Genomic DNA, 45,400 nt, shown 5'->3' on the forward strand with positions numbered 1-45,400 from the left:
ATCCACAGCGGCGTATTGCCCAGCTCATCACGCATTGCCAGACGCATCGGCGAATGTGAATGGCTGATCTGTGCCTCGCCGCAGTACCTGGCTGAACACGGCACACCAACCACACCCGCAGATTTGCTGAATCATCGTTGCTTCAATTTCAGCTTCGTCAGCCCGTGGAACAAATGGTCATTTTTGCAGGATGGAGACGGCGTCTCGGTACCGGTGACCGCCAGCGCGTCGTTTACTCAAGGCGATCTGTTGCGCGACATGGCGCTGTCAGGCGCTGGCGTGGTGAAGCTTGCGGACTTTCATATCGGGCTTGATGTAAAAGCGGGAACGCTAGTGCCGTTGCTTGAGGATTTCAAAACGGGTGTGGTCGAGCCGATCTACCTGCTTTATTCGGATCGCAAGCATTTGAGTCCACGGATACGAGTATTCATCGAGTTTTTTCAGAACAAGTGGCGTGAGCATCCGTGGAAGGTCTCCTGACGTTCAGCTCTGGGGGCAGCGTATTGATCAACGCGATGCTCAAACTGCGCATTAAAAAGCCCTGAATCATCAGGGCTGAGTTTTGGTTGAGGGGGCGTAGAGTGACAAGCTCGCGGTCGGTCTACTTCGCGCTCGAAGAGCAGGCCAACCGGTATTGCTCATAGTTCAAGCCTTCGACCTTTTCCGGCAGCTTGTACGGCACGGGGCAGCTTTTGCCCTGCCACTTGATGGTGATGACACCGTGATCTTTGGTCACCAGCGCCAGGGCCTTGCCCGTCGGATCTGACAATGCCAGTTGTTTGCCGTCGCTATCCAACAGCACCGCGCCGAATGGAATCGGCTGGCCGTTGGCATCGTACAGTTCAAACTGGACGCGTCTGCCTTTGCTGCCTTCGAAGCGTGCAAGAACTATCGAACCTCGTCTTGGCACCAGTTGCTGGGTGGCATTGTCCAGCTCGATCTCACCGCCCAGGTTACGCGTGTCCAGCGTTACCCAGTTCACGCGGTACGGTTGCGCGTTAGGCAGAACCGCATAGCCGTTCAGGCCGGTTTTCACACCCGAATAGCTGCTGACTTCGACGCCCGACATGCCGGGCACTTCCACCAGACCGAACGTTTCACCGACGGTCTGGCCCATATTGATGCCGCCTGCATGGGCTACCAGCGATCCGGCGGCACTCAGGTTCTGTGATTCATAACCGTTGCCTCGGTTGTAACCCAGGCTCAGGTCGCCCATCGATGTGCGGGTACTCAGGCTCAGCGAGCCAGATCGATCGCCTTGGACACTGCGCCCGGTCTGCACGGAATAGTAGGTGTCGCTGTCCTCGGTCAGATAACCGTTGATCCCGGCTTGGGTACCGGTGTTCTGATGGTTACTGGAAATGTAGGCGCGCGGTGCGCGGGGTGTCGATCCGAGCGGGAACGAAATTGAAACGCTTAATTGCGTGTCGTTGCTGGTTTCACCGCGTGCGCCGAATTCCTGGGTTTTGCTCAGGCTGATGTTGTAGTTCAGGTCGCGCCAATTGTTGTTGTAGCCGGCGGAAAAGCTCCGCGAGCCACCGCGATCCCAATAGCGCTGGTCACTGGCGTTCAGGTACAGCGAGCCGAACTGGCGTGCTTCGCCCAAAGTCTGGTTGACCGTGAGGTCGGTGCGGGTTTTGGAATTACCCAGGCGCCGGGTGGCCCCGGAGCTGGTGTCCTGGACATGGTCGGTCAGCGTGCGATAACCCTCGGTCGAATAACGATAAGCGGCGAGGGTGAAGCTGGTATCGGTGCCGGTGAAGGTCTTTGCATAGAGCGCGCGTATGCTGCTGCCTTGGGTGGTTTTGCCGAATGCCTTGCTGGACGATTGCGTCACGTCCAGGGACATTGCGCCAATCGAGGTGTTCTTCGCCGCACCGATGGACAGCGCCTTGAAGCCGTTGCTCGCCTGAATGCCGGCAATGCCCGTCAGGTTGCTGGTCAAGCCGTAGGCGAAAGTGCCCCCAAGGAAAGCCGGTTTGTCATAGCCCTCGCTGTTGTTGTTGAACTTGCCGCTCGACAGGCTGTACTTCAGTTGCCCCTCACGCACCATCGTCGGCAGGGCGGAGAACGCCTGCCGGGTTACCTTGCGCCGACCATCCGCTTCGACAATGGTGATCTCCAGGTCACCGTTGGAGCCCGATGGGTAGATATCACTGATCTCGAACGGACCCGGCGGCACGTTGGTGGTGTAGAGAATGTAGTTATCCTGGCGGACCTCGATCGTGGCGTTGGTTTCAGCAACGCCACGTATGATCGGCGCATAGCCCCGCTCGCTGTCTGCGCGCATGCCCTCATCAGAGGCCACCTTGACGCCTTGATAGCGCACGCTGTCGAACAGATCCGAATCGGAAAAGATTTCCCCCGCACTCAGTTGCCCCTTGATCGCCGTGAGGTCGCGCTGGATGAAGGTGCGGTTGCTGACGAACCGATTGGGCCGGCCGGTGGAGCTGCTCAGGTTGGACTCGTTGCGCAGCCGCCAGGCGCCCAGGTTCAGGCCGTTGCGAAGCCCGAGGTTGTTGGAAATTTGCGTCGAGTAATCGGTTTTGCTGCGGGTGCTGCTCAGCTGGTAGTTGATGAAACCGGCGGCCACACCTTGGTCCCAAAGCTCTGGATCTACATAGCCGCGCATGCCACGCGCCATGGCGACCTGCGGCACACTGATATTGAGGCGCAGGCGGTTGGCATCGAAATTGAGACTCGCTTGCTCGATCATTGCAGGCAGGTCGTAGTGATCGGCAGGGTGTTGCTCGTCAACCAGACCCTGCTCACGCAGTTTGCGCATGTCCACACCCAGCTGCTGCAACAGTTCCAGAGTGATGCGTGGCTCGACTTTGCCGTTGACCGGGTTGGCCGCGAAATCGATATCGCGACGCCCGACCAGCGTGCCGTTGCTGAACACGTCGACGCGGTATTGGCCTGGCAAGACGCTGTTGGCATTCAGCAACGGTTGCAGATCGACCGCCGATGAACCTTCAAGGAACAGCGTATTGAAAGATTCACTCGCCACTGCGGCCGGGGCTTCGGCGCCCACGGCGAATCCGCAAATGGCCATGTTGATAGCAAAGCACAATGGATGCAGGCAGCCCAACGCCGCTTTGTTTTTCTGGCGCGCAACATGATGCTTAACACAACTTTCAGATGTGTGGTGTTGGGAGGAAAACATGCAATTTGCCTTATCAGTCCGTGTTGCTTCAACCGGAGTCCGGAACTTGTGAATAGCTTGTAAGTTGGCAGGGTGGGGCGGGGGATTTACTGGGCGGAGGCATCTTTCACGCGCTCGGCATGGCTTTCGGCAACGCTTAGTGGTGCATCGAATCGTTGTTGTGCGCCGTAATCGTTAATTGCTGAAAAACTCAAATGCGAAGTACCAGCTGGCAGATCTTTCAGATTGAATGAGCGAACTTCCCCTGGAACGATCATTGTCGAATCAATTACCAATTCCGCTTTTTTCCCTGCAACGACTTTCAGATCCGCCAGCGACACGTGGTAGTTGCTTTGGTTTTTTACTTTCAGCACCGACTTGCCAGCCTGAGTGACCAATTGCCATGCAAGTTGCTCCGGTGCCTTTGCGGCATCACCGGTGAGTCCGTCCGGGCGGAAGAAGACCTTGATACGCTGACGTACCGCCAATTGCAGCGTGTTGACATCGGCAGCGCTGGCCTGGGGGATTTCCTGCACGTTCAGCCATACCACCGACTCCTTGTCCGCAGGCATGCCGCGGCCTTCATAAAGAATCCTCAGTAATTGCTGTTGATTGGGCTCAAGTTTGGCCAGTGGTGGAGTAACAGCGAAAGGCGGTGCGCTGCCAGCCGTGTCGCCGGCATCGAGCCACGATTGTGCGAGGATGGTTTGCCCGCCGTTGCGCACCGTGACGTTCGCCTCTTTGTGCGCGCCATCGAAGATGATCCGGGTGGAGCTCAGAGAGATGCTGGCGAATGCCGAGTGCGTCATCAACACCCCGGCAAGCCCCAGGCAAAGCGGAAAATAGCGACTTAACATAGTTTTCACCGATTAATGGCCGGGGAAGGACGAGGCACAGCGGCCCCGTCCGGGTATTGCGCGTTGCTTATTCGTATTCGAGAACGAACGGCAGAGTGGCGTTACCGGTACCTGCAGTAGCAGCGGTCTTGTCGCCGGTGGTGACGTAAGCGGCTGCGAACGACAGGGTGCCGTCGCCGCCAGTGGTGCCGTCGCCAGTCAGGCTGGTCTGCACTTTGGCGGTGGCTTCGGAGCTCAGGTCGATCAATTGGCCATTGCTGTCCAGCAGCGCGATACCTACGCCTTTGGCCGCATCGGTACCTTGCAGCTTGAGAACTTTTTTGCCATCAACCAGGCCCGAACCGCCGTTTACGGTTGGTTTGAACAGCATCGAAACCTTGGTGCCAGCGTTGCAGTTCACTTTCAGGTTGAAATCGTTGGCGGCCACACGACCGGCGCCCGGAGCAGAGTCGGTGCCCATGTCTTTGATCGACACGCTGCCCATGTCCACGGCAATCATCTTGTCGTTACCCGAAGCGCCGTCTACCGAGCAGGCGTCGTTGTTGATAACGCCGGTGAAGCTGATTTGACCGCTGCCGCCCTTGACAGCTTTAGCGGCTTCTTCTTCAGCCACTGCACCAGTGGAGGCAGCCAGTACGGAAAGAGTGAGTACTGCGAAAGCGAACTTTTTCATGTTTATATCCGAAGTTATTGTGAAGTGCTGCATTGAAATGCCAGGCCATATTAGGTGTGCGGTGGTGGCGGGTCTTTGGGATTTGTCTTAAAGCGATAAATGTGCGAGCCAGTCAGTAATATGGCAGTGGCGTATTCATATTTGCGGTAATGGTGCAGCGAACCAAATGAGACAATTCTCAAAGTCGTGCGGTCTTTGTCTGGCTAGTATTCGCGGATGCAGAAATTCTCAGTCAACGCAAAGTTTGTGAGCGGGCGTCCTGCTTGAAAGATTATTCAGACTTTCGCTATTAACGACTGATAGAAAGAGGTTCCAGGTTTGTGAACACGCTTCGTATATTGGTCTTGGAAGATCACGCCTTTCAGCGCACGGCGGCAGTCAGTGCGCTTAATAGTCTGGGGTACAAAAATATCTTTCAGGCGGCTGACGGCAAGGATGCGCTGGCTGTGATATCCCAGGCTGGAGGCGTGGACGTTGCATTGTGTGACTTGAGCATGGCCGGGATGGATGGTTTGACGTTCTTGCGCCTGGCGAGAGAGGCCGGTTTGATTCGTGCAGTGATCATCTGCAGTTCACTGCCTGAAGACTTGTTGCGCACGGTTGATCGAATCGTCACGTTGCAGGGGCTTGAGTTGCTTGGCAGTGTCGGAAAACCGTTGATGGTCGATGTGCTGGCGCCGTTGTTGGCTCGCTACCGGCCGCACAATCAGATCGATGCCAAAGTGGCAGAAAGTCAGCTTGATCAGCCCACAGAGGGTGAGGTACTCGAAGCCATTCGTCGGCAGGAGTTTCGCGCCTACTTCCAGCCCAAATTTCATCTGCGCAGTGGTGAAGTGGATGGCGCCGAGGTGCTGGTGCGATGGCAGAGCCCCAGTCGTGGATTGCTTTCGCCGGGCATGTTCTTGCCGACGATCGAGCGCTGCGGGCTGCTCGATGAGATGTTTTTCAGCCTGCTCACGCAAGGCTTGAGTCTGCAGCGCTTCGTCCAGTCTCACGGCAAGCCGTTCAAGCTGGCGTTCAATCTCGACGTGACGCAGATGGCCAATCCGAATCTTGTCGACCGGATCAAGGCGCTGTTGCGCATCCATGGCGCCTCGCCAGCTGGGCTCATTTTCGAGCTCACGGAAACCGGCCTGCTGCAGATGCCCGAGATCAGCATGGAAAACATGGTGCGTCTGCGCATGCTCGGCTTCAGTCTGGCAATCGATGATTTCGGTGTCGGCTATTCTTCACTTGAGCGGCTGTGCCAGATGCCGTTCAACGAAATCAAACTCGACGCCGGCTTCGTGCAGAATTTCCATCAGGCGCGCTACAGCGCGGTCATCCACGGGGCGTTGGCCTTGGCGCGGGAATTGGACATGCGCGTGGTGGCAGAGGGTATTGAAACCGCAGATCAGGTTCAGCATCTGGCGCGGCTTGGTTGTCAGTGGGGGCAGGGCTTCTTCTATGCTCGCCCGATGAATTGGGCGCATTTGGTCGACTGGCGTTTCGAAGGCCAGAAGTCGTCCTGGCGCCGCGCAATAGGCACATCCGATCGTTGATGCAAGCGGCATTCTGACTTTTGGGACAAAGCCCTATTTCGTCACGCCTTCAAAACACTCATCATGTGCCGAGAAATCAATCAGATGCACCTGAATGCTTCGGTGATGCCCGGGATTTGCTGCGGTTGCCAAGTGCTGATGGTCCTCCAACACTCTTCATCATGGAGCTGTTCATGCATTGGTCAGTCGTGAATCCGTTACGCGTTGCCATCCTTGATGATCACTCGCTCATACGTCTGGCGATGAAGTCGCGGCTGACGCGCGAAGCCGAGTTCAGTGTCGTAGGTGTGTATGGCAGCAGCGCGCAGTTGCTCACCGGATTGCGCGAAATCGACATCGACCTGCTGATACTCGATTACAAACTGCACGATGGGGAGCTGGACGGGCTCAATCTGATCCGCCTGCTGCGCAAGCAATATCCGGGCATGCGCATCCTTGTCTCATCTTCCGAAGAGCGCCCGGCGGTAGTGAATATGGCGATCGGGGCGGGCGTCAGCGGATTCTTCGGCAAGTCGCAGTCGGTCGATGACCTGATCACCGCCATCCGCAGTGCTGCGTCCGGCCAGTTGTATCTTTCGCCGGAAATGGCCTTCGAACTCGATGTGCTGCCTGCGTCGGTCGACGAACCTGCTGGTGCCAATGACGATGGCGCGGCGCACGGCGACGACTTCCTCAGTAATCCTCTTCTGTCACCGAAAGAAAAAGAAGTATTGCGCTGCTGCCTCGAGGGGATGGGAGTGACGCAGATCGCTTTGAAGTTCTCGCGCAGTCGCAAAACCATCAGCGGGCAAAAACAGGCCGCTTTCAAAAAGCTTGGCATTCGTGGTGATGCGGAGCTGTTCAAGTTGCAGCACAGCCTGACGGCGGACAACCAGGGATAACTCGCTTATGTTTCATCTGTTGCGCGGTGTTTTGCTAGTCAGTGTGCTTGTCATGTTCGGGAGCGGGTCGTTGTGGGCAGCAGAGCCGCGCACTCTGCAGGTGTTCGGTCGGTCTGACTGCAAGGAGCTACAGGTCGATCTGGCCAATGAAGACTGGAGTTGGCTGCGGCAGAAGCGCAGTCTGGTGCTGGGCTCGGCGCTTCCGGATTTCCCGCCTTATGTCATGACCGCCAGCGGTACGCGGTACGAGGGAATAGCCGCCGACATCGCCTGCATTATCGGTCAGGCCTTGCATGTCGAAGTTACCGTCAAGGCTTATCCCGACCGTCGCGACGCCATGGCGGCGCTCGAGCGTGGCGACATCGACATGCTGGGCAGTTCCAACAGTTTCGAGTTGATCGACGGCCTCGTCACGCTCAGTAAGCCTTATGTCGAAGACGTGCCGGCAATGTTCATGCGCGGTGATGATCGGCGCCCGATGCCGGCCAATCTGGCCGGTTTGCGTATTGCGGTTGCCGACGATTACCTGCCTTCCAGTCAATTACACGCGTTATACCCCAACGCCGAATTCGTGCTTTTTCCATCGAACGAGTTGGCACTGGCTGCGCTGGCTTTTGGCAAGGTCGACCTGTTTCTCGGCGATACGGTGTCGAGCAATTACCTGATCAACCTCAACTACTTCAACTATGTGCGGCTGCACTCTTTCGTCAAAACCCAAACCAGCGGTTTCAGCTTTGCCTTGCGCCGGGGCAACGACCAATTGCTGCGTCTGATCGATTCGACCCTCGAGTCGCTGGGTGATGCGAAGATTGCCGAAATTACCAAGCGCTGGTCGGGCGGCGGCGGGGCGCTGACGCCCAAACGCATTGACCTGACACCCGGCGAAGCACGTTGGCTTGAGCTGCATCCGGTCGCGCGGTTCGTGATCAATGACGATCAGGCACCGTTTGCATTCTTTGATGGTGACGGCAACTTTGGCGGGATCGGCGCTGATCTGCTCGAGCTCATCCAGCGGCGTACCGGCTTGCAGATCAATGTCGAGCGCACCGACAGCTTTTCCAGTCTGAGCACGCGTCTGCTGGATGGCAGCGCGGATATTTCTCTGCTGACACCAACGGTCTCGCGGGAAGTCGGCATGCGTTTCACTCATCCGTTCCTTGCCAGCCCCTTTGTGATCGTCACCACCAAGGACGCAGGCGCGCCTTCAAGCCTGCAGGAGCTGCGCGGCAAGCGCGTCGCAGTGCCCGAAAGTTCGGCTGAGCGTGAGCTGCTCAAGGACTACCCCGACATCGAGATCGTTGATAACGAAACAGTTCTGGGCGCCTTGGCTGACGTGAAGGACGGTCGAGCGGACGCGATGATTACCACGTTGCACAGTGCGCGCTACTACATCGCCCACATCTACAGCGACAGCTTGCGTATCTCCAACATCGTCGGCATGAACAAAGGCTTCCTCGCTTTCGCCGCGCGGCGTGCCGATACCGAACTGGTCAGCATTCTGAACAAGGCGCTGCTGAGCATTCCGCCGGATGAGCTGGACGTAATCCTCAACAGGTGGCGTCCCATTGCAGCGTTTTCGGGGTTGTCGTGGCGCGATTACAAGGCGCTGATCTACCAGATCAGCGCTGGCGCGTTCCTGATTATCCTGGGATCGCTGGCGTGGAATTTCTACATCCGTCGGCAGATTCGCGAACGCAGTCGTGCAGAGCGCTTGCTCGGCGATCAGCTGAAGTTCATGGGGGCGCTGATCAACGGCACGCCGCATCCCATTTACGTACGTGACCGGGAAGGTCGGCTGGTGACCTGCAATAATAATTATCTGCAAACATTTGGCCTGTCAGAAAAGGACGTGATCGGCAAGACCGTGCTCGAAAGCGGCAAGCGCAATCGTCAGGAGGCGTTGCAATTTCACGACGACTACCTGCGCGTCATCGAGCAGGACGAACCTTACGAGGTGGATCGCACGCTGCATGTGGGTGATACGCGGCTGATCATTTACCACTGGATCCAGCCGTATCACGACACGGCGGGTGAAGTCAGAGGCGTGATCTGCGGCTGGATCGATATCAGCGAACGCCGTGAACTGATCGAGGAGTTGCGTTCGGCGAAAGAGCTGGCTGACGAGTCGAGCCGCGCCAAAACCACGTTCCTGGCGACCATGAGCCACGAAATCCGTACGCCGATGAGCGCCGTGATCGGCATGCTCGAACTTACCCTCAAGCGTGCCGAGCAAGGTCACTTCGATCGGCCGGCGATTGAAGTGGCATACGACTCGGCAAAAGGTCTGCTGGAACTGATCGGCGATATCCTCGATGTGGTACGCATCGAATCGGGCCATGTCAGCCTTTCGCCGAAACGTGCCAACCTGCGCGAATTGGTCGAATCCGTGGCGCGGGTGTCCGACGGCTTGGCCAGGCAGAAGAGTCTGGTGCTTAAGCTCGACATCGACGCCACTGTCGGCTGTGACGTATTGGTTGATCCGATGCGCTTCCAGCAGGTGCTCTCGAACCTGGTGGGCAACGCGATCAAGTTTACCGACACCGGTCATGTCACCGTCTCGATTCGCGGCCAACGTCTCGCTGACGAACGCTTACAGGTCGACCTCAAGGTCGAGGACACCGGCATCGGCATTTCCAGCGCCGATCTGCAGAATCTGTTCCAGCCGTTTTCCCAAGCCAATCATGGCCCCTCCAGCAGAGGCGGCACCGGTCTGGGACTGGCGATCTCCCGTTCATTGTGCGAATTGATGGGCGGGCGGCTGAACATTACCAGTACGCTTGGCAAAGGCACCTGCCTGGAAGTGTCGCTGTTCTTCAATATTCTCAGCCCGCTTGGCGGCAAAGTGCTGCCTGTTTCGGTTGTTCAGGACAAACCGGTACCGACACTCAGGATTCTCGTAGTCGATGACCAGAGCGCCAACCGCCTGCTGTTGACGCAGCAGCTGAGTTTCCTTGGCCAGGCGGTGCGTGATGCCGCCGACGGTGCCCAGGCATTGGCGCTGTGGCGCTCGGAGCCGTTCGACATTGTGATCACGGACTGCAACATGCCGGTCATGAACGGCTATGAGCTGGCCCGCACCATTCGCCAGGACGAACGCGAAAGTGGTGGATCGCCGTGCATCGTACTGGGCTTCACGGCCAACGCGCAGCCGGAAGAAAAAGTGAAATGCCGGGAGGCCGGGATGGATGATTGTCTGTTCAAACCGATCAGTCTCGGCACCTTGTCGATCATGCTTGCAGGCTGGGAAAAAAATGTTGAAACCCAGCCATTTGAAAGCCCGCCTGCGGCGACTATCAAGGAGCTGGGTTCGATTCGCGAGCGTCTTGACGAGCTCACCGGAGGCGATCTCGACATGATGAAAGAACTTCTGCGCGAGGCGCTGTCGAGTTGCGAAAAGGATCTGGAGGAGTTGCATTCGCTAATACCCGAAAGCGATCCCGGGCTGTTGGCTGACCTGGCGCACCGCATCAAGGGGGCGGCGCGCATTGTTGCCGAGCATCAGGTCATTGAGGCGTGTAACGAGCTTGAAGCCGAGTGCGAGGCGCCTGTTATCGATCCGCTGGACCTCAATCGCAGTGCATTGAAGCTGGAGCATGCACAGGCTGATCTGATCAAGAAAATCAAACGGATCGAGCTGTAAACGTATCGGCTCATGACCATCCGACTGGCCTTGCATTAAAGCTGACGTTAAAGATCATTTTGCAGCGGGCGATACCTTGGTAATAACCATGGAGTTTCGCGATGATCATTCGACGTCCTTTATTGATTGCCTGCCTTTGCCTGCTCGGTTTTGACACCGTCAGCGCAGCCCAGTCTGCGCCGGTCAGCGGAGTGATTCGCTTCAGCGGTCGAATTGTCGAGGCAAGTTGCATTGCCAGTGGCGCCAGCCATTCTTCTGTCGAGTTGCTTGATTGCCCCCAGGCAAGCACCGGGCAGATTTTTACCGTGAACAACGTCAGTGCGGCAGGGCGAGGTGAGTCGCGCCAGCAGGTGTTTGTGAAGGTGATTGCCGATACTCATGAGCAGGACGATTATTACGACCAGCGCTTGCTGCTCACGGACAACAAGGGTCACCAGATAACGAGCGGTAATTACGTAGTGACGATGACGCTGCCTTGATGGCTTGGAAAGAATGAGTCTGCGCCCCTTGTTTCAAGGTTACTGACAAAAAGGGGCGTTAATAATGAGAATTGTCTGGTTCGCACAGAACCGTCCCGCGCTTCTGGCTTGTCGCCACTCCCCTGCGTTGCAAAATCCCTCCTTCAACACTTTCTGAGCCAGACCATGCGCCGATCGCTTGGGCTGTCGTCAAGGTGTGGCTTTTTATCATCTATCCCTGCGTTCATTTTTGAGACAAGTCTCATATCAGGCAGGTTGGCCCTTGGTTATTTTCTTGAAAGGAAGAATGGAGCTGCCAAAGGTGTCCGATGTTTCTTGAAAATAACCGCAGTCGATCCTTGCGGATCCTGATCGCCGATAGCGATGTGCGCAGAGGTCTGTCAATCGAACAGCAGTTCAACAAGCTGGGCTGTCTCAGCGTCTTGAACGTTTGCACTTATCGTGACCTGAAAATACTGACGTATTACTGCCCTCAACGGTTGAGCCTGGTCGTCGTCAATGCTGAGTTGCTCAGCGAAATGGCGATGGATCCGCTCGACTTTTTCGGGGAAAACCCGCTGATTCGTCATCTGCTGATTTTCAATCCCAACGATGATCACCAGTGGTCGAAGACCTTCTTCAACCCGCATCCGCAACGCTGGATGCGCCTGGTCTCGAAAATCAATCTGCCGCGCCTGGCAGATTTTCTGATGCTGGCCGACCCGGCGCTCAAGGAACTTGCGGAGCCGGCCTCGACCGACTCCACACTCTCTTCGTGCGCAAACCGCTAGCTGCTGCACCTTCCCGCGATGATCCACGTAGACGCTGAGGTGCTATTGCCCAGCGCCTGCTGTGCCGCCCACTCGTTTGCCCCATTGTCTTGAATACACTCTAAGGTAAGGCATCATGCTGCTTCGTAAACTCAATCTCGCGCCTCGTTCGGCGCTGTGTTTCGGCTTGTTCTGTCTCATGATTATCGCGATCGGATTGATCGCTCTGCAGCAAGTCGACTTGCTCAACAAGGCAGAAACGTACGTCGAGACGACGATCGTGCCGAGTATCAAGCTGCTCGGCCAACTCGATCGAGAGTTCGTCGAAATCAAGGGCAACAACGCTCGCTTGCGCAATCCCATCGAAACCCCTGAGCGCAAGGCGCAAGCCCTGATGGACATTCAGCAGTCGCGTCAGCTGATCAAAAAACATCAGCAAGCGCTCATTGATCTGCTGGCCACTGACGCTGGGCGCGAGGCGTTCGAGGAGTTTGCCAAAGCACAGAAGGTCAACGATCTGGCTCAGGAGCAATACCTTCAAACCGTGGCGAACGGGCAGCTTGAAGCGGCCATTGCGTTGTCAAAGAATCAGATGCGTGCTGCCTCGGATGGCGTACAAGTCGCGCTCAAGAAGCTGATTGCACTCAACGAAATAGAAGCTTATGAGGCGGGCAAGCAGGCCGACAATGTCTATGAGCACACGCTGTTGATCGTCAGTGTGTTCATTCTCATCGCGATCGGTGCTTCGTTGGCCCTGGCCGTGTTGTATACCCGCAGCCTGACGGTACCCATTGCAGGCTCGCTAAGGGTGGCGGAATGCATCGCCGCCAATGATCTGAGCGAAACCATTGCGCTGGATGGCTCTGATGAGGCGGCGCAAATGCTGTCGTCATTGGCGGCGATGCAAACCAGCCTGCGAGATGCCTTGATCATGATCCGTGATTCGTCCACGCAGTTGGCCGAGACCTCGGAGGTCATGCACGGCGTCACTGAAGATATCTCGCGTATCACTCAACGTCAGAGCCATGAAATCGAAATGGCCGCCACCGCCGTCACTGAAATGAGTGCAGCGGTGGAGCAGGTTGCAGACAACGCCGCATCGACCTCGCAGTTGACGTCGGAATCAAGTGCCGCAGCCGTCGCCGGTCGAAGCCAGGTCAGCGACACGGTAGCCGCAATCAACCTGATGGTGTCCAGCGTGCACAGCACCTCGGCTGAGGTGCAGGCGCTATCGACCATGGCGAGCGATATCAGCAGCGTGCTGGACGTTATCCGAGAGGTTGCCGAACAAACCAATCTGCTTGCCTTGAACGCAGCGATCGAAGCAGCGCGGGCGGGGGAGGCGGGTCGCGGTTTTGCCGTGGTTGCCGATGAGGTGAGAGGGCTGGCGCAGCGTACTCAGAAGTCGACCGAGGACATCGAGTCCATGGTCAGCTCCATTCAGTCGGGCACCAGCCGCGCAGTTTCCTCCATGAGCCACACCCGCGCTCAGGCCGAGAGAACGCTCGAAATGGCCAATATCGCCGGCGAAGTGCTGACCGACATCACTGGCTCGCTGAATCTCATCAACGAGCGAAACCTGCTGATGGCAACCGCTGCCGAGGAGCAGGCTCAGGTTGCGCGGGAAGTCGACCGCAGCCTGATCAGCATTCGTGACCTGTCATGTGAAACCGCAGAGGGGTCGAAACAGACGGCAGTTGCATCGGCGGAGCTGTCGCAACTGGCGGCATCGCTGAATAAATTGACCAAGGAATTCAAGCTTTAAGACGTTAACGGGAAGCCCTGATTGCCAGGGCTTTTTTGATCCGCGATCAAGCGCAGCGCGCAACGAGTGCTGACTCAACTCTGTGTTGGCGATTCGGTGTGTGCCGTCAGTTGTTCAATGCAGGTGGCGAGTTGTTTTTCATAGCTTTCAAGCACGGCTTCGGCTTCAGCTTCGCGCTCATCACGCAGACGAAAGAAGTCGTCGCGACTGAGTTGGTCCGCTACGAGTCGGATATTTTGCTCGATGATCGCGCAGAGTGAGTCTTCATCCTCTAACGCCGCGCTGGTTTGTGCTGCGCGTTGAGTGTTTTCGAGTTCGGTCTTTGCCGCCTCGGCGGCCTTCGCCTGTTCCTTCGCGGTAAGCAGGTCGGTTTCCAGGGCCTGCTTTTGTTCCGCCAGACGCTTGAGTTCAGCGGTCATTGACTGGATGGTATCGGAGCGCTGCTTGAGCTGGATCTCCTGCTGTTGCACCACGGCCTTCAGTGGAAAGAGATTGTTGAGCTCATAACCGGCGACGACAGTCATGGCGATCAGCGCCAGTGCCAGAATCGTCAGGCAGTAGAGGGCGGCGTTGCTGTGGGGTTTTGCGCTATTGAGGGTATCGAGGGCTCTCACGGAATCTGTTCTCCTATCAAGAACAGTCAGGGTACTGGCCAAGTTCCACTGTGCATTTAAGACGAGTCTTAAATTGGCTTTAGTTATTTGCGCTGAGTAAGTGTGATGCTAAATAGCGTGTCTGTTTGTAGATTTTTCAGGTCTGACTGGCTGGTTATAAATCTATGAGAATTGTCTTGTTATTGAATAAATAAATTTTTGCTCAAGTGTTCTTTTTTTATTATCTTCTCGTTCCGGTCGTGGTGATTTTGCTGCCAATTAAATAGGTGTGGCTACGTCAGCCATTCAGTTGTTTACACGCTAGATAGAGTCAGAGAGAGTGTTATGAAGTTGTGCCGTGTATTAATTGTCGGGCTCTTGTATATGCTGTCGTCAAACGCAATGGCGGCGGTATGCGAATTTTATCCGGACAATTCCATGGGCAATATGCGGGTTATACTGCCGGCCACTCTCTCGGTACCACGTGACGCGCCGAATGGCACGGTTATCTATGAAAGTCCGATCGTGACGCTGGGTTCCATTCCCAGTTCGTTCAGGTGCTCTGCAGTGCACAATGAAGGTGTGCGCAATAATGTCGGCGTTACTCAGCCGGGCGTGGAGATTTTTCCTATTGGGAATACCGGAATCGGCTGGCAATGGGTCCGACCGCCATCGGGGAAAGCGTGGAAGGGCTTTCCAGGAACTACCGACACTGCTGGCGGTTGGGGTTGGAATGGTTCGGAGCACATCTTGCGTTTTGTAAAGACGGGCACTATTTCCGGCAGTGCGACGATACCTTCAGGCCAACTGGGGACGTTTGTCGCTGCTGAAATCGAGCCTTTGGCAATGAATACCAGCGGCACGCGGGTAGTCTCACAGTCTTGCGAAACACCCGATGTGAAAGTCGATATGGGCAGCTATAACTTGAGCGATTTCCCCGAGAACGGCGCATCTGCCAAGGAGCAATACTTTTCTCTCAATATGAAAAACTGTCCCACAGGAATTAACAACTTCCGATTTTCCTTCTCACCCACTGCGGGCAGCCCTGTGTGGGACGCTGGTACTGGCATGGTAAATCTGAACAGTAATTCCACTGCCAAAGGTCTGGCATTGCAGATGCGCTTCAGTGACAAGTCGACACTCAAGCTGAATCAGAACTACATAATGAAAGCGCCCACATCGCAAGGCGGCAATGCATATGTTTCCTTGCAAGCCCGCTTCGTGCGCATCGAGCCTTCCAATGCGCAAATGCGAGCGGGCGATGCCAATGCCGAAATTGCCTTTGTCGTCGAGTATCTATGAGCCCAACAGCCTCTTTACCTCAGCCACAATCACCGCAATATCAAACGGCTTGGGCACCACCACATCAAACAGATCCGAACGCTGCATGCCGATGTGCGCTTGCGCGCCACTCATGAGAATGATCGGCAAGTGTTTGACGGACGGCTGGGCACGTACGGCTTCGGCGAATTCGAGGCCGTCCATGACCGGCATCATGAAGTCAGTGATGACCAGGGCTGGACGTTCTCTTTCCAGCACTTCGAGAGCCTTCTTGCCATTGCTCGCGGTCACAGTCATGAAGCCCTCATCCTCAAGCGCAAAGCCAAGAATGTCAGCAATCAGATACTCGTCGTCGACTACCAGAATGGTGGTCATGTTATTTCAACCCGCTTGAAGACTTACGAAATTGAACCAGGCAATGACTCAGCTGTGACTGAAGGTTCATTTTTCAAAGCCTTTTCCAGGAACACATCTTGATCACGGATAACCACCTCGAACCGCGATGGGTTGTAGGAGCTATCACGTATCTTGAGAATGGAAAGCGTCCTGTGAAGTTCAGCGTGATTCTCAAAGAAACGCATGAGCATCAGATTGTCGACAATACTGGACAGGTCGGAGTTCGGTGCGCTGACCTCGGAGCCGAACAAATCGCGCATTTCCCATGAGGCGAACACCGTAACGCCTCTGGATCGCAGCTCATTCATCAGCGCGCTGAAAAAGTCGGTGATGCGTTCCGGTGTGATTGAAACCCGAGTCATGCCGCTGAGGCTATCGATGAACAGGCGCTTGATGCCTTTTTCATCGACCAGGCTCAGCAGGCGTGCGCCGAGGCCGTCCAGCAAGCCTTCGGTAGTTGGCTGCCAGGCAATGCTCAGCGCACCGCTGTGTTCCATGTGTTCGATATCAATGCCCAGCGAACGGCCTTTCAGCCGCAGCCGCTGCGGGCTTTCATAGAAGCCGAAGTGCAGGCCCGGCGCTTCGGCCGTCGACTGTGCGATGAACTTCAGACCCAGCGTGGTCTTGCCGATCCCGGAAGGCCCCATGACCAGCGTCACGCTGGAGCTGTGCAAGCCACCACCGAGGATGTCATCCAGTGAAGCAATGCCGCTTGGGATGCGCGTCATGTCCGCGCTGTCAGGGGCGGAAGGGCGCTTGTAGAGACTTTCGAGGCGCGGGTAGACGACCAGGCCGTTATCGGTGATCTCGCACTCGTGAAGACCGGTCAACGCGCCGCTGCCGCGAGTCTTGCGCAAATGAATGCGCCGTACCGAACGGGTACCGAACAGCTCTTCGCCCATTTCGATGACGCCGTCGACCATCGTATGCTCGGGGCTGCCGTCGTCCAGGCGCGAGCTGGTCAGGAACAGCACGGTGCAACCGGCAAATGCGGCATGGCCTTGCAGTTCAGAGATGAATTTTTTCGTATCGATCGGCGAGTCGGCCTTGGAGCGTGCGTTGAGCAGGCCGTCGACGACCATGACGGTCGCCTTCTGCCGGGTGATTTCGCGTCGCAGCAGCTTCACTACCTCATCGAGGCCTTCGTTTTCCAGCGTATCGAATGCGCTGACAAACTGAATTTCGGCGCCGACTCGCGAGGCGTCGAAGAAACTCATGGTCGACAGAAACTGGAACAGACGGTCGTGGGACTCGGCCAGCAACGTGGCGACCAGCACACGGCCGCCGTTGCGGGCATGGTGAAATCCGAGCTGATTGGCAAGGATGGTCTTGCCGGAGCCCGGACGCCCTTGAATGATGTACGAGGCGCCCGCGACAAAGCCCCCCTGAAGCAGCGCGTCGAGCCCTTCGATCCCGCTTTGAAGGCGTTTTAGCTTTTCCACAATGCAACCCTGATCTGAATAAACAGGCTTGTTCAGCCGAATGAGTGAAATGCTAACGCCATTTCCGGTCGAGGGCCATAAAGGCTGGGGAAAAGTAGCGTTTTTGCAATGTGAACCTGGCGCGTGACTGCTCGGGATCAGGGGGTAGTGACAAGCCCGGCACAGGAAGATTCGATTTTTCGAAACCCGGAGGCCGATTACATCCATAGGCGCTGCTGCGGACCATGAGGGTAACGCTTGCCACTTTGCTTTCATGAAATCGTCACAAAACTGCTGCAGAGTTCGGGAGCCCGTAATCACTAGGTGTCATTTAATGAAAAGTTTGATGAAGTCTGCTGCGCTCGCCATTGCGGTATCTCTTTGTGCCACCTCGGCCTCCTTTGCAGCAGAAAATGTTCGCCTGACGGGGTCCGGAGCAAGTTTCCCGGCGCCGATCTATCTGACCTGGTTCAAGGATTTCAGCAAGAAATCCGATGGTGTCACTGTCGATTACCAATCCAAGGGCAGTGGCGCGGGCGTACAGGACTTCTTGAACAAAACCGTGGATTTCGCTGCCAGTGACTCGGCAATGAAGGACGAAGATATCGCCAAGGTCGCCGAAGGCGTGCAGTTGCTGCCAATGACCGCCGGGGAAATCGTGCTGGCCTATAACCTGCCGGGCAATCCCAAGGGTCTGAAGCTGCCACGCGACGTCTATTCCAACATTTTCCTGGGCAAAATCACGCGCTGGAACGATCCGCAGATCGTCGCAGCCAACCCGGACCTGAAACTCTCCGATACGCCGATCACGGTTGTCGTGCGTGCAGATTCCAGCGGTACTACCGCCGTATTCACCAAGCACCTGGCAACCGTCAACGCCGAGTTCAAGCAGGCGTTGGGTGAGGGCAACACCGTCAACTGGCCGGCCAGTGACAAGTTCATCAAGTCGCCGAAAAACGATGGCGTAACCGCTACCGTGCGTCAGACCCCTGGTGCGATTGGTTACATCGAATATGGCTTCGCCAAGCTGGCCAAGGTCGACTTTGCCCAGTTGCAGAACAAGGCAGGCAATTACGTCGTGCCAAACGCCGAAAGCGGTGCCGAGGCCCTGGCGGCGGTGAAGATGCCGGAAAACCTGGTGGCCTGGCTGCCTGATCCGGACGGTGCCAAGTCCTATCCGATCACCTCTTATACCTGGATGATTTTCCGCAAGGATAATGGCAACCCGGCCAAGGCCAAAGCCATGCGTGAAATGGTCGAATACAGCCTGACCGAGGGGCAGAAGATTGCCGATTCGATGGGTTACATCCCGTTGCCGCAATCGGTCGTCGAACAGGTTCGCAAAGCGTCCGCCAACATTCAGTAACGCCGTGAGGTCTCTCTCGGCGTGTGCGTCTGCGCCACGCCGGGAAAGTTTTCCCCCTGTTCCGGACTTAGCCCATGAACAAACCTTTTGTCGTACCGGTTAATCCCGACTCTGCCTGCCAGCCACCCTCGACGAAGGATTTTCTGGTTGATCGCACCTTCCGCGCGCTCGCACGCATCGGTGTGGTACTGATTCTGGCGCTGGTATTTGCACTGGTGTTCGAAGTCGGACGCAAGGCACTTCCCGGTATGGAGAAGCACGGCTTCGATGTGCTTCTGGGCAGTGTGTGGGACGTCAACCAGGGCAAATACGGCATCCTGCCGGCCATCTGGGGCACGCTTTACAGCGCCTTCATCGCGTTGCTGATCGCCGGTGTCTTTGGCGTGAGCATGGCGATTTTCCTGACCCAGGATTTCCTGCCAACCAAGCTCGCTGCGCTGTTTCGCACCATCGTCGAATTGCTCGCGGCCATCCCCAGCGTGGTCTATGGCCTGTGGGGGATCTATGTGGTGATTCCGGCGATTCGGCCGCTGACGACCTGGCTGAACAGCGAGCTGGGCTGGATACCCTTTTTCGGCACGTCCCTGAGCGGTCCGGGCCTGCTGCCCGCAGCTCTGGTGCTCGCCATCATGATTCTGCCGACCATTGCCGCCGTGTCGCAGGACGCGCTTACGGCTGTGCCGATGAAAACCAAACAGGCCGCGTACGGCATGGGCACAACCCATTGGGAAGCGATTCTCAAGGTGATGGTGCCTTCGGCTGCCACCGGCATTTTCGGCTCTCTGGTGCTGGGCCTGGGGCGCGCGCTGGGTGAAACGATGGCGCTGGCCATGCTGGTCGGCAATGCCAACAACATTTCCCTCTCGTTGTTTGCACCGGCCAACACGCTTGCCGCTCTGCTGGCGCTGAACTTCCCCGAAGCCGGACCGAACGAGATCGAGGTGTTGATGTATGCCGCGCTCGTGCTGATGTTGATTACGCTGATCGTGAACATTTTCGGCTCGATGATCATGATGTACGCCCAACGGGGTAACAAGGGATGACTGATCTGACCGCAGCAACAGACCTGACGGCGCCAACCGGTGCGATGCCCAGTTTGCAACGCAGGTTCGAAGGCCGCGCGCTGCGCAGCCTGATCCTGACCACCCTGGTCTGGGCAGGTGCTTTGCTGGCCAGCGTGCCGCTGATTTCCGTGCTCTACATGCTGATCACTCGTGGTGGCGCGCGTCTTAACCTGGAAGTCTTCACCGAACTGCCGCCGACCGGCTTCGAGATGGGCGGCGGTTTCGGCAACGCGATGGCGGGTACCTTTGTGATGGTCGGTATCGCGGCAGCGATCGCGGTGCCGGTCGGGATCATGGCGGCCATTTTTCTGGCTGAACTGGGGCCGGATAGCAAGCTGGGCAACGCCGCACGTTTTGCCGCCAAGATGCTCACGGGCCTGCCGTCGATCCTGGCGGGGGTGTTTGCCTACGCTTTGGTAGTAATGACCACCGGCACGTATTCGGCACCGGCAGGTGGCGTGGCGCTCGCCGTCCTGATGCTGCCTATCGTGGTACTCACCGCAGAAGAATCGATGCGGATGGTGCCCAAGATCATGAAAGATGCTGCTTATGGCATGGGCTGCACCCGCTCGCAGGTCATCTGGAAAATCATCTTGCCGACCGGCATGCCGGCGATCCTGACTGGCGTGATGCTCGCCGTGGCGCGTGCCGCAGGCGAGACGGCACCGCTGTTGTTCACCGCGCTGTTCAGCAACTACTGGATCTACCACCAGGGCAATCTCGATGTCATGAATCCGACTGCGTCGCTGGCGGTGCTGATCTACAACTTTTCCGGCATGCCTTTCGATAACCAGCTCGAGCTCGCATGGGCGGCCTCGTTGGTGCTGGTGATGATCGTGCTGTTCGTGAACATCATCAGCCGGATTTTCGGCAAGCCCAAGTATTAAGAACGGGAGCATCTGATTTTGAACGTATCCACTGCGCAAATAGCCGCTCCGTTTGTCACCCAGGCGCCTGTAGTCATGGACTGCAAACTGGACAAGATTTTCTACGGCAACTTCATGGCAGTACGTGACAGCCACGTGCCCATCGAGAAAAACAAGATCACCGGATTCATCGGTCCCTCAGGCTGCGGCAAAAGCACCGTGCTGCGCAGTCTCAACCGGATGAACGATCTGGTGAAGGGCTTTCGTTTCGAGGGTCATGTGCATTTCCTCGGCCAGGACGTCTACGGCAAGGGCGTCGATCCGGTGGTCGTACGCCGCTACATCGGTATGGTGTTTCAACAGCCTAACCCGTTCTCGATGAGCATCTTCGACAACGTTGCGTTTGGTCTGCGCCTCAATCGCTACAAGGGCGATATCGGTGACCGCGTCAAGCATGCGCTGCAAGGCGCCGCGTTATGGGATGAGGTCAAGGACAAGCTCAAGGTCAGCGGCCTGTCGCTCTCCGGTGGCCAGCAGCAACGCCTGTGTATCGCCCGGGCTATCGCCACTGAGCCGGAAGTCCTGCTGCTGGATGAGCCCTGTTCGGCACTCGACCCGATCGCCACCCGACGCGTCGAAGAGTTGATGGTCGAGTTGAAGAAGGACTACACCATCGCACTGGTGACCCACAACATGCAGCAAGCCATCCGTGTCGCTGACACCACGGCGTTTTTCTCGGTGGATATTTCCCAGGGCACGCGCACGGGCTATCTGGTCGAGATGGGGCCGACCGCGCAGATCTTCGACAACCCACGTGAACAGATGACCGGCGATTACATCAGCGGCAAGTTCAGCTGAGCCTTGCCACCGGTCACGGCCGCCTACCTGCACGAGCCAAACGGATTTGGCGGGCATCGGTGGACATTTACCCAGCGTTTCCAAGGAGCTCCAATGCCTGCCACGCATCGCCTTGATTTGCCTGCGATTGAACGCGCACTGCGGAAAGTGCAGAGCCGTTTCGCCGAGCTCAGCCGGCACTTCACCGAGCCCCGAGACCCGTTCACTGACGAAGTCCTGAACAATGTGCTTGAAGGTTATGCGTTGGTTGACGAATATGTTGCCCGCGGCATCGACCTGTTCGATCTGCAGCAACTGAACCTGATGCTGGAGATCAATGCCACAGTGCTTTGTGGCCGGGATCCGGCGCGCCGGCTGGAATACGCCCAGCATCTGGCAGCCACTGAGGCGCACTTCTTCAACAATGTTGAGGGAGGCATCAAGGACTTGTACAACTGGTATTGCGCGTATCGCAGTGAATCGGTCTGGAAGCGTGCAGCCGGTGTCTATGTGCGCATTCTGAGCAAGCCGCAGCTGTTTATCGAAGGCAATAACCGTAGTGGCTCGCTCATTGTGAGCTACCTGCTCATGCGGGCGGGGCTGCCTCCATTCGTGTTGACGCTGGAAAACGCCGAGGGCTATTTCAACCCGTCTTCGGTCATCCGCAACTCCGCCAAGCATGGCGTCAAGGCGTTGTACGAATTGCCCAAGATCAAGAAAAAATATGCAGCATTCTTAGAAGAACAGGCGCCCGATCCAATGAAGTTCTTTCTCAAAGGCAAGCCTTTGCCTCTCTCTCAAGGTGGCCATTGATGAACTGGGCACCAGCATTTGCCAGATTGAGAACCTTCGGCAGCCGGGCAGGGCAGGCTATCCGCTGCGCTTTGCCGCAGTTGTTCGAACGTCAGCGCATACGAATTTCGTTCGATATCGATGACACGCTCGCTTGCCAGCTCCACCACTGCGCAGTGGAGAAGAGTCGACTACCGGCCTGTATTCATCGCTGGCTGGGTGAACCGTTGCGGATGGGCACACGATCGCTGATCCGAGAGCTGCGTCGCCAGGATTGCAGTGTCTGGGTCTACACCTCATCCGGGCGCACGCCGTCCTATATCAGGCGCTGGTTGGCGCTGTACGGTATCCGCGTCGATGGCGTGGTCAACAGCGTGCTGCACAACCGTGCGCTGACGGCGCACGGGATGTCGAATGCGCCTTCCAAGTATCCGCCAGCGTTCGATATCGACTTGCATGTCGATGATTCGGAGGGCGTGCAGATTGAAGGCAAGGATCATGGCTTCCGGGTGGTCGTGGTGCATCCCGAGGATGATCGCTGGGCGCAGAAAGTGCTGGATTCGGTGGCCAAGGTCCAGGCGCAGTTCGCTTGGCAGCAAATGCTCAGACCTCAGGCGCCCGTGCAACAGCGTGCGGAGGCTGTCTTTGAGTCGCTTGGCTGAGCGGGTACGCATTGGCTGTCTGGGCAGCAGCGCCTCAGGTGTACGAGGCGCTGCTGTGAAATGACTCAACAGATGCGCAAACGATGCTGCGCAAACATATCTCGCAGAAACGACAAAGCCCTGAATAGTCAGGGCTTTGTCGTATCAAATATGGCGGAGGCGATGGGATTCGAACTCATGGACCTGTTACAGTCGACGGTTTTCAAGACCGTTGCCTTAAACCACTCGGCCACACCTCCGTTTGCGTTGCGGGCGCCATAATACCTGAATGAAACACACTGTCAAACTCTCTGCATGGCTTGTTACAGAGCGTCTGTTATGATCTTTGCGACTGAACGTTTCAAACCAACAGGAGTGTCGCCATGCGCGAACAGGATTACGCAGTTAATAACAGCGTGCAGGCTGAGCAGCTAGAGGTTAGCCGCGTCCTGCGCAACACTTATGGTCTCTTGGCTCTGACTCTCGCATTCAGCGGCGTGATGGCCTTCGTAGCCCAGCAGATGCGTGTCGGCTACCCGAACATTTTCGTGGTGCTGATCGGCTTCTACGGGCTGTTCTTCCTCACCAACAAACTCCGTGATTCCGCGTGGGGCCTGGTATCCGCCTTCGCGTTGACCGGTTTCATGGGTTTCCTGCTCGGCCCGATCCTCAACCGTTACCTGGGCATGCAGGGCGGCGCTGAAGTGGTCAGCTCGGCTTTCGCCATGACCGCACTGGTGTTCGGTGGTCTGTCGGCCTACGTGCTGATCACCCGCAAGGACATGAGCTTCCTTGGCGGCTTCATCACCGCAGGTTTCTTTGTCCTGCTGGGCGCTACGCTGGCGAGCTTCTTCTTCCAGATCAGCGGCCTGCAACTGGCGATCAGCGCCGGCTTTGTGCTGTTCTCGTCGGTCTGCATTCTGTTCCAGACCAGCGCGATCATCCACGGCGGCGAGCGCAACTACATCATGGCGACCATCAGCCTGTATGTATCGATCTACAACCTGTTCGTCAGCCTGCTGCAACTGTTCGGCATCATGAGCCGCGACGACTGATCGTAATGGCTGCAATAAAAAACCCGCTTCGGCGGGTTTTTTATCGTCTGGACAAAGGTGTCTGCTCAGTTGATGACGATGCTGCCGTCCACTTGCTGACGGTAGATCGTGTAGGGCAGCAGCAAGGTGTCGAGCGCGCCGGAGACCACGGCGTCCACCAGCACCACCGGAATTGCCGCGTTGCGGTGATCATCGGGATCGATGCCTGAGGCCAGCGGAGCGTTCAGCGTGCAGAAGTCATAAGCGAGGCCGCTGTAGATTCTCGGTACCGCGCCGCAATAACTTTTCTGCTGCTTGAGTCCGTCAACGGCAGCCTGATCGTTGCGCGCCACCGTTTGAATCGTGCCACAACCGCCGAGCAGCAGGGCCGCCAGCAGCATTGCCTGAATTTTCATAGCGCCATTCCTTAGCCGCGAAAAACCCACAATCTACGCCGAACAACGGAAAAAAACACCTACGCCATCGGTGGCAGGCGTCGCTTGACCGGGGTCTTCTTGACGATCGCGGTGTTGGTTTCCGCCAACGTATTCAGTCGGTCGAGCAGGGTATCGAGCTGTTCCATCGAGCGCACGTGCAGGCGGGCGATGAAGCAGTCGTCACCGGTGACCTTGTCGCACTCGGTGAACTCCGGAATCGACATGATCTGCCGCTCAACCTCCTGCAGTTGCCCTGGCAGCGGCCGCACACGGACGATCGCCTGCAACTGATAGCCGAAGCATCTCGGATCGATCTCTACCGTGTAGCCCTTGAGCACGCCACGTTCTTCCAGCCGCCGCAACCGCTCGGCTACGCTGGGCGATGACAGGCCGCTGATCTGCGCCAGCGCTTTGAGCGAGCGACGCGAGTCTTCCATCAGCGCGCTGATAAGGATCTGATCGATATCGTCAGTCACATTCAAACTCCGGATTAGGCGAAGGGCGCAAATCACCCTCGATAAAAAAGGCGAAAACCAAGTTTAGCCTGCTTTATGCGCTGGAGCAGCCCGAGGTGCGCTTGGCATACTTTTGCCACGCTTCGCTCACAGCCTCAGGAGAAGATGATGGACAACGCAATTCGCCGCGGTTCGCTGGAAATGACCGCCGCCATGCTCATATCCGGAACGATCGGCTGGTTTGTGCTGGTGTCCGGGCAACCGGTGCTCGACGTGGTGTTCTGGCGCTGCGTGTTCGGCGCCGGCACCTTGCTGTTGGTCTGCGCCGCGTTCGGATTCCTGCGTCCGGGGATTCTGACCCGCACAACGTTTCTGCTGGCGGTGCTCAGTGGAATGGCGATTGTCGGCAACTGGGTGCTGCTGTTCGCATCCTATTCCCGCGCCTCGATTGCCATTGGTACGGCGGTCTATAACGTGCAGCCGTTCATGCTGGTCGGCCTGGCGGCGTTGTTCCTCGGCGAGAAAATTACCCTGCAGAAGCTGTTCTGGCTGGCGATTTCGTTCATGGGCATGCTGGCGATCGTCAGCGCCCATGGCACGCAAGGCGAGGAGGGTAACGATTACTTGATGGGAATTGCCCTGGCGTTGGGCGCGGCGTTTCTCTACGCGATTGCCGCCCTGATCATCAAGCGCCTGACCGGCACGCCGCCACATCTGATCGCGCTGATTCAAGTCTGCACCGGGGTGTTGTTGCTCGCGCCTTTTGCGCATTTCGATGCGTTGCCGCAAGGCGTCGATGCCTGGGCCAGTCTGCTGACTCTCGGGATCGTGCACACCGGTCTGATGTACGTTTTGCTGTACGGCGCGATTCAAAAATTGCCGACGGCATTGACCGGCGCGCTGTCCTTTATATATCCGATCGCGGCGATTTTCGTTGACTGGTTCGCCTTCGGCCATCGCCTCGAATTGCTGCAATGGATAGGCGTCGCAGCGATCCTGCTGGCCGCCGCCGGCATGCAACAAGGTTGGGGCTGGAAAGCCCGGCGGCTGGCGGCGCAGTAAGGATCAGATGTTCCAGCGCGGTGCGGTGGCTGCCAAGCGTTGGCGCATCTCGCTGATATTGGCAGCGAGTTGTCGGGTCAGCATACGGTAGCCGTCGAGTGTATTGGCAACTGGCGCGTCGAGGTTCGCTTGCGGGAGTTCCATCGGCCGCTCCAGCCGTTGCGAGGCACCGGTCTTCAAGGCGCGAGCCATCCCGATCAGTTGCACGCGAATCTGCCGGTGTTCGGCCTTCAGCGCCGTTTGCAGATGTGCCGTGGCCTGCGGGTCACTTGCGTTGGGGCGGATATTGCCGAGGATCTCCAGCGTGCTGATGCACATGCGCAGGTTGCGCTGAATCGCGTCCAGCTCGGTCATGGAGATTTTCACTTCCTTGGACACCGACGGCATCAGCGAACGTAATTGCACCATCACCGCGCCGAGCTTGCTCATCAGCCGCACGTGTTCGTCGGCGCTGACCGCTTCACCGTTGATGATGCGCCCGTACACCGTGGCGCAATCGCGCAAGGCATCGGCGAGGTTGTAGCGCCACGAGTAGACCGCGTACAGCGGCAGGGCGAAGGAAAACGCCAGGGCGAGGGCGATGCCGATCAGGATGTCGACGCCGCGCCACAGACCATCGGTGATCGGGTTGTCGCCATGCCCGGCGACGATGAACACGGTGATGGCGGAGAGCAGGGCGGTGTAGCCGCCCTTGCCAATCGCGTGATACGAGAAAAAGCCACAGACCACGGCCATGGAAAAGTAGGTCAGCCACGGCATGCCCAGCCAGGCGTGCTGCGCCACCAGTGCCAATCCGACTCCTGCACCGATCAAGGTACCGATGGCGCGCTCGGCGGCTTTTTTGCCGATGTTGCCGTGGTGCTGCAAACCGCCGATCACCACCAGCATGGTCACTGACGCCCATTCGCCGTGGGGCAGATTGATGCCAGTGGTCAGCAGAATCGTCGCCAGCAACCCCAACGCCACCCGCACGGAATGGATCAGTCGGGCGTGACGGTAGCGCCGATACGGGTCCAGTAACGGACGCAGGATACGGCGCAACAGCGGTGGCAGGCGGTGGGTGCTGTAAGTAGTCAGTGCGAACCTCGTACGTCAATCAAATCAATGGAAGGGGAAAATGTAATTCATCCAGGCGGACATGCGCAGCAGGATTTTGCGCATCGCGCCGATGTGTTGAAAGTGCTTGCTGTAAAGCGCCGCTTGTCCATACGCGCCGCCTGGCATGAGCGCGCTGTATTCGGCGAACGCCGGATCGGTTATCTCGATGATCACTGGCACCCGTCCGGCCGGTGGTGAGCCGGTGTAGCTGATCAGGGTGCCGGAAGGTTGCACCTGGCCCTCGGCTATCACCCCGATCACACTTTTCACCCGACCGGCGAAGACCTTGCCGGGAATGCCGTCGAAGGCGACTTCGGCCTCGTCGCCCACGGTCAGACGCAATAGGCTGTTCTGACGCATCCAGGCGGCGAAGTACTGACCTTCCTGCGGAATAAACACCATTGACGGGCGCAGCGGCAGCTTGCTCGCCATCATCCCCGGTCGCAGCGAAACGTGGGTGACGAAGCCTTTGCTCGGTGCCCGAACCACGGTGTTGTCCAGCTCGAACTGCGCATTGTCCAGTTGCGCCTGCAGATCGTCGGTGCGGGCGATGGCCGCGTCCAGTTCACGCTGGGTGCCGAAGTTGCGGCGAATCAGTTCGGTGATGCGGTAGCGGTCGCCCTTGGCTGCAACCAGTTGCGCCTTGAGCGATTTCAGGCGGTTCTGGAAAGGCGTTGGATCGATGCGAAACAGCACGTCGCCTTTTTCCAGGGGTTCGTTGCCCTTTACCGGTACGTCGATCACCTGGCCACTGATGATCGGAATAACCGGCACCGAGACGAAGTAGGAGCGCGCCACCTCAGAATAGGGATGGTTGTAGTTCATGGTGAAAATCAGCGCGCCGATGATCAGCACGCCACCCAGGACAGCGGTGGGCACCGTCCATTTGTTCAGCGGAATGCGGAAGATCTTGAAAATCGCGACGCAGAGCGCGGCATACGTGAGGATGAGCAACAGATCCATGCTCAGATCCCCCGGCTGTCAGAGTGAGGCGCAACCGGCGACTGCGCTTCCAGCCGCTCGATCCGGGCTTGCAGCTCGACGACCTGTTGCTCCAGTTGATCGACGTGATTCTGAATGGGTTTGCCATCGCCGAAACCCCAACCGCGATCCTCGCGATAGGCCATCGCCCAGATCCACAGAAATGGCCAGAGTGCATGCAAGGTGAACAGACTGACCCAGCCAGTGGCATGGATCGCGTCCTGGTGCGGGTGGTTGCGGTGGACAGCGATCTCGTACGGGATGTCATGCAGCACGATGATCCCGTAAAACAGCACGAGACCGACAAAAACCAACAGACCCAATGCGAAGTAATCGAGCATGGTCAGCCTCCCGGGCATCCAGCAATGCTGGGCTGAGTGTAGTCACTGAATCGCCGGGGGGCTGACGGATCGGCAGGATCATTCAATCCTGCCGATCACCCGTCAAAAGATGTAATCGGTGGTCAGGAAGCTCGAATCACGCCCGCGAATGATCTCGCTGATCAGATCCTTGTTGCTCTCCTGGAACTTGGTCGCCACCAGGGTGCGGATCGAAAACACTCGCAATGCATCGTGAACCGACAGCGTGCCTTCGGCGGAGTTTTTGCGACCGTTGAACGGGTAAGTGTCCGGGCCGCGCTGGCACTGGGCGTTGAGGTTGATACGCCCGACCTGGTTGGCGAAAGTGTCGACCAGCCGGCCGACCGCCACCGGGTTGGTGCCGAAGATGCTCAACTGCTGGCCGAAATCGGATTCCAGCACATAGTCGATCACCGTATCGAGGTGGCGGTACGGCACGATGGGCACGACCGGACCGAACTGTTCTTCCTGATAGACGCGCATTTGCGGATTCACCGGATACAGCACTGCCGGGTAGAAGAACGAGGCGTGGGATTCACCGCCATTCGGGTTGACTACCTGAGCGCCTTTGCTTTGCGCATCCGCGACCAGACCGTGCAGATAATCGACCTTGCCCGCCTCCGGCAGCGGCGTCAGCGCCACGCCGCTGTCCCACGGCATGCCCGGTTTCAGCGTGGCCAGTCTGGCGTTGAATTTCTCGATGAAGCTGTCGACCACGTCTTCATGCACGAAAAGAATTTTCAGTGCGGTGCAGCGCTGACCGTTGAACGACAGCGAACCGGTGACCGCTTCGCTGACGGCGTTGTCGAGATCGACTTCAGGCAGGACGATACCCGGGTTCTTGGCGTCCAGACCCAGAGCCGCGCGCAAACGGTGTGGTTTCGGGTGCAGCTTCTTCAGGTCACTGGCAGCCTTGTTGGTGCCGATGAAGGCGAAGATGTCGATCTTGCCGCTGGCCATCAAAGCACTGACAGTCTCGCGGCCGCTGCCGTAGATGACGTTGATCACGCCGCTCGGGAAGCTGTCGCGGAAGGCTTCGAGCAACGGGCGAATCAGCAGCACGCCGAGCTTGGCCGGTTTGAACACCACGGTGTTACCCATGATCAGTGCCGGAATCAGCGTGGTGAAGGTTTCGTTCAGCGGGTAGTTGTAAGGTCCCATGCACAAGGCGACGCCGAGCGGCACGCGGCGGATCTGCCCGAGGGTGTCCTGCTCCAGCTCGAAGCGGCTGGAGCGGCGGTCGAGTTCTTTCAATGCGTTGATGGTGTCAACGATGTAATCGCAGGTGCGATCGAACTCTTTTTCCGAGTCCTTGAGGTTCTTGCCGATCTCCCACATCAGCAGCTTGACCACGGCTTCGCGCTGCTCGCGCATACGACCAAGGAATGCTTCGACGTGCTGGATGCGTTCGGCCACGCGCATGGTTGGCCACAGGCCTTGGCCGCGATCGTAAGCGCGAACGGCAGCGTCGAGGGCGGTGAGGGCGGTGTCGGCATCCAGCAGCGGCGTGCTGCCGAGGATCACCTGTTCTTCGCCGTTTTCGCTTTTCAGATAGACCGGGCTGCGCACCTGCGCGAGCGGGCCGTCCCAGCGGCGCAACTGGCCATCGACCAGATATTCACGCTGCTCGACCTGAGCGTCGAGGCGATATTTTTCCGGGATGTCGCTGACCGAAGGGAACAGGTTGCCAAGGATGTTTGCTGTCATGTCACTACCCTGTGTTGAAGTCGGCGTGCCGATTGAAAGTCTTGTGAAGGTTATACGCCTGAACGGGCCGGGATTTAACCCCGTGAATGTCACGCGAATGTCACGCAACGGTGCAACCACAGTCCACCTTGTGGGAGCGAGCCTGCTCGCGAAGGCGGCGGCACATCCAACATCCTCATCGCCTGACACAGCGCTTTCGCGAGCAGGCTCGCTCCCACGGTCGATCATCTACATCCGTCAATCCATCTTCGGTAATGAAGCTTTTATGACAAAAGTTCGGTAGCCCTTTGCCAGTCCGGTCATGCCTGTGTAACGCGCTTGAGGGGCCTTTCGGGGCGCACTTTGCAAGCCGAGGCGGGACGCCGGGAGTGAGGCAATGGGGACTATGGAACGCTATTCGAAAGTGGGCATGCAGGAGCTCGATCAACGCCTGTCGAAGATCGTCGAAGCCGCGCGCAAGAAGCCGGTTTCGGTGTATCGCTACGGCGCGCCGTGGGTCTGGATCGTCTCGCAGGATGACTGGCAGGGCGCTTTGAAAGAGGTCTCCAGCTACATTCCGCCGGGCCATTCGCTGGTGCTGCTGCGCCCGCAGATCGACGATCTGCTCGACGCCCACCAGGACCTGCTGCGCGACCTCAATGCCGCACCCGGCATGCTCATTCCCGCGCAGACGGTGATGCACATCCTGCTCCTGCAATTGCTGTATTCGGTGCCCAGCGAACAGCAGCTCTATGAACAGCTCAATTACAACCTGCTGTTCCGCTGGTTCGTCGGCCTTGGCCTGAACCAGAAGGTCTGGAGTTTCACCGCCCTCAGCCGTGACATCGCCACGCTGCTCAACGAGCCGCGTGCGGTGCTGCTGATTCAGAAAATCATCGGCGAAGTGTTCTGCGGTGCCTTGCTGCAAATGCCCGAGTTCTCGCTGAACTTTGCGCTGTTGCACACCTGGCTGGGCAAGCATGCCTGCGCCACAACGATCAGCAATTGACGCATCACATCGGGCGCTAACGCCTACAGGTCATCGCGAATTTCAGGGGGTAGTGTGGAACGGATTTTCACGTCACGGCTGGCACTGTGGGGCTGGCTGCTGGTGACGGCGGGCGCGCAGCCGGCGCTGGCCGAGGAGGGCACAGAAGCGCCCGCCGCGCAGCGACTGGTCGACGTCAACGAATACTTTGTGCGCGGCAATACCGTGCTCGATGCGCGGGCGATCGAAGAAGCGGTGTACCCGTTTCTCGGCCCGCAGAAAGCCTTGAGCGACATCGAAGGCGCCCGCGATGCGTTGCAGAAGGCCTATCAGGAGCGCGGCTATCAGTCGGTGTTTGTCGAGCTGCCCGAGCAGGCCGTGGCCGATGGCATCGTTTATTTGCAAGTCAGCGAAACCAAGGTCGGCCGGGTGCGCGTGGTCGGCGCCAAACACTATTCGCCGCTGGATATCCGCGACAACGTCCCGGCGCTGAAAGAAGGCGAGGTGCCGGACTTTGCCAAAGTCCAGGGCGAACTCGCGCAGCTCAACAAGACACCCGGTCGCCAGGTCATGCCGCTGGTGCGTGAAGGGCAGCGCCCCGGCACCATGGATGTCGACTTGCAGGTCGAAGACCAGAACCCATGGACGGCCAGCGTCGGCCTCAATAACGACTACAGCGCCGACACCGAAAAGCTGCGCAGCGTCACCAGCCTCGGTTACAACAACCTCTGGCAACTCGGTCACAGCGTCAACCTGACGTTCTTCACCGCGCCGCAAGAAACCGACAACGCCAAGGTCTGGTCCGGGTCCTACACCGCGCCGCTGAGCGAGCGCTGGAGCGTGCAATTCTCCGGTTACCAGTCCGACAGCAACGTCGCCACCATCGGCGGCAGCAACGTGCTCGGCAAGGGTCACAGCTACGGCGTCGCGGCAATTTACACGCTGCCCTCGAGTGGCAACTGGTCGAACTCGCTGTCGGCCGGCATCGACTTCAAGGACTTCGACGAGCGCCTGAGCCTGTCCGGCGAAAGCGACAAGGTGCCGCTCAAATATGCGCCGTTCACCTTCGCTTACAACGGCTATCGCTACAGCGAAAAGAGCCAGCTCGGCCTCGGCCTGAGTCTGGTTGCCGCCACGCGCAGCGTGTTCGGCTACGGCAGCGACGACGAAGACTTCGACTACAAACGCTATCGCGCCAAACCGGGTTTCGCCGTGCTCAAGGGCGACACCAACTACACCTGGACCTTCGACAGCGACTGGCAGAGCGCAAGCAAAGCCGCATTCCAACTCGCCTCGGGGCCGCTGGTTTCCAACGAACAATTCTCCGCCGGTGGCGCCACTTCGGTGCGCGGCTATCTCGCGGCTGAACGTACCGCCGATGACGGCTACCTGCTCAGCCAGGAATTGCGCACACCGTCGCTGGCGAAATTCGCCGGCACGTGGATGCAGGACTGGCGCTTCTATGCCTTCGCCGAAGGCGCGCAGTTGTACCTGCGCGACGAACTGCCGGATCAGGACGCCAATTACGCCCTGGCCAGCGTCGGCCTCGGCACCCGCGCCAGCCTCAGTAAATGGCTGTCCGGCAGCCTCGACTGGGGCTACCCGCTACTCGAAGGGCCGAACACCTCAAAGCAGGAATCGCGCCTGCACTTCAACCTTCAAGCCACTTTCTAACGGAGCACGTCCATGCAACGCCTTCTCCTTTCGTTGTTGATCTGCCTGGGCTTCGTGCTCCCGGCCACTGCTCAGGCCTGGTGGCAGGACGACTGGCATTACCGCAAACAGATCGCCGTCGACACCACACCGCAGGGCGCGGCGATCAATCAGGCCCTTGGCCGCACCGCGCTGCTGGTGCGCCTGCACACCGGCAACTTCACCTTCGACGGCGTGAAAGAGGACGGCTCCGATCTGCGTTTCGTCGCGGCGGATGACAAAACCGTGCTCAACCACCAGATCGAAAGTTTCGACGCGCTGATGGGCATGGCGCTGATCTGGGTTGATGTGCCGAATGTCGAGGGTGGCCAGCGTCAGGACATCTGGATGTACTACGGCAACCAGAAAGCCCCGGCTACCGGCAACGGGCAACTCACTTTCGATCCGAATTACACCGCGCTGTATCACTTCGACGGCGCTACCGGCACCCCGGCGAAAGACACCACGGCGTACGGCAACACCGCGCAAAGCGCGACCGGCACAGCGATCGATGGCGTCGTCGGCCGTGCGTTGCAGTTCAGCGGTCAACCGTTACTGCTGCCGGCCAGTCCTTCACTGCAACACAACGCCGGCAGCGCGTTCACCTTCAGTGCCTGGCTGCGTCTGGATCAGGCCTCTGGCGAGCAACTGATCCTGGCTCGGCGCGAAGGCTCGCAGAGCCTGCTGATCGGCGTCAGCCAAGGCCTGCCGTTCGTGGAAATCGACGGCCAGCGCGCCGCTGCCACCCAAGCGCTGGCGCCGGGGCAATGGCAACACCTCGCACTAACCGCCGAGGGCTCGAAGGTCACGCTGTACGTTAACGGTCGCGAGAGCGCTGCGTTGGCCCAGGCGATGCCGGCGTTCAACTCGGCCATGGCCATCGGCGCCGATCTGCAGGAAGGCGCGTTCCAGCCATTCTCTGGCGCTATTGATGAGCTGCGCCTGTCGAAAGTCGCCCGTCCTGCTGCGCTGTTGCTGGCCGATGCCACCTCGCAAGGCGCCGAGTCGAAACTGGTCGCTTACGGCGTCGATGAAGAGCAGTCCGGCTTTGGCTTCGGCAGCCTCGGCTTCCTCCTTAACGCGGTGCCGATCGACGCTTGGGTGATCATCGCCGTGCTGGTGCTGATGATGTTCCAGTCGTGGATCATCATGCTGCGCAAGAACCGCAGCCTCAGTCGCGTCACTGCGGCCAACGAAGACTTTCGCGTGCAATTCGCCAAGGTCGGCACGCGTCTGGAAATGTTCGCCGACGACGCGCAACTGGCTCAGCGTCTGCAGCATTCGTCGCTGTGGCGCCTGTATCTGGTGGCGGTCAAAGAGATCCGCACCCGCCGCGAGCAGGGCGCCGATACCTCTTCGGTCTCTGCCGCGACTATCGAGGCCATTCGCTGCTCGATGGACGGCGTGCGCACCCGCGAGAACCAGCAACTGAGTTCGAAACTCTCGACCCTGTCCAACGCCATCGCCGGCGGTCCGTATATCGGCCTGCTAGGCACGGTGCTGGGGATCATGGTGGTGTTCCTCGGCACGGCGATGGCCGGCGACGTGAATATCAATGCCATCGCGCCGGGCATGGCCGCCGCTCTGTTGGCCACGGCGATGGGCCTGTTCGTCGCGATCCCCGCGCTATTTGGCTACAACCGCCTGATCACCCGCAACAAGGAAGTCAGCGCCGACATGCGCGTGTTCGTCGACGAGTTCATCACCCGTCTGGCGGAAATGCATGGCGAGAGCCAGTTCAGTGAGGCGTCGCACCAGCGCGGCCATCACGCCAACCACTCCGTACCGGCCTGAGGAGCACTGCCATGGCGTCCGTAAATGCCTCCCACGACGATGATGACGATGCCGCAGTCGACAGCATCAACATCACTCCGCTGGTCGACGTGCTGATGGTGGTGCTGGTGATGTTCATCCTCACCGCCACCGCGCAGGTCTCAGGGATCCAGATCAACCTGCCCAAGGCCAGCGCTTCGGTGTCGCTGTCGGAGGCCAAGACCAAGGCGATCTCGGTCAACGACGGCGGCCAGGTGTTTCTCGATGCCTATCCCGTGACGTTGGCGGAGCTGGAAGAACGCCTGCGCATCGAGAAAGCGCAGAGCCCGGATTTCCCGGTGATCGTGCGTGGCGATGCGACGGTGCAGTACCAGAAAGTCATCGAAGTGCTGGATCTGCTGCGCCGACTCGAACTGTCCCAGGTCGGTCTCGTCACCGGCAAACCGAGTCAGGGCTGAGTCATGACCGCACAACTCCCGATCGAGCCGCCGCCGGTGAAAAAGTCGCCGTTGCGCTATGTGAAGTGGGGCGCCGGATTGCTGGTCGGCGCGCTCGCCGCGTGGTTCCTCTGGCAGTGGGCCAACGACATGGCCGGCGTGCGCCGCGAAGCGCCGAAAGTGCCGACGATCATTCCGTTGCCGCCACCGCCACCACCGCCGCCGGAGAAACCGCCAGAGCCGGAAACGCCGGTGGAAGAAAAAGTCGTCGAGCCCGAGCCAACGCCTGAGCCGGAGGAGGTCAAGCCTGAAGAAGAAGCACCGCCATCGCCGGCGGACGATCTGGCCAACCCGATGCAAATGGACGGCGACGCGCAATCCGGTAGCGACGCTTTCAACATCGGCGCAGGCAAGGGCGGCGGCATGGCTGGCGCGGGTGGTGGGCGTTTGGGCACGGGCACGTACAGCCAGTTTCTGGCGTTCACCTTCCAGCGTTTGCTGCGCGAGAACCCCGAGCTGCGCAACCTCGCATTCTCGCTGCAGGCCGATGTCTGGCTGAGCAGTGTCGGCGAGATCACCCGTGTCGAGCTGATCAAGTCCAGTGGCAACCCGCAAATCGATACCCAGGTGCTGGCCGCTTTACGCGGTGCGCCAGCCCTCAGCGAACGGCCTCCGGCCTCCATTACTTTGCCCGTGCGCCTGTCCCTGCAAGGGCGGCGTCCGGGTTAATTCACTTATTCAAGCTTTGGCAAAAGGAGTTGTGTGCAGATGATTTCCAACGTGAATCGATTGTCCCTGGCGGTCGGCATGGTCATTGCGACCCTGGTCGGTCAGGCCGTGGCAGCGCCTGCGCCTTCGGAGAACGCCACGATCAATCTGATCCGCTTGCTGGTCGAGCAGAGCATTCTGAAACAGGACAAGGCCGACGCGCTGATCGCCCAGGCCCAGAACGAAGCGGCGCAGGCCAAGCAGGCTGCCGCGTCCACTGCCGTAGCGGCTGGACCGGTCGCCGCGCCGGGGGATGTGCGCGTGCAGTACGTGCCGGCAGCGGTGCGTGACCAGATCCGCGATCAGGTCAAAGCCGAGGTGATGGCCACCGCCAAACAGGAAAACTGGGCCGCGCCCAATACCTTCCCGGACTGGGCCTCGCGCATCAGCTTCGACGGCGACATTCGTCTGCGAGACGAATCGCGGTACTACTCAGGCAACAACAGCAACGAAATCGTCGACTTCGCCAAGCTCAACAACAACGGCCCGTACGACGTGAACCCCAACAGCAGCACCAGCCTGCCGCCGTTGCTCAACACCCGCGAAGACCGCGAAAACCTCTTTCGCCTGCGCGCTCGCCTGGGCATGAAAGCGGTGATCTCGGAGGAATGGACCGCCGGCATTCGCATCGGCACCGGTTCGGACAACAACCCGGTATCGACCACGCAGAACCTCGGCGGCGGCTTTGCCAAGAAGGACATCTGGCTCGATCAGGGCTACCTGACCTGGAAGCCAATGGACGAACTGACCCTGACCGGCGGGCGCTTCGCCAACCCGTTCATGTCCACCGACATGCTCTATTCCAACGACCTGAATTTCGATGGTGTGGCGGCGATCTTCGATCACAAGCTCAACCGCGATTGGGGCGTGTTCGGCACCGTCGGCGCATTCCCGGTGGACTACACCAGCGACACTTCCAGCAGCAACGGTTTCGATAAGGAAGAGAGCGACAACAAATGGCTGTACGGCGCGCAGCTCGGCGCGAAGTGGGCGATCAACAGCAACAACCGCCTCAAAGGTGCGCTGGCCTATTACCGCTTCGACGACATTCAAGGCCAGCGCTCCAGCCCTTGCGAACCGTGGGCCGGCGCGCCGGGCTGCGACAGCGATGGCACCCGCGCGGCGTTCATGCAGAAGGGCAACAGCGTGTTCCTGCTGCGTGACATCACGCCGAACCCGCTCAACCCGAGCGCTACGCCGCAGCCGCAATTCGTCGGGCTTGCGTCCGAGTTCAACCTGCTCGATCTCAACGTCGTGTGGGACGCCGACCTGCCGCAGGATTTCAAACTGCGCAGCCAGGGCAACTACATCCACAACCTCAGCTACGACGAAGGCGACATGCGCAAGCGCTCCGCCGGGCAGATCGTCAACAACCTCGACAGCAACGGCGAGATCGAAAGCGGCGCCAATGCATGGATGGTGCAGTTCACCCTCGGCAACGCACTGGACCTCAAACGCAAGGGCGACTGGAACCTGTTCGCCGGCTACAAGTACATCCAGCCGGACGCCTTGCCGGACGGCTTCAACGACTCGTCGTTCCACCTCGGCGGCACCAACGCCAAGGGCTATTTCATGGGCGGCAACTACGGCCTGGCGAAGAACGTTTCCGCCACGGGTCGCTGGATGAGCACCGAAGCGGTGTACGGCGCGCCGTTCGACATCGACGTCTTGCAGCTTGAGATCAACACGCGCTTCTAAGGCGCCGGGAGAGCTTTATGAACACGCGTTTTCTCGCGCTGGGCCTGGGTTTGTTGATTGCCACCGGGGCGAGCGCCGAAGGCATGGAAGAACGCTTGCGCACGCAATTGCGCAGCACCACCCAGCAATTGCAGGCCCTGCAAAGCCAACAGGCCCAGGCCAGCGCCGCGCAACTGGCGGCGCAGAACGAAGCCAAGGCAGCGCAAGCGCAAATCAAGCAATTGACCGCCGAACTGGCCAAGGCCAAAGGCCTCGCCGAGCAACTCGCCGGGCAGCAACAGAGCCTGCACAGCCAGGCGCAGGCGCAAGTCGCGGCCAGTGCCGAGCAGACCGGCAAGTTCAAGAAAGCCTACGACGAGTTGCTGGTCCTCGCTCGCGGCAAGGAAGCCGAACGCTCGAAGCTGCACGCGCAACTGGCGGAACGTGACACACAAGTGCAGCAATGTTCAGCCAAGAATCAGCAAATGTACGGCGTCGCCAAACAGATCCTCACGGCCTACGAAAACATCGACGTCGCCGAAGTGATGAAGATCCGCCAGCCATTCGCCGGCAGCGCCCGGGTCAAGTTCGATGAACTGGCCCAGGGCTTCGGCGACGAGCTGTACAAAACCCAATTCGACGCGCCGCAAGCGGCGATCGCTCACTGATAGCAAGGAAGAAAGCCATGACTCAATTGATCACCCACGTTTCTCCGCAATCGCTGACCGACGTCCTCCAGGCCGCCGGTTACCGCGTCAACCAGAGTGAACAGAACGGCATCGTCCAGTTGCTCAGCGCCAGTCAGGGTATCGGCTACGCCGTGCGTTTCGGCAACCCGGCGGTGGAGCAGGGCAGCTTTGTTGATTTCACCTTCAGCTGTGCGCTGCGCGTGCAGGGCGACTTGCCCCAGGGCGTGGCCGAGCAGTGGAACGCGACGCGGCGGTTTGCACGGTTGTCGTTGCAGGGCGAGTTTCTGCTGATGGAAATGGACGTGGTCGTGGCCGCAGGGGTGAGCAACGAGCACCTGCGCGGCAACCTGGAGTTGTGGGATCGCCTGTTGCAGGAATTCATCGTTTACCTGCGCGATTTCAGCCAGACCGCTGCTGTGCAAGCCGCCAAGTCCGCTGTCGCCGAAGCAGAGGAAGTCGCGCTGTGAAGAAGCCTGCCATGGTGATCGGCGCCGGAGCGCTGGCGTTGTTGGTGGTGGCCGTGGCGCTGGTGCTGCGACCGGGCAGTGATCCGGTCGCCGCCCAGCAGCCGTCGCCGTTGCCGGCGGTTGCAGCCGGGCCAGCGGTCGCGCGGTTGGGCAATCAGCAGGTTTCGCCAGAGGAATTGCAGGCGCTGCTGGCCACCGTCCCGGCGCAAACCCGCGAGCAATTGCGCGGTAACCGTGAGGCGCTGGAGCGCTGGATTCGTGCGCGACTGGCCGAAAAAGCCGTGCTGGAACAGGCCGATGCGCAGGGCTGGGCGCAGCGTCCGGACGTCGCCCGGCAGACTCGCGCAGCGACTGAGCAAATCGTGTTTCGTGATTACTTGCGCTCGGTGAGTCAGGTGCCGGCGGAGTATCCGAGCGCAGCTGAATTGCAGCAGGCGTACGACGCCGGCAAGGCCAATTGGCAGACCCCGGCGCTGTATCGGGTCAGTCAGATTTTCCTTGGCGTCAGTGACGCAGCGAATGTGGAAACGGTGCGCAAACAAGCCGCTGAATTGAGCAAGAAGGCGCAATCAGCACCGGCTGATTTTGCGGCGCTCGCTACGCAATATTCGCAGGATCGAGTCACAGCAGAGCGGGGCGGTGATACCGGCCTGCAACCGTTGCAACAGCTGGTGCCGGAAGTGCGTGGCGCCGTGGCGCGGCTCAAGGTGGGCGCCGTGTCTGATCCGGTGCAAAGCGCCGCCGGTTTCCACGTGATCAAGCTCACCGAACAACAACCGGCCCGCACCGCGACGCTGGAGGAACTGCGCGACCAACTGACCCAGGCCCTGCGCGCACAACGCCAGGAACAGATCGCCCAGGCCTATCTGGACGGCATGCTCAACACCGCCACCCTGAGCATCGACGGCGCTGAACTGAACAAAATCCTCGAGGAAAAACACTGACGTCAGCCGAACACCAATCACCCCTGTGGGAGCGAGCCTGCTCGCGAATGCGGTGGGTCAGTCAGCGAAGATGTTGAATGTGCCAACGTTTTCGCGAGCAGGCTCGCTCCCACAGGGGTCCAGGGCGCATTCAAGACAACTACAAAGATCGACAGGGAGTCATCAATGTCATTCACCGAACCCGCAGGACGCCCGGGCACCGTTGATTATCAATCGCCGCAATCCCGCTCCGAGCCCTGGCTAAACCAGGCCGCGACCATCGACAGCGAAGTCGCCCAATACTTCCTGGTCAGTGCTCGCTGCGGCTGCTTCATGCAAGCCGCGCGCAGCCTCAACGTGCGCTCAACTGTATTGCGCAAACAACTCGCGCAACTCGAACAGCAACTGCAACGCAGCCTGTTCAGCTTCCAGGGCAGCGCCCTCAGCCTGACCCGCGAAGGCCAACAGTTGCAGGCCCGACTCATCACCCTGGCCCACGAACGCAAACTCCCGGTCATCGAACAACCGCTGATTCGTCTGGCCATCGCCGAATCGATCCTGCACGACATCCTCGGCCGCGACCTCATCGCACTGCTGCGGCGCAACGCCAGCCTGCGCCTGGAAATTATCGCGCTGGATAGCGAACTGGCATTGCGTGCGGTCAGCGCCGACATTGTCCTGTGGCTTGCTCCTGGCGAATGCCCAAATCCCGGCCCGACCTTTTCCACTAGCGAACCGCAACACCTCGCGCGGATTGCGTATCTGCCGCACATTGCCAAGCGCTATTCACGGGTGACAGCGCGACCGGAAACGCCGGAAGATCTGGCTGATTTCATGTTGGTGCAATGGCAGCATGACCGACAGGTTGAGAGCTTTCGGCCGTGGAATGAGTTGGTGGAGGAGAGGTTGGCTGGGGTGGTGCAGATGCAGTCCTATGAATTGATGCTGGAGATGATTCGCTGCAGCGCGTGCATCGGCTTGCTGCCGGCATACATGAGCCGGTTCGACCGTGGCCTCACCGCACTGCCCGGATTATTCGCCGAACCGATGCAGCTACACGCGTGGCTCGCCGTCAACACCGACTCGCAAAACTCCCCCGAAATCAAAGCCCTCACCGACCTCATCCAGCAAACCTTCAACGAACGCCACGAATGGTTCCAGCCGTAACCCGCCCCCGTGTGGGAGTGAGCCTGCTCGCGAAAGCAATCCGCCAGTCGAAGCCTCAGTGACTGACCCACCGCCTTCGCGAGCAGGCTCGCTCCCACAGGAATCTTCATTGCTTACGCGTTGATCGTTCCCACGCTCCGCGTGGGAACGCAGCCCGGGACGCTCTGCGTCCCCACCAGAGCTGGAACGCGGAGCGTCCCTTGAGGCATTCCCACGCAGAGCGTGGGGACGATCATCAAAACCTTCAACGAACGCCACGAATGGTTCCAGCCTTAACCCGATCCCCTTGTAGGAGTGAGCCTGCTCGCGATGGCGCCAGCCCAGACACTGCACCCGTAACTGAATAAACCGCATCAACAGTGGGAGCGAGCCTGCTCGCGAAAGCAATCCGCCAGTCGAAGCCACAGTGACTGACAAACCGCTTTCGCGAGCAGGCTCGCTCCCACAGGAATCTTCATTGCTTACGCGTTGATCGTTCCCACGCTCCGCGTGGGAATGCAGCCCGGCACGCTCTGCGTCCCCTCAGAGCTGGAACGCGGAGCGTCCCTTGAGGCATTCCCACGCAGAGCGTGGGGACGATCATCAAAGGCCCGCTACTGCGGCAACTCCAGATTATCCAGCACCCGATTCACCGCTAATTCCCCGAGCATGATCAACTGCGCAATCCCCATCAGCGTTCGGCGCTGCGATGGCTTGACCAATCCGGCGAACTCCTGGGCGATGGTTTTGGCCGAGGCGAGGGTTTCGCAGGCGTTGGCCAGCAGGTCTTCGTTTTTGGTGTCGGCGGTGACGGCGTACATGGCGCGGGGGCTGAAGGGCGGCGGGGTGGAGCCGGGTGGGCAGAAGTAGTGGTCGAGGGCGCGGTCGGCGGCTTGGTGAAGTTTTTTTGAGTCGAGGGATTCGTAGGGTGAGGTGGGGTCGGATTCGGGTGGGTTGGGTGTTGGTTTGATCATGGGTGAAGCCTCTAGAGTGGTGAAGCTGCCACCGTTCGCTGCTAACGAAGGAGGTGGCGGCTGTACGCGGGTTAGCAGACCAGGACTCTAGAACCCGGCGCACCGAAGTGCCCCACGCAAAGCCGCCATAACGGCAAGACCTTGTGCGTCTAGAGATAACCCGGGCTGCTAAACCCGATCACTGAACATTCAGCGACCGGACCACAATAGAACCCGCTCCCAAGGCGCACAAGCCGGCGGATTCTGGCGTAGCTGTAGGCAATGGCGCAAGAATTTGTAGCCTGGAAGGCGTGTCTGGATGTGCCCTTTAAACACCTTCGTTTAAATCAAAGAATTGCGCAAACCTGACGGTCCTTTCGCGATCAGAAGAGAAGCCTGGATCGCGCTTCGCTGTTTAAATCACTGGTTAAATAAATCCGCCCTTTTTCCGAATACCGGTGGTTAACCTCTCTTGTTGAACCGTTGTGTAGTTTTAGGCCCTGGCCACGCAGACCGCTGTGTAAGCAAAAGGGGACGTAGCACCTGTTGATGCCGATATAAAACTGGTCTTGGCCCATGTGAATTCGACCTGAGGGTTGCTAGGAAGTGTATATCCCCAAAAGTACCGGGCTTCGTAAAGCGGTCTGTATTTAATATTAAGAAGTGCAATCTCGCTTAAGTAGCTCGGAAATGGACTGCCCCCCACGCGCGCGATCCAGGCACTGGCCGCTTCGTGTGTAAAGTTGGCGCCGCCAATTAAAACCTTTTGCACGTTGCTTACTACGACAGGTATTTCTTTAAGTTGTCCGCTAGCGTCAGATACGATCACTTTAGCTGCACCATTCCCGATTGAACGAATCATGCCGTTGCCGTCCACAGATACAACGTTGGGCATGCTCGACCTGTAGGTGTACGGTGCTTGCCCGCCTGTCGCCGCCCGGGTCGCGGTTGTATCTGGGAAATCGTTTCCAGTTAATGCCCAGCCAAGCGCGGCATGGTCGACGACGTAATTTCTCCCTGAGAGATGTACGGGTGATATGTCGACCAATAGCGGTGGAACAACTTTTAGAGTTCTTGGGATGGAAACTTTTCCACTACCATACAGTGCCTTGACTTTATAGCTGTGATTTCCTGCGGTCAGATCTTCACTGTATTTCCAAACGCCTTCGTGGTTCACCGGGACTTTGATTCTAAACTCTTCTTTATCAGACACCTCGACCCATTGATCTTTCGAGGCCAAGCCTTGCATTGCTACTGAAGTGTCTGCAGTAGTTCCACCTTCCTCAATTTCGGCGTTACTTGGCAATCCTTTCACCGAATCAATCGTCGGGGCAACTTCAGCTGCCACAGTAAAACTCCGCGCGCCAGAATCAACTTCTCCACTGTGATACAACGATCTCGCAAATAACCGGTGCTTCCCTTCAGCAACAGTCACTTCTCGTGTCCAGATCCCCGTCAGCGGGTCGGCCGTCGCTCGCCCTTTGGCAACAGTGCTCGACCCATCATCATCGAACACCTCGATATTCAGTCCCTTACTCGCAGTCCCCGACAACGTTAAGCTAGTGCTGACCGTCCATCCCCCTTCCAGCACTTCCTCACCGTTCGAGTCCAATACCCTGTCCAGTGTCGGCACAACCAGTTCCACAGACTTGATCGTGTAAACCCGATCCGGAAATTTCACTGCGTTCGTTTCGATATTGCTCTTGTCCAGCGCCACCAGGTACTTAAGCGTCAGTGTCGTGCCATGCCCCAATTGCACGAGATAGCTGTTAGCCAGCGACTTCGGCCAGAAGCCTTGCCTGATCCAAGTGCTGTTGACCTTGGCCGGTAATCCTGCCCAGATCGTCAGATTATGCGCAGTGCCATCAGCCTTCTTACCCTCAAGCCGCAGCCAGCAGGGCTGTTCGGCTTCAATCAAGGTATGCAGCAGCGCATGAATGGTTGCGTTTTTGGTGCCAAGCGCCGTTATGTCGAGAAAATTGTTGGCATCGGCCTCGACAATTTTCGGGGAGTTCAAAGCGGTTGCCGGCAGCGGCAGAATGTCCAGCAGCAACACAGCCGACTCCACGGGTTTGTCGTCGCGGTCGATAAAATAACTGACTGCAACCCGTTGGCCCAGGCTGTAGGCGAGCACCGAGCGCGGCACCGCAATCTCCAGGCCGGCACTGACCAGCCGAGGCGGGCTTGGGTAGGAGCCTTCAGGGACAGCCGTCGCGCCTTGCCAGTTCACCCACAACGTGTCGGTGGGCAGTAACGAACCCTGCGGTACTAGGACTCTGATTTCCGGAGTGGTCGGACTGAACTGATTGCCGTTCATGCCACGGACGGTGGGTGCCAGCAGAGAAAGGCGACCGAGGTGAATGTCCACGCGCTTTTCACCTGACATGACGGCATTGCCCAATTGGTCAAATACTCTGAATTCCGCCACAGCATTCGGATTGTCACCGGCACGCTGGAAGGTATCGGTGAACAGCGTCAGGTTGACCGGGGCCGGCGCGTCGGGCACGTCGAAGCGCACGGTGGTATCGCCGAGCGCAAAAACGATGGAGTCGAAGTGGCGTCGGTTGGTGTAAGTAAACGCAAATGTCACACCTCGTGCGGCGAGCTCCGGCCCCACGCCTTCATGTTCTACATCCGGCGGAATGATCAGATCCAGAGATTCCGGCAGACGCAAATGGTAGAGGGCTAGCGTGTCCCGAGACGATTCATCGTTACCTCCTACGCGCGTGACCTTGTAATGCAGGCGATTGACGCCCTGATTGAGCCAGCCGTGGGGCAAGTACAAGCGCACCCGCTGTTGTTCTTCGCCCGGGGCAACGGTCTTGCCCGTTGCGGGAGTAGGGTTGTCGTTGACGTACAGATCGACGCGGTCATCAGCGGCCATGGTCCAGGAAGCGAGCTGCATTTCCGTCCACGGATCTATCAGACATTCCAGACCCTGCGTCTCGCCATCGTAAAGCACCTTGGGAATCCCGCCTTGGGCAATGCCCTGCGGCTTCACCGGTGTGACCCAGCCCCTGATGATGACCGGATACAAGACAAACAATTCGTTGAAAATCGAAGACTGGATATCCATGGAAGCGCTCCCTGAGAATTTTGCCGTGCCGTGCCGTGCCGTGCCGTGCATTGAATGGGATCCATCTCACTCCAGTTTGAAAAAAAGCACACCTGTCAGATCTGACAGGTACAGGCGGTATTCAGACGAGCGGTCGAGCCGGCTCTTGTTTGCGCGGTTGTTGTGGGAGCGAGCCAGCCTGCGAATTTGTCGTAATGTTCGGTTGCAATGCTGACTGCTCCGACGCTTTCGCGAGCAGGCTCGCTCCCACAGGAATCTTCACTGCTTACGCGTTGATCGTTCCCACGCTCTGCGTGGGAATGCAGCCCGGGACGCTCTGCGTCCCCCCAGAGCTGGAACGCGGAGCGTCCCTTGAGGCATTCCCACGCAGAGCGTGGGAACGATCATCAAAGGCCCGCTACTGCGGCAACTCCAGATTATCAAGCACCCGATTCACCGCCAGTTCGCCGAGCATGATCAACTGCGCAATCCCCATCAGCGTTCGGCGCTGGGATGGCTTGACCAATCCGGCGAATTCCTGGGCGATGGTTTTCGCTGAGGCGAGGGTTTCGCAGGCGTTGGCCAGAAGGTCTTCGTTTTTGGTGTCGGCGGTGACGGCGTACATGGCGCGGGGGCTGAAGGGCGGCGGGGTGGAGCCGGGTGGGCAGAAGTAGTGGTCGAGGGCGCGGTCGGCGGCTTGGTGAAGTTTTTTTGAGTCGAGGGATTCGTAGGG

Annotated in this window: 41 protein-coding genes and 1 tRNA gene (1 of these 42 running past the window's edge); 26 read left to right on the forward strand and 16 right to left on the reverse strand. The window is 58.6% G+C overall.

The genetic code is table 11. The features are described 5' to 3' along the window. Positions 1-480 carry the 3' portion of a LysR family transcriptional regulator gene (locus tag CKW30_RS03165; RefSeq protein ID WP_016774575.1) on the forward strand. The gene continues 426 nt to the left of window position 1, outside the view, so 480 of the gene's 906 nt are visible here — the last part of the coding sequence; its start codon lies off the left edge, out of view; the stop codon is at positions 478-480. 121 nt (positions 481-601) lie between these two features. Here CKW30_RS03165 and CKW30_RS03170 read toward each other — a convergent pair whose 3' ends face one another. The 3 genes from CKW30_RS03170 to CKW30_RS03180 form a co-directional block, all read right to left on the reverse strand. Then, a complete protein-coding gene (locus CKW30_RS03170; RefSeq protein WP_256584144.1) occupies positions 602-3,055 on the reverse strand; it encodes a fimbria/pilus outer membrane usher protein in 2,454 nt (817 codons plus the stop codon). Between the two features lie 197 nt (positions 3,056-3,252). Next, complete coding sequence (locus tag CKW30_RS03175) at positions 3,253-4,002, reverse strand: molecular chaperone (RefSeq protein WP_041478776.1); 750 nt, start codon at positions 4,000-4,002, stop codon at positions 3,253-3,255. Positions 4,003-4,069: 67 nt separating this feature from the next. Beyond that, the gene (locus CKW30_RS03180) at positions 4,070-4,675 is read right to left on the reverse strand and encodes a fimbrial protein (protein WP_083352866.1); all 606 of its coding nucleotides are present in this window, start codon (positions 4,673-4,675) and stop codon (positions 4,070-4,072) included. A gap of 320 nt (positions 4,676-4,995) precedes the next feature. Between CKW30_RS03180 and CKW30_RS03185 the strand changes: the two genes are divergently transcribed. The 6 genes from CKW30_RS03185 (at position 4,996) to CKW30_RS03210 (ending at position 13,730) form a co-directional block, all read left to right on the forward strand. Continuing rightward, a complete protein-coding gene (locus CKW30_RS03185) occupies positions 4,996-6,216 on the forward strand; it encodes an EAL domain-containing protein (RefSeq protein ID WP_095179872.1) in 1,221 nt (406 codons plus the stop codon). Between the two features lie 173 nt (positions 6,217-6,389). Beyond that, complete coding sequence (locus tag CKW30_RS03190; RefSeq protein ID WP_041478777.1) at positions 6,390-7,097, forward strand: response regulator transcription factor; 708 nt, start codon at positions 6,390-6,392, stop codon at positions 7,095-7,097. Positions 7,098-7,104: 7 nt separating this feature from the next. Then, on the forward strand, positions 7,105-10,737 hold the full coding sequence (locus CKW30_RS03195) for a transporter substrate-binding domain-containing protein (RefSeq protein ID WP_095179874.1): 3,633 nt from the start codon (positions 7,105-7,107) through the stop codon (positions 10,735-10,737). A 101-nt stretch (positions 10,738-10,838) separates the two neighbouring features. Further along, positions 10,839-11,216, forward strand: coding sequence for a type 1 fimbrial protein (locus CKW30_RS03200; protein ID WP_016774580.1), 378 nt, complete (start codon positions 10,839-10,841; stop codon positions 11,214-11,216). Positions 11,217-11,524: 308 nt separating this feature from the next. After that, complete coding sequence (locus CKW30_RS03205) at positions 11,525-11,986, forward strand: hypothetical protein (RefSeq protein ID WP_056785680.1); 462 nt, start codon at positions 11,525-11,527, stop codon at positions 11,984-11,986. 115 nt (positions 11,987-12,101) lie between these two features. After that, a complete protein-coding gene (locus tag CKW30_RS03210) occupies positions 12,102-13,730 on the forward strand; it encodes a methyl-accepting chemotaxis protein (protein WP_095179876.1) in 1,629 nt (542 codons plus the stop codon). Between the two features lie 74 nt (positions 13,731-13,804). Here CKW30_RS03210 and CKW30_RS03215 read toward each other — a convergent pair whose 3' ends face one another. After that, the gene (locus tag CKW30_RS03215; protein ID WP_095179878.1) at positions 13,805-14,344 is read right to left on the reverse strand and encodes a hypothetical protein; all 540 of its coding nucleotides are present in this window, start codon (positions 14,342-14,344) and stop codon (positions 13,805-13,807) included. 324 nt (positions 14,345-14,668) lie between these two features. Here CKW30_RS03215 and CKW30_RS03220 point away from each other — a divergent pair, with 324 nt between their 5' ends. Beyond that, positions 14,669-15,625 carry a fimbrial protein gene (locus CKW30_RS03220; RefSeq protein WP_095179880.1) on the forward strand — a complete coding sequence of 319 codons (957 nt, stop codon included), beginning with the start codon at positions 14,669-14,671 and terminating at the stop codon, positions 15,623-15,625. Here the strand turns inward: CKW30_RS03220 and CKW30_RS03225 are convergent. Both CKW30_RS03225 and CKW30_RS03230 read right to left on the reverse strand, forming a co-directional pair. After that, the gene (locus CKW30_RS03225) at positions 15,620-15,979 is read right to left on the reverse strand and encodes a response regulator (protein WP_016774585.1); all 360 of its coding nucleotides are present in this window, start codon (positions 15,977-15,979) and stop codon (positions 15,620-15,622) included. The genes CKW30_RS03220 and CKW30_RS03225 overlap by 6 nt on opposite strands. 23 nt (positions 15,980-16,002) lie before the next feature. Continuing rightward, a complete protein-coding gene (locus CKW30_RS03230; protein ID WP_095179882.1) occupies positions 16,003-17,442 on the reverse strand; it encodes an ATPase domain-containing protein in 1,440 nt (479 codons plus the stop codon). A gap of 313 nt (positions 17,443-17,755) precedes the next feature. Here CKW30_RS03230 and pstS point away from each other — a divergent pair, with 313 nt between their 5' ends. From pstS to CKW30_RS03260, 6 genes are all read left to right on the forward strand, one after another. Continuing rightward, positions 17,756-18,787 carry a phosphate ABC transporter substrate-binding protein PstS gene (pstS, locus tag CKW30_RS03235; protein ID WP_051600442.1) on the forward strand — a complete coding sequence of 344 codons (1,032 nt, stop codon included), beginning with the start codon at positions 17,756-17,758 and terminating at the stop codon, positions 18,785-18,787. Between the two features lie 74 nt (positions 18,788-18,861). After that, on the forward strand, positions 18,862-19,830 hold the full coding sequence (gene pstC, locus CKW30_RS03240; protein WP_095179884.1) for a phosphate ABC transporter permease subunit PstC: 969 nt from the start codon (positions 18,862-18,864) through the stop codon (positions 19,828-19,830). Continuing rightward, positions 19,827-20,738, forward strand: a complete 912-nt coding sequence (gene pstA / locus CKW30_RS03245) for a phosphate ABC transporter permease PstA (RefSeq protein ID WP_016774590.1) — start codon at positions 19,827-19,829, stop codon at positions 20,736-20,738. Before pstC ends, pstA begins: the two co-directional genes overlap by 4 nt. 75 nt (positions 20,739-20,813) lie before the next feature. Continuing rightward, positions 20,814-21,575, forward strand: a complete 762-nt coding sequence (gene pstB / locus CKW30_RS03250) for a phosphate ABC transporter ATP-binding protein PstB (RefSeq protein WP_016774591.1) — start codon at positions 20,814-20,816, stop codon at positions 21,573-21,575. Positions 21,576-21,668: 93 nt separating this feature from the next. Next, a complete protein-coding gene (locus CKW30_RS03255; protein ID WP_095179886.1) occupies positions 21,669-22,367 on the forward strand; it encodes a hypothetical protein in 699 nt (232 codons plus the stop codon). After that, on the forward strand, positions 22,367-23,008 hold the full coding sequence (locus CKW30_RS03260; RefSeq protein ID WP_256584147.1) for a hypothetical protein: 642 nt from the start codon (positions 22,367-22,369) through the stop codon (positions 23,006-23,008). Before CKW30_RS03255 ends, CKW30_RS03260 begins: the two co-directional genes overlap by 1 nt. A gap of 151 nt (positions 23,009-23,159) precedes the next feature. On the opposite strand, the gene CKW30_RS03265 is transcribed toward CKW30_RS03260, so the two are convergent. Next, positions 23,160-23,247, reverse strand: a tRNA-Ser gene (locus CKW30_RS03265). Positions 23,248-23,370: 123 nt separating this feature from the next. On the opposite strand from CKW30_RS03265, the gene CKW30_RS03270 reads away from it, so the two are divergent. Further along, a complete protein-coding gene (locus tag CKW30_RS03270) occupies positions 23,371-24,042 on the forward strand; it encodes a Bax inhibitor-1/YccA family protein (protein ID WP_008006561.1) in 672 nt (223 codons plus the stop codon). Positions 24,043-24,107: 65 nt separating this feature from the next. Here CKW30_RS03270 and CKW30_RS03275 read toward each other — a convergent pair whose 3' ends face one another. Beyond that, complete coding sequence (locus CKW30_RS03275; RefSeq protein ID WP_041481021.1) at positions 24,108-24,437, reverse strand: YceK/YidQ family lipoprotein; 330 nt, start codon at positions 24,435-24,437, stop codon at positions 24,108-24,110. 59 nt (positions 24,438-24,496) lie between these two features. Continuing rightward, positions 24,497-24,934, reverse strand: a complete 438-nt coding sequence (locus tag CKW30_RS03280; RefSeq protein ID WP_095179888.1) for an Lrp/AsnC family transcriptional regulator — start codon at positions 24,932-24,934, stop codon at positions 24,497-24,499. A gap of 147 nt (positions 24,935-25,081) precedes the next feature. Here CKW30_RS03280 and CKW30_RS03285 point away from each other — a divergent pair, with 147 nt between their 5' ends. After that, a complete protein-coding gene (locus tag CKW30_RS03285; protein WP_095179890.1) occupies positions 25,082-25,975 on the forward strand; it encodes a DMT family transporter in 894 nt (297 codons plus the stop codon). A 3-nt stretch (positions 25,976-25,978) separates the two neighbouring features. On the opposite strand, the gene CKW30_RS03290 is transcribed toward CKW30_RS03285, so the two are convergent. The 4 genes from CKW30_RS03290 to CKW30_RS03305 form a co-directional block, all read right to left on the reverse strand. After that, a complete protein-coding gene (locus CKW30_RS03290; RefSeq protein WP_095179892.1) occupies positions 25,979-27,019 on the reverse strand; it encodes an FUSC family protein in 1,041 nt (346 codons plus the stop codon). 57 nt (positions 27,020-27,076) lie between these two features. After that, positions 27,077-28,036, reverse strand: a complete 960-nt coding sequence (locus tag CKW30_RS03295; protein WP_095179894.1) for an HlyD family secretion protein — start codon at positions 28,034-28,036, stop codon at positions 27,077-27,079. Between the two features lie 2 nt (positions 28,037-28,038). Then, positions 28,039-28,395, reverse strand: a complete 357-nt coding sequence (locus CKW30_RS03300) for a DUF3302 domain-containing protein (protein ID WP_095179895.1) — start codon at positions 28,393-28,395, stop codon at positions 28,039-28,041. A 102-nt stretch (positions 28,396-28,497) separates the two neighbouring features. After that, the gene (locus CKW30_RS03305; RefSeq protein WP_095179897.1) at positions 28,498-30,120 is read right to left on the reverse strand and encodes an NADP-dependent glyceraldehyde-3-phosphate dehydrogenase; all 1,623 of its coding nucleotides are present in this window, start codon (positions 30,118-30,120) and stop codon (positions 28,498-28,500) included. A 376-nt stretch (positions 30,121-30,496) separates the two neighbouring features. On the opposite strand from CKW30_RS03305, the gene CKW30_RS27790 reads away from it, so the two are divergent. The 10 genes from CKW30_RS27790 to CKW30_RS03355 all read left to right on the forward strand — a co-directional run bounded on the left by CKW30_RS27790 (position 30,497) and on the right by CKW30_RS03355 (position 40,680). Further along, entirely contained in the window at positions 30,497-31,108 is a 612-nt protein-coding gene (locus tag CKW30_RS27790) for a transposase (RefSeq protein ID WP_095179898.1), read from the forward strand. A gap of 54 nt (positions 31,109-31,162) precedes the next feature. After that, on the forward strand, positions 31,163-32,761 hold the full coding sequence (locus CKW30_RS03315) for a ShlB/FhaC/HecB family hemolysin secretion/activation protein (RefSeq protein WP_095179900.1): 1,599 nt from the start codon (positions 31,163-31,165) through the stop codon (positions 32,759-32,761). A 12-nt stretch (positions 32,762-32,773) separates the two neighbouring features. Further along, positions 32,774-34,573 carry a DUF2341 domain-containing protein gene (locus CKW30_RS03320; RefSeq protein WP_095179902.1) on the forward strand — a complete coding sequence of 600 codons (1,800 nt, stop codon included), beginning with the start codon at positions 32,774-32,776 and terminating at the stop codon, positions 34,571-34,573. A gap of 11 nt (positions 34,574-34,584) precedes the next feature. Next, positions 34,585-35,010, forward strand: coding sequence for a biopolymer transporter ExbD (locus CKW30_RS03325; protein ID WP_003201710.1), 426 nt, complete (start codon positions 34,585-34,587; stop codon positions 35,008-35,010). Between the two features lie 3 nt (positions 35,011-35,013). Beyond that, the gene (locus CKW30_RS03330; protein ID WP_095179904.1) at positions 35,014-35,718 is read left to right on the forward strand and encodes an energy transducer TonB; all 705 of its coding nucleotides are present in this window, start codon (positions 35,014-35,016) and stop codon (positions 35,716-35,718) included. A 39-nt stretch (positions 35,719-35,757) separates the two neighbouring features. Then, a complete protein-coding gene (locus tag CKW30_RS03335) occupies positions 35,758-37,455 on the forward strand; it encodes a putative porin (protein WP_095179906.1) in 1,698 nt (565 codons plus the stop codon). Positions 37,456-37,472: 17 nt separating this feature from the next. Next, complete coding sequence (locus CKW30_RS03340) at positions 37,473-38,102, forward strand: DNA repair protein (protein ID WP_095179907.1); 630 nt, start codon at positions 37,473-37,475, stop codon at positions 38,100-38,102. Positions 38,103-38,119: 17 nt separating this feature from the next. After that, entirely contained in the window at positions 38,120-38,590 is a 471-nt protein-coding gene (locus CKW30_RS03345) for a YbjN domain-containing protein (RefSeq protein WP_095179909.1), read from the forward strand. After that, positions 38,587-39,534: a peptidylprolyl isomerase gene (locus CKW30_RS03350; RefSeq protein ID WP_095179911.1), complete on the forward strand. Its 948-nt coding sequence runs from the start codon at positions 38,587-38,589 to the stop codon at positions 39,532-39,534. Before CKW30_RS03345 ends, CKW30_RS03350 begins: the two co-directional genes overlap by 4 nt. Before the next feature lie 165 nt (positions 39,535-39,699). Continuing rightward, on the forward strand, positions 39,700-40,680 hold the full coding sequence (locus CKW30_RS03355; protein WP_095179912.1) for a LysR family transcriptional regulator: 981 nt from the start codon (positions 39,700-39,702) through the stop codon (positions 40,678-40,680). 593 nt (positions 40,681-41,273) lie between these two features. Here CKW30_RS03355 and CKW30_RS27365 read toward each other — a convergent pair. From CKW30_RS27365 to CKW30_RS03370, 3 genes are all read right to left on the reverse strand, one after another. Next, complete coding sequence (locus tag CKW30_RS27365) at positions 41,274-41,633, reverse strand: DUF6124 family protein (protein WP_095179914.1); 360 nt, start codon at positions 41,631-41,633, stop codon at positions 41,274-41,276. Between the two features lie 472 nt (positions 41,634-42,105). Then, positions 42,106-44,688, reverse strand: a complete 2,583-nt coding sequence (locus CKW30_RS03365; RefSeq protein WP_095179916.1) for a hypothetical protein — start codon at positions 44,686-44,688, stop codon at positions 42,106-42,108. A 397-nt stretch (positions 44,689-45,085) separates the two neighbouring features. Further along, a partial coding sequence (locus tag CKW30_RS03370) for a DUF6124 family protein (RefSeq protein ID WP_095179918.1) occupies positions 45,086-45,400 on the reverse strand: 315 nt, incomplete at its 5' end.

This window comes from Pseudomonas sp. Irchel 3F6 (assembly GCF_900187595.1).
Taxonomy (GTDB): domain Bacteria; phylum Pseudomonadota; class Gammaproteobacteria; order Pseudomonadales; family Pseudomonadaceae; genus Aquipseudomonas; species Aquipseudomonas siliginis.

Excerpts from the sequence above, each read along its gene's own strand:
- CKW30_RS27365 (WP_095179914.1), bottom strand. The coding sequence starts at position 41,633 with ATGATCAAACCAACACCCAACCCACCCGAATCCGACCCCACCTCACCC.
- CKW30_RS03200 (WP_016774580.1), top strand. The coding sequence starts at position 10,839 with ATGATCATTCGACGTCCTTTATTGATTGCCTGCCTTTGCCTGCTCGGT.
- pstS (WP_051600442.1), top strand. The coding sequence starts at position 17,756 with ATGAAAAGTTTGATGAAGTCTGCTGCGCTCGCCATTGCGGTATCTCTT.
- CKW30_RS03325 (WP_003201710.1), top strand. The coding sequence starts at position 34,585 with ATGGCGTCCGTAAATGCCTCCCACGACGATGATGACGATGCCGCAGTC.
- CKW30_RS03305 (WP_095179897.1), bottom strand. The coding sequence starts at position 30,120 with ATGACAGCAAACATCCTTGGCAACCTGTTCCCTTCGGTCAGCGACATC.
- CKW30_RS03270 (WP_008006561.1), top strand. The coding sequence starts at position 23,371 with ATGCGCGAACAGGATTACGCAGTTAATAACAGCGTGCAGGCTGAGCAG.
- CKW30_RS03175 (WP_041478776.1), bottom strand. The coding sequence starts at position 4,002 with ATGTTAAGTCGCTATTTTCCGCTTTGCCTGGGGCTTGCCGGGGTGTTG.
- pstC (WP_095179884.1), top strand. The coding sequence starts at position 18,862 with ATGAACAAACCTTTTGTCGTACCGGTTAATCCCGACTCTGCCTGCCAG.
- pstB (WP_016774591.1), top strand. The coding sequence starts at position 20,814 with ATGGACTGCAAACTGGACAAGATTTTCTACGGCAACTTCATGGCAGTA.
- CKW30_RS03180 (WP_083352866.1), bottom strand. The coding sequence starts at position 4,675 with ATGAAAAAGTTCGCTTTCGCAGTACTCACTCTTTCCGTACTGGCTGCC.
- CKW30_RS03345 (WP_095179909.1), top strand. The coding sequence starts at position 38,120 with ATGACTCAATTGATCACCCACGTTTCTCCGCAATCGCTGACCGACGTC.
- CKW30_RS03335 (WP_095179906.1), top strand. The coding sequence starts at position 35,758 with ATGATTTCCAACGTGAATCGATTGTCCCTGGCGGTCGGCATGGTCATT.
- CKW30_RS03285 (WP_095179890.1), top strand. The coding sequence starts at position 25,082 with ATGGACAACGCAATTCGCCGCGGTTCGCTGGAAATGACCGCCGCCATG.
- CKW30_RS03275 (WP_041481021.1), bottom strand. The coding sequence starts at position 24,437 with ATGAAAATTCAGGCAATGCTGCTGGCGGCCCTGCTGCTCGGCGGTTGT.
- CKW30_RS03190 (WP_041478777.1), top strand. The coding sequence starts at position 6,390 with ATGCATTGGTCAGTCGTGAATCCGTTACGCGTTGCCATCCTTGATGAT.
- CKW30_RS27790 (WP_095179898.1), top strand. The coding sequence starts at position 30,497 with ATGGGGACTATGGAACGCTATTCGAAAGTGGGCATGCAGGAGCTCGAT.
- CKW30_RS03340 (WP_095179907.1), top strand. The coding sequence starts at position 37,473 with ATGAACACGCGTTTTCTCGCGCTGGGCCTGGGTTTGTTGATTGCCACC.
- CKW30_RS03320 (WP_095179902.1), top strand. The coding sequence starts at position 32,774 with ATGCAACGCCTTCTCCTTTCGTTGTTGATCTGCCTGGGCTTCGTGCTC.
- CKW30_RS03195 (WP_095179874.1), top strand. The coding sequence starts at position 7,105 with ATGTTTCATCTGTTGCGCGGTGTTTTGCTAGTCAGTGTGCTTGTCATG.
- CKW30_RS03225 (WP_016774585.1), bottom strand. The coding sequence starts at position 15,979 with ATGACCACCATTCTGGTAGTCGACGACGAGTATCTGATTGCTGACATT.
- CKW30_RS03365 (WP_095179916.1), bottom strand. The coding sequence starts at position 44,688 with ATGGATATCCAGTCTTCGATTTTCAACGAATTGTTTGTCTTGTATCCG.
- CKW30_RS03205 (WP_056785680.1), top strand. The coding sequence starts at position 11,525 with ATGTTTCTTGAAAATAACCGCAGTCGATCCTTGCGGATCCTGATCGCC.
- CKW30_RS03330 (WP_095179904.1), top strand. The coding sequence starts at position 35,014 with ATGACCGCACAACTCCCGATCGAGCCGCCGCCGGTGAAAAAGTCGCCG.
- pstA (WP_016774590.1), top strand. The coding sequence starts at position 19,827 with ATGACTGATCTGACCGCAGCAACAGACCTGACGGCGCCAACCGGTGCG.
- CKW30_RS03355 (WP_095179912.1), top strand. The coding sequence starts at position 39,700 with ATGTCATTCACCGAACCCGCAGGACGCCCGGGCACCGTTGATTATCAA.
- CKW30_RS03260 (WP_256584147.1), top strand. The coding sequence starts at position 22,367 with ATGAACTGGGCACCAGCATTTGCCAGATTGAGAACCTTCGGCAGCCGG.
- CKW30_RS03295 (WP_095179894.1), bottom strand. The coding sequence starts at position 28,036 with ATGGATCTGTTGCTCATCCTCACGTATGCCGCGCTCTGCGTCGCGATT.
- CKW30_RS03170 (WP_256584144.1), bottom strand. The coding sequence starts at position 3,055 with ATGGCCATTTGCGGATTCGCCGTGGGCGCCGAAGCCCCGGCCGCAGTG.
- CKW30_RS03300 (WP_095179895.1), bottom strand. The coding sequence starts at position 28,395 with ATGCTCGATTACTTCGCATTGGGTCTGTTGGTTTTTGTCGGTCTCGTG.
- CKW30_RS03220 (WP_095179880.1), top strand. The coding sequence starts at position 14,669 with ATGAAGTTGTGCCGTGTATTAATTGTCGGGCTCTTGTATATGCTGTCG.
- CKW30_RS03255 (WP_095179886.1), top strand. The coding sequence starts at position 21,669 with ATGCCTGCCACGCATCGCCTTGATTTGCCTGCGATTGAACGCGCACTG.
- CKW30_RS03210 (WP_095179876.1), top strand. The coding sequence starts at position 12,102 with ATGCTGCTTCGTAAACTCAATCTCGCGCCTCGTTCGGCGCTGTGTTTC.